Source organism: Pseudovibrio exalbescens DSM 16456 (assembly GCF_000422785.1).
Classification (GTDB): Bacteria; Pseudomonadota; Alphaproteobacteria; order Rhizobiales; family Stappiaceae; genus Pseudovibrio; species Pseudovibrio exalbescens.
In genome coordinates, this window is sequence record NZ_AUGS01000021.1 from 1 (window position 1) to 45,819 (window position 45,819).

The 45,819-nt window shown below is 55.7% G+C and carries 36 protein-coding genes and 1 pseudogene; 25 read left to right on the forward strand and 12 right to left on the reverse strand.

Annotated elements, in window-relative coordinates; all coding sequences use genetic code 11:
- Nucleotides 1-195, reverse strand: a 195-nt coding sequence (locus G512_RS22820) for a hypothetical protein (protein ID WP_036489812.1), incomplete at its 3' end; no start/stop codon positions are given.
- Nucleotides 188-1,171: an aldo/keto reductase gene (locus tag G512_RS0113430; protein ID WP_028482168.1), complete on the reverse strand. Its 984-nt coding sequence runs from the start codon at nt 1,169-1,171 to the stop codon at nt 188-190. The genes G512_RS22820 and G512_RS0113430, both read right to left, overlap by 8 nt.
- Nucleotides 1,172-1,267: 96 nt before the next feature.
- On the opposite strand from G512_RS0113430, the gene G512_RS0113435 reads away from it, so the two are divergent.
- Together G512_RS0113435 and G512_RS22600 are read left to right on the forward strand one after the other, a co-directional pair.
- Nucleotides 1,268-2,188, forward strand: a complete 921-nt coding sequence (locus tag G512_RS0113435) for a LysR family transcriptional regulator (RefSeq protein WP_228130512.1) — start codon at nt 1,268-1,270, stop codon at nt 2,186-2,188.
- Nucleotides 2,189-2,305: 117 nt separating this feature from the next.
- Nucleotides 2,306-2,458 (forward strand): hypothetical protein, encoded by a 153-nt coding sequence (locus G512_RS22600; RefSeq protein ID WP_155943658.1) that lies wholly within the window; start codon nt 2,306-2,308, stop codon nt 2,456-2,458.
- A 36-nt stretch (nt 2,459-2,494) separates the two neighbouring features.
- Here the strand turns inward: G512_RS22600 and G512_RS0113445 are convergent, their stop codons facing one another.
- The 3 genes from G512_RS0113445 to G512_RS0113455 form a co-directional block, all read right to left on the reverse strand.
- The gene (locus tag G512_RS0113445) at nt 2,495-4,525 is read right to left on the reverse strand and encodes a methyl-accepting chemotaxis protein (RefSeq protein ID WP_028482170.1); all 2,031 of its coding nucleotides are present in this window, start codon (nt 4,523-4,525) and stop codon (nt 2,495-2,497) included.
- Nucleotides 4,526-4,952: 427 nt separating this feature from the next.
- On the reverse strand, nt 4,953-6,983 hold the full coding sequence (locus tag G512_RS0113450) for a methyl-accepting chemotaxis protein (protein WP_028482171.1): 2,031 nt from the start codon (nt 6,981-6,983) through the stop codon (nt 4,953-4,955).
- A gap of 323 nt (nt 6,984-7,306) precedes the next feature.
- Nucleotides 7,307-9,529: an esterase-like activity of phytase family protein gene (locus G512_RS0113455; protein ID WP_028482172.1), complete on the reverse strand. Its 2,223-nt coding sequence runs from the start codon at nt 9,527-9,529 to the stop codon at nt 7,307-7,309.
- A gap of 464 nt (nt 9,530-9,993) precedes the next feature.
- Here G512_RS0113455 and G512_RS0113460 point away from each other — a divergent pair, with 464 nt between their 5' ends.
- The 9 genes and pseudogenes from G512_RS0113460 (at nt 9,994) to G512_RS0113500 (ending at nt 21,505) form a co-directional block, all read left to right on the forward strand.
- Complete coding sequence (locus G512_RS0113460; RefSeq protein WP_028482173.1) at nt 9,994-10,947, forward strand: TAXI family TRAP transporter solute-binding subunit; 954 nt, start codon at nt 9,994-9,996, stop codon at nt 10,945-10,947.
- 69 nt (nt 10,948-11,016) lie between these two features.
- Complete coding sequence (locus G512_RS0113465) at nt 11,017-12,774, forward strand: TRAP transporter permease (protein WP_028482174.1); 1,758 nt, start codon at nt 11,017-11,019, stop codon at nt 12,772-12,774.
- 392 nt (nt 12,775-13,166) lie between these two features.
- Nucleotides 13,167-14,249, forward strand: a complete 1,083-nt coding sequence (locus tag G512_RS0113470) for an ABC transporter ATP-binding protein (RefSeq protein ID WP_028482175.1) — start codon at nt 13,167-13,169, stop codon at nt 14,247-14,249.
- Between the two features lie 6 nt (nt 14,250-14,255).
- Nucleotides 14,256-15,332, forward strand: a complete 1,077-nt coding sequence (locus G512_RS0113475; protein WP_028482176.1) for an ABC transporter ATP-binding protein — start codon at nt 14,256-14,258, stop codon at nt 15,330-15,332.
- A 4-nt stretch (nt 15,333-15,336) separates the two neighbouring features.
- Nucleotides 15,337-16,221 carry a carbohydrate ABC transporter permease gene (locus tag G512_RS0113480; RefSeq protein WP_028482177.1) on the forward strand — a complete coding sequence of 295 codons (885 nt, stop codon included), beginning with the start codon at nt 15,337-15,339 and terminating at the stop codon, nt 16,219-16,221.
- Between the two features lie 132 nt (nt 16,222-16,353).
- Nucleotides 16,354-17,139 (forward strand): annotated as a pseudogene (locus tag G512_RS0113485) (carbohydrate ABC transporter permease); the annotation flags it as partial.
- An 18-nt stretch (nt 17,140-17,157) separates the two neighbouring features.
- Nucleotides 17,158-17,439 carry a DUF2160 domain-containing protein gene (locus G512_RS0113490; RefSeq protein WP_028482179.1) on the forward strand — a complete coding sequence of 94 codons (282 nt, stop codon included), beginning with the start codon at nt 17,158-17,160 and terminating at the stop codon, nt 17,437-17,439.
- Nucleotides 17,440-17,505: 66 nt separating this feature from the next.
- Nucleotides 17,506-19,224, forward strand: coding sequence for an ABC transporter substrate-binding protein (locus G512_RS0113495; RefSeq protein ID WP_028482180.1), 1,719 nt, complete (start codon nt 17,506-17,508; stop codon nt 19,222-19,224).
- 211 nt (nt 19,225-19,435) lie between these two features.
- The gene (locus G512_RS0113500) at nt 19,436-21,505 is read left to right on the forward strand and encodes an FAD-dependent oxidoreductase (RefSeq protein ID WP_028482181.1); all 2,070 of its coding nucleotides are present in this window, start codon (nt 19,436-19,438) and stop codon (nt 21,503-21,505) included.
- A gap of 26 nt (nt 21,506-21,531) precedes the next feature.
- Here G512_RS0113500 and G512_RS0113505 read toward each other — a convergent pair whose 3' ends face one another.
- On the reverse strand, nt 21,532-22,581 hold the full coding sequence (locus G512_RS0113505; RefSeq protein ID WP_051269353.1) for a LacI family DNA-binding transcriptional regulator: 1,050 nt from the start codon (nt 22,579-22,581) through the stop codon (nt 21,532-21,534).
- A 58-nt stretch (nt 22,582-22,639) separates the two neighbouring features.
- A complete protein-coding gene (locus G512_RS0113510) occupies nt 22,640-23,581 on the reverse strand; it encodes a 2-hydroxyacid dehydrogenase (RefSeq protein WP_028482183.1) in 942 nt (313 codons plus the stop codon).
- Nucleotides 23,582-24,150: 569 nt separating this feature from the next.
- Between G512_RS0113510 and G512_RS0113515 the strand changes: the two genes are divergently transcribed.
- A complete protein-coding gene (locus tag G512_RS0113515) occupies nt 24,151-24,855 on the forward strand; it encodes a FadR/GntR family transcriptional regulator (protein ID WP_028482184.1) in 705 nt (234 codons plus the stop codon).
- 64 nt (nt 24,856-24,919) lie between these two features.
- Here G512_RS0113515 and G512_RS0113520 read toward each other — a convergent pair whose 3' ends face one another.
- Nucleotides 24,920-25,855, reverse strand: coding sequence for a sugar kinase (locus tag G512_RS0113520; RefSeq protein ID WP_028482185.1), 936 nt, complete (start codon nt 25,853-25,855; stop codon nt 24,920-24,922).
- 252 nt (nt 25,856-26,107) lie between these two features.
- Here G512_RS0113520 and G512_RS21145 point away from each other — a divergent pair, with 252 nt between their 5' ends.
- Nucleotides 26,108-26,929: a GntR family transcriptional regulator gene (locus tag G512_RS21145; RefSeq protein ID WP_228130513.1), complete on the forward strand. Its 822-nt coding sequence runs from the start codon at nt 26,108-26,110 to the stop codon at nt 26,927-26,929.
- Nucleotides 26,930-26,962: 33 nt separating this feature from the next.
- Here G512_RS21145 and G512_RS21150 read toward each other — a convergent pair whose 3' ends face one another.
- Nucleotides 26,963-27,895, reverse strand: coding sequence for a DMT family transporter (locus G512_RS21150; protein WP_051269355.1), 933 nt, complete (start codon nt 27,893-27,895; stop codon nt 26,963-26,965).
- Nucleotides 27,896-28,066: 171 nt separating this feature from the next.
- Between G512_RS21150 and G512_RS0113535 the strand changes: the two genes are divergently transcribed.
- The 4 genes from G512_RS0113535 (at nt 28,067) to G512_RS0113550 (ending at nt 33,358) form a co-directional block, all read left to right on the forward strand.
- Nucleotides 28,067-29,119, forward strand: coding sequence for a DmpA family aminopeptidase (locus G512_RS0113535; protein ID WP_028482186.1), 1,053 nt, complete (start codon nt 28,067-28,069; stop codon nt 29,117-29,119).
- Between the two features lie 109 nt (nt 29,120-29,228).
- The gene (locus G512_RS0113540) at nt 29,229-30,338 is read left to right on the forward strand and encodes an ATP-dependent DNA helicase (RefSeq protein WP_028482187.1); all 1,110 of its coding nucleotides are present in this window, start codon (nt 29,229-29,231) and stop codon (nt 30,336-30,338) included.
- A 93-nt stretch (nt 30,339-30,431) separates the two neighbouring features.
- Nucleotides 30,432-32,843 carry a Tex family protein gene (locus G512_RS0113545; protein WP_028482188.1) on the forward strand — a complete coding sequence of 804 codons (2,412 nt, stop codon included), beginning with the start codon at nt 30,432-30,434 and terminating at the stop codon, nt 32,841-32,843.
- Nucleotides 32,844-32,905: 62 nt separating this feature from the next.
- Nucleotides 32,906-33,358, forward strand: coding sequence for a YaiI/YqxD family protein (locus tag G512_RS0113550; RefSeq protein ID WP_028482189.1), 453 nt, complete (start codon nt 32,906-32,908; stop codon nt 33,356-33,358).
- A gap of 38 nt (nt 33,359-33,396) precedes the next feature.
- On the opposite strand, the gene G512_RS21155 is transcribed toward G512_RS0113550, so the two are convergent.
- On the reverse strand, nt 33,397-35,121 hold the full coding sequence (locus tag G512_RS21155; protein ID WP_081657491.1) for a DEAD/DEAH box helicase: 1,725 nt from the start codon (nt 35,119-35,121) through the stop codon (nt 33,397-33,399).
- 258 nt (nt 35,122-35,379) lie between these two features.
- Between G512_RS21155 and G512_RS0113560 the strand changes: the two genes are divergently transcribed.
- Complete coding sequence (locus G512_RS0113560) at nt 35,380-35,802, forward strand: hypothetical protein (RefSeq protein WP_036489813.1); 423 nt, start codon at nt 35,380-35,382, stop codon at nt 35,800-35,802.
- A gap of 87 nt (nt 35,803-35,889) precedes the next feature.
- Nucleotides 35,890-36,096: a hypothetical protein gene (locus tag G512_RS0113565; RefSeq protein ID WP_028482191.1), complete on the forward strand. Its 207-nt coding sequence runs from the start codon at nt 35,890-35,892 to the stop codon at nt 36,094-36,096.
- Nucleotides 36,097-36,169: 73 nt separating this feature from the next.
- On the opposite strand, the gene nqrM is transcribed toward G512_RS0113565, so the two are convergent.
- Both nqrM and G512_RS0113575 read right to left on the reverse strand, forming a co-directional pair.
- Nucleotides 36,170-36,409, reverse strand: coding sequence for a (Na+)-NQR maturation NqrM (gene nqrM / locus G512_RS0113570; protein ID WP_028482192.1), 240 nt, complete (start codon nt 36,407-36,409; stop codon nt 36,170-36,172).
- A gap of 7 nt (nt 36,410-36,416) precedes the next feature.
- Nucleotides 36,417-37,454, reverse strand: a complete 1,038-nt coding sequence (locus G512_RS0113575; protein ID WP_028482193.1) for an FAD:protein FMN transferase — start codon at nt 37,452-37,454, stop codon at nt 36,417-36,419.
- Nucleotides 37,455-37,978: 524 nt separating this feature from the next.
- Between G512_RS0113575 and G512_RS0113580 the strand changes: the two genes are divergently transcribed.
- From G512_RS0113580 to nqrF, 6 genes are read left to right on the forward strand one after another with little or no spacing between them, the layout of a single operon-like run.
- Complete coding sequence (locus tag G512_RS0113580; RefSeq protein WP_028482194.1) at nt 37,979-39,328, forward strand: Na(+)-translocating NADH-quinone reductase subunit A; 1,350 nt, start codon at nt 37,979-37,981, stop codon at nt 39,326-39,328.
- Nucleotides 39,329-39,331: 3 nt separating this feature from the next.
- The gene (locus G512_RS0113585; protein ID WP_028482195.1) at nt 39,332-40,540 is read left to right on the forward strand and encodes an NADH:ubiquinone reductase (Na(+)-transporting) subunit B; all 1,209 of its coding nucleotides are present in this window, start codon (nt 39,332-39,334) and stop codon (nt 40,538-40,540) included.
- The gene (locus G512_RS0113590; RefSeq protein ID WP_228130514.1) at nt 40,533-41,357 is read left to right on the forward strand and encodes a Na(+)-translocating NADH-quinone reductase subunit C; all 825 of its coding nucleotides are present in this window, start codon (nt 40,533-40,535) and stop codon (nt 41,355-41,357) included. The genes G512_RS0113585 and G512_RS0113590 overlap by 8 nt, the downstream gene beginning before the upstream one ends.
- Nucleotides 41,357-42,013 (forward strand): NADH:ubiquinone reductase (Na(+)-transporting) subunit D, encoded by a 657-nt coding sequence (locus tag G512_RS0113595; RefSeq protein ID WP_028482197.1) that lies wholly within the window; start codon nt 41,357-41,359, stop codon nt 42,011-42,013. Before G512_RS0113590 ends, G512_RS0113595 begins: the two co-directional genes overlap by 1 nt.
- Before the next feature lie 2 nt (nt 42,014-42,015).
- Nucleotides 42,016-42,624, forward strand: a complete 609-nt coding sequence (nqrE, locus tag G512_RS0113600) for an NADH:ubiquinone reductase (Na(+)-transporting) subunit E (RefSeq protein WP_028482198.1) — start codon at nt 42,016-42,018, stop codon at nt 42,622-42,624.
- Nucleotides 42,625-42,635: 11 nt separating this feature from the next.
- On the forward strand, nt 42,636-43,856 hold the full coding sequence (gene nqrF / locus G512_RS0113605) for an NADH:ubiquinone reductase (Na(+)-transporting) subunit F (RefSeq protein ID WP_028482199.1): 1,221 nt from the start codon (nt 42,636-42,638) through the stop codon (nt 43,854-43,856).
- Nucleotides 43,857-45,819 lie beyond the last annotated feature (1,963 nt).

Below are 45,819 nucleotides of genomic sequence, written 5' to 3' on the forward strand. Positions count from 1 at the left end.
CGCAGATCCGGCATCCAGAGCCACCAAGCCCGGGGAATGTTGCCGCCACCCGACTGGATCCCGCGTCAAGCGCGGGATGACAAATGAGGCAACGAGAGGGGGGTGAGGCAAGAGGCCAAAGCCGCGGCAAGGGCGTTCAATGCGCAGCTCCGGCCATGGGCTGATTGTGGTGGAACGCAACGAACTGTCAGGCATTGAGCCCCTTCATTCCTTCTTGCGTATACCGGTCCCCATAGACGGAGAGTGCGGACAGCTTGTTGTCAAAAGCTAGCAGGGACCTTTGACTCAGCTTGTGGGCAGTTGCTCCTACATTTTCTTCGAGGTATTCAAGACGCTTGGTGCCAGGGATAGGGACGATGTTCTCATCCTTTGACAAAAGCCATGCGAGACAAAATTGAGCTGGAGTACAATTTTGCTCCGCTGCGCTCTGGGTAACGAGCTCGCGGATCCTGCGGTTCTGTTTCAGTCCTTCCTTTGAAAATCTGGGAAGGGCTGCGCGGAAGTCGCCCGGGCCAAACTGATTGCTGTCAGTGATCGCACCTGTTAGGTAGCCTCGCCCCAACGGAGAGTAGGGCACAAAGCCAATGCCAAGCTTCTTGCAGGTTGGGAGAACTTGATCTTCCACTTCGCGGGTCCAAATTGAGTATTCGGTTTGGATTGCGGTGATCGGATGGATAGCATGGGCTTTTCGAATGGTTGTTGCGTTGGCCTCGCACAAGCCAATGTGGCTGATTTTGCCCTCTTCTACCATGCGGGAGAGTTCACCGATGGTATCTTCAATCGGATGAGCCGGATTGAGACGGTGCACATAGTATAAATCGATGTGATCTGTTCCGAGCCTTTTCAAGGACCCTTCCAGACAGGTGCGTGCATAGACTGGCGTGTTGTCGATTGTTCTTGCATACTCCCCCGGTTTTCTCAGGATTCCGAACTTGCTGGCGATCTTTAAGGTACCGGATCCTGTTTTAAGAAACCTGCCCAACAGTTCTTCGTTGTGGTGCGGACCGTACATGTCAGCGGTATCGAAAAAGGTGATGCCAAGTTCTACTGCCCGCGAAAGGACCCGCAATGACTCGTCGTCGTTCCGCGGACCGTAGAACTCGCTCATGCCCATGCAGCCCAATCCGAGAGATGAAACTTCAAATCCATTCGCCAATATACGTTTATTCATGACAGTGCCTCTTCTGTTTGATGGGAAGTTGCCATAAGAACTATTTGGAAAATAGACATTCATATGGAAAGCTATTTTTCATATTCGGAGAATGAGATGCTGATTTGGGATGACGCGAAAGCCTTTCTTGAAGTTGCAAGGCGAGGGCAATTGAGCGCAGCAGCCCATCATATGGGATGTGGCATTGCTACCTTGTCGCGTCGGTTGGATCGCCTTGAGGGCGCTTTGGCGGTGAAGCTGTTTCAGCGGCATCAGACAGGTTATACTTTGACCGCAGACGGTGAGGAGCTGTTTGACAAGGCGGAGGCTATGGAAGCTGCGGCCTTAGCTTTCCAGGAAGGCGCCGAGCAACAAGCGCGTGTGCAGGGGCGCGTTCGCCTTGCCACAGCCGAGAACTTTGCAAGCCATCTCATTCTGCCGCGCCTTGCAGACTTCGCGAGGCGCTACCCTCATGTCACGCTTGATATCGTAACCGACATTCGGACGGCAAATCTACATCGCAGAGACGCAGATCTGGCTCTTCGCATGGTAAAGCCTACTCGTGGCAATGTTATTTTGCGCAGGCTCGGAACCTTGGGATATGGGTTGTATGCTGGTGGCGGCTTGGTCCAGAAGTTGACAGACCCTGATTGTTCGACTTCATGTGCAGAGATGGCCTGGGTTGCATGGGGCGATTCATACTCTGATCTGCCTATGGCGGGCTGGTGCGAGAAATTCTTTTCGCGTGAGCCTGCGCTCATGGCCTCGTCCGTAGCATCTCACATTGCTGCGGCCAAAGCTGGGCTGGGTCTGGCGGTTCTACCGCATTTTTTGGCAAGCGGCGCGGGCCTGCACTGCGTCAATTCCAATATCGAACTGTCACAGCCTATATATCTTGTTCTTCATGCCGATCTTGCGCAGACACCTCGTGTACGGGCCACTGCAGATTTTCTGGCGTTTCTGATTGAAGAACAGCGTGATCGCTTGGCCAAGCCAGCCCCACAAGAGACGATTTGTCCTTCCCAACCTTTTGATTAGAGACTGCCTGATGGGTGTCCGTGTTTGTCCTGATATTAGACGGCGTAGCACGAGCGTAAGCTGAAGATATACCAGCTTTCAAGGCGCTTGGGGCACCTGTTGGATTGGGAGGTGGCTATGCACGGGAACCTATTCATCTGGCTCGCTTTAGCAGTTGGGCTTGCTCTTGTAACCGTTAACCCGTTGGATTTTGGAGCCGTTGGACGTGTCGGCTGCGTATTGTTGCTCGGTCTTTTGGCTATCAAAAACTATGAGGGCAAGTGGGACTGAAACAGGGCGGCGATCAAACGCCGCCCCGGTTTGATGTCAAGCGCTGCGGACTTCGCGCAGGAAGGTCGCAATGTTTGCCTGCAGGCTGTCCGCCTGACTTTTCAGCGTTTCCGAGGCAGACAAGACTTGTGAAGCGGTGGCGCTGGTTTCACTGGCCGAGGCCGTAACACCGGACATGTTTTCCGCCACATTTCGTGTGCCTTGCGCAGCTTGCTGTACGTTATCACTGATCTCGGTGGTGGCAGCACCTTGCTGCTCTACGGCTGCCGCGATGCTTTGGGTAATGTCGTTGACGTCGCCCATTGTCTTGGCGATCTCTCCGATTGCTTCAACTGCTTCCTTGGAAGATCCCTGAATGCCGACGATCTGACTGGAGATTTCTTCCGTTGCCTTGGATGTCTGGTTCGCCAGTTCCTTGACCTCAGCCGCAACCACGGCAAATCCCTTGCCCGCTTCGCCAGCGCGTGCGGCCTCAATGGTGGCATTCAGTGCCAGCAGGTTGGTCTGCTCGGCAATGGCCTGAATAAGGGTTACCACCTCGCCAATGCGCTGAGCGGCCTGATCCAAGCTCGCAACCTTATCATTTGTAACACGTGTTGTTTCGGTTGCGTTACCCACAACGCCTTGGGTGTGACCGACCTGCCGGCTGATTTCATCGATGGATGCAGCCAGTTCCTCTGCCGCTGATGCGACGGTCTGGACATTGGTTGAAGCTTCCTCGGAAGAGGCGGCGGCCGTCGTCGTGCGTTCGCTGGTGCTTTCAGCAATGCCGGTCAGAACCTTGGCGGTTTCTTCCAGCTCAAGAGAGTTCTGCGAGACGGTAGTCAAGCTTTCCTGGATCGAAGCGTCAAAGTCGGCAATCAATTGGTCGATGCGTTTCTCGCGCTCTCGGCGGGCCAATTGGTCTTGTTCGGATTCCCCTTGCAGTCGCTCGCGTTCAACAGCGTTTTCCACGAAGACCTCAAGGGCTTTGGCCATCTGGCCGATTTCATCCTTGCGCTCGCTGTAGTCGACGGGACTGGTTGTGTCGCCCTCGGTCAGCGCGTTCATGCGTTCGGTGGTACGTACGATCGGCTTGGCGATGGACGAGCCCACCAGCCACATGACCACGGTGCCAACGACCAGACACAGCACGGCGGTTAAAATGGCCATGTTGCGGGTGCTGTAAGCTGTTGCGAGCAATTCGGCGTCATCAACGGAAACAACGGCGTGCCAGATCTGATCAGTGCCTGGCAGAGTGAATGGGCTGACCGCGAGACGTTGTTCACCTACCTGGAATGTTTCGGTGCTGGTGCCAACTGCGCTCATCAGGTTTTTCAGTTGTCCTTCGACAGGTGTGCCAATTGTGCTTGGTTCGCTGTTTGCTACCCAGACGCCATTGTCGGCAACCACACCCACATAACCCGTTTCGAACTTGCGCATGGCTGAGATTTCTTCGGAAATCGCCGCGAGGGATACATCGACAATAACAGCGCCGATCACTGTATTGGCGTTTGAGAACATAGGATTGGAGGCAGATACCATCAGGACGGTTTCGCCGCCAATTTCATACTCATATGGCGCGGTGATCACAGTTTTCTTGCTGTTGACGGCCGGATAGTACCAAGTCTCTGGCGAATCCGTCAGCATGCCGACGAGGCTCTGATCAACTGCGCTACCATCTCTGTAGGTGTACGCTTCGAATTGTCCGTTCGCGTTGTTTGTACCTGTGTTGCGGTAATCACTATCTTTGCCGATGACATCAGGTTCGAGAATCGTTGAAAACCCCAGAAGCTGCGGATTGCGCTCGAGGAACTGTGCCGCCATGGTTGCCAGCTCCGAGCGACTAAGGTCGGTGTTCGTGATTGCTCCTTCAAACGCATCAGCCAAGCTGGCTGCGGCATATTGGTTCAAGCCGATTTGCTGTTCGGCGTTGTTTGCCTGAACAATTGCATTCTCGAGCAGCAGTTCCTCGCCCTTTTGCTGAGCCATATTTGACATAAGCACAGTGACAACAGTGATCAACACCACCAAGCCGATGACGAGAATGATGTTTGACGATGAGAAAATTTTAACGCGCAGAGACATAGCCAGTACCAAGTTGTTGTTGCTGGTCGATATCTTAAGCGGTAGGTCACAGGCCTTAATTGAGCCTTAATTGGAAGACCTTGCACCCCGAAACATTAGTCGTATGACGCAATGGGAAGTCAGATTAGCGCGTTTTCGTCATGCCAATATTTACGATCATAGAATTCGCAGAGGTTCACTTGGTGATTTCTACTGGGATGAAAAATGGTTGGAAATTAAGGTCTTACGGGGAAAGACATATAAATTTTGACAGATGCCCAGGGAAGGAGATTTGGTGTCACGTTTAACCTTTGGAGGCCGCGTGGCAAATATGCAAAAATCAGAAATAAATTTTCATTAGTTTTCCCGGGTTGCAATCATTGGCTGCAGTCTGATTTTGAACACCGACCTCAGCGGGTGGGCCGGTGTTCAAATTGAATCGGCCAAGTCACGCGCTGCGGACTTCGCGCAGGAAGGTCGCGATGGTTGCCTGCAGGCTGTCCGCCTGACTTTTCAGCGTTTCCGAGGCAGACAAGACTTGTGAAGCGGTGGCGCTGGTTTCACTGGCCGAGGCCGTGACACCGGACATGTTTTCCGCCACATTTCGTGTGCCTTCAGCAGCTTGCTGGACGTTATCGCTGATCTCGGTGGTGGCAGCACCTTGCTGCTCTACGGCTGCCGCGATGCTTTGGGTAATGTCGTTCACATTGCCCATTGTCTTGGCGATCTCGCCGATTGCTTCAACTGCTTCCTTGGAGGATCCCTGAATGCCGACGATCTGACTGGAGATTTCTTCCGTTGCCTTGGATGTCTGGTTCGCCAGTTCCTTGACCTCAGCCGCAACCACGGCAAATCCCTTGCCCGCTTCGCCAGCGCGTGCGGCCTCAATGGTGGCATTCAGTGCCAGCAGGTTGGTCTGCTCGGCAATGGCTTGAATAAGAGTTACCACCTCGCCAATGCGCTGAGCGGCCTGATCCAGACTTGCAACCTTGTCATTGGTCGTTTGGGTTGTTTCGGTTGCGTTGCCCACAACGCCTTGCGTGTGACCGACTTGCCGGCTGATTTCATCGATGGATGCAGCCAGTTCCTCTGCCGCTGATGCGACGGTCTGGACATTGGTTGAAGCTTCCTCGGAGGAGGCGGCAGCCATTGTTGTGCGTTCACTGGTGCTTTCAGCAATGCCGGTCAGAACCTTGGCGGTTTCTTCCAGTTCAAGAGAGTTCTGCGAGACGGTAGTCAAGCTTTCCTGGATCGAAGCGTCAAACTCGGCAATCAACTGGTCGATGCGTTTTTGACGTTGCAGACGGGCCAGCTGTTCCTGTTCGGATTCCCCTTGCAGTCGCTCGCGCTCAACAGCATTTTCCACGAAGACCTCAAGCGCTTTGGCCATCTGACCGATTTCATCCTTGCGCTCAATGTAGTCGACGGGGGTGGCTGTGTCGCCCTCGGTCAGTGCGTTCATGCGTTCGGTGGTGCGCATGATGGGTTTGGCGATGGACGAGCCCACCAGCCACATGACACCTGTGCCGACGATCAGACACAGCACGGCCGTTAAAATGGCCATGTTGCGGGTGCTGTTGGCTTCCGCAAGAAGTTCAGCTTCGTCGACTGCAATAACGGAATACCACTGCGTCAGTGTACCAGCTACCTTGAACGGCTGGACCGCGATGCGTCGTCCTTCGGTCTTGAAGACTTGAACACCGTTCTGAGCGCGAGAGACAAGCTGTGAGATTTCGCTACGGACCTGTTTCCCCAACAACTCAGGGTCACTGTGTGAAACCCATGTGCCGTTCTGGCTGACAATGCCTACGCCACCAGTTTCAAAACGCCGAGAACCTTCGTAGGTCTTTGCGAGCTCGCCGAGATAAATATCCGTGGCAGCTACACCAATTGGCGATCCATTCTGGGAAAAGATCGGTGTTGATGCTGTTACTGCGCGTGTCGTTTTGCCGTCGGTTTCAAAGCTGTAAGGAGCCGTGATCACCGGCGCTCGCTGCTGCAACGCGGCATCATACCAGCCCTTTGCGCTGGCGTCGGTGGTGGAAACATCACGCCAATCAATACCGCTGGATTTGCGAGTCAGGGCAAGGTTCAATCTGCCGTCGGTTCCGGAATACTTTTCGCCGGCATGGGATGCATCTGTGCCAAGTTGGTCAGGTTGAAGAACCAACAAGAAACCGTTCAGAGTCTTGTGTTGGTCAAAGTAAGCCATGGCCGATTCAACGAGCTGAGCACGTGAGACATTCCCTGACTGGATGAAAGCAGAGGCTGTGTCTGCAAAACTTGCGGCCATCAATTGAGGGGCACGAATGATCTGCTGGGCTTGGTAGGTCTGAGCCGCCGCGTTCTCAAGGATGAGTTCTTCGCCGGCGTGATCGGCATTGCGGGCCATCAGCATGGTAATCACAGTGATGAGTGCAACAAATCCGACTATGAAGACGGCACTTGCTGATGCGAATAGTCTTAGACGCAGTGACATTTTATTCCCCGAATGTGCAGAGAGGGCTTTTATGAGGTTGGATGTTTGTAGAGCGGTTAAGATTAATCCTCTCTTAAGAAAGAGGTTCTGATTGCAGTAAAATGAAAGCAAATACCCGAGGTTACTTTAAGGTCAGCTTTCTCTGGAAAGGTATTTTTACACTCATAGATTGCCCCAAGCTTATCCGAGCTTACCCTTTGCAAGTGCTGGGTGGGTTTGACTGACATATATCATGCTGCGGCCGATTGGTTTGCTGTTGCGTTCACCAAAAAGCCCGACCACTTTTCAGTGGCCGGGCTTTTCATGGCAGTATTGGGTGACGATCAGTTCAGAATGGACACATTACCCATATCGAAGAACAAGCTTTCACCTGTTGCATCATCGACACCATCATTGTCGGTGGAGATGAGGACGCGGCCATCCGCGGTGATCGCCAGACCTTCGACCTTGTCTGGGGTCCAGCCGTTGGTGGCTGACATCTGTGGCAGGAGGTCCAGAACGACCTTCTTTTCCAGAACCGGAAGCTCTTCGCCGTGGGCCGCAGGGGTCACGCCATCCAGAGACACAACGGTTACCTGCTTGATCGCAGCGTCTGTGCCGCCCTTGTTGTCGCGCTCTACAACAGCCAGCTTGTTGTCGCCGAGGTAGGTGACTTCAGAAAGGCCAACCCAGCCGCCAGCAGGGCTCTTTGGTGCGTCCAGCGGGTAGTGAACGAAACCCCAGCTCTTGTCGGCAGGATTGTAGATGCCGAGCTTGGTCATGCCCTTCGGGTCGTCGTTCCACTCACGCTGAACAGCAACGACAACAACTGGCGTGCCGTTGATTTCAGCTTCAGTCACGCCTTCGAGGGAGAAGCGCTTTGCCTGCTCGATGAGCGTTTCTGGCAGAGTGATTTCTTGCTCGATTGTGCCGTCAGAAGACACCTGAAGCAGGTAGTGCTGCAGTTCTTTCTTCGGGTGACCTTCAGAAGCAAGCCAGAAGCCGCCATCCTTGCGGATTGCGATGCCTTCCAGGTCGTACTTGTCAGCGGAGCCGCCGGCCAGGTCGACGTAAGAAACGATCTTTGCAGGCATTTCGGAAACGTCGAGGGTGAAGATGCGTGCTGCGTCGTAGAAGCTGTCGCTTACGGCGTAGATCTTGGAGGCGTCAGTTGGGTCGCCAGCCATCCCGGAGATGGCACCCCAGCCGATTGGTGCGCCGGTCTTTGGATCGGCTTCGGAGATCAGCTGCGGGTACTCAGCAGCGTCTGCGCCGAACTTGTAGATGCCAACGTGAGCGCGAACGCCTTCCTCAGCTTCGTCCTTTTCGTTTGCAACAACGAAAAGACCGTTTTTTGCAAGAGCCAGCAGGCCTTCCGGCGCGATGTGTGTCGGCAGGAACTGAACGAACTCAGGCTCGCCGCCTGTGTCCTTGTAGACAGCCACGAAGTTGCCGCGCTCTGAATTTACAAAAATGAGGGTGTCGTCACCGAACGTGCCAACTGCAACACCTTCAGGCTCGGTGCCCTTCTTGTGGGCGCGCTTGGCCGGGTAGTGGCCGTGGGACATGCCCAGGTGTTCCATCTGCGCGTCGCTGTCGAACAAGACTTCGCCGTCCTTGTTCCAGATTGTGAAGCCGCGAGAGCCGCCTTCGTAGTCACCTTCGTTTGCGGTTACGAAACGGTCGGCATCGATCCATGCAACAGCGTCTGGCTCGCGCGGTACATCGGTGATGGAGCCTGTCCCATCGACCAATCTTGCCTTTTGGGTCGGGATAGCATCAGCAGAAGAGGTGCCTGCAGAGAAGTGTGTGACGATTTCACCGGATGCCAGATCAACGATAGCAAGGTGGTTGTTTTCCTGCAGCGTGACAACAGCGAGATTGTCATTGTTGATGGAAACGAACTCAGGCTCTGGATCGGTTGGGGCAACGTCGGCGAGGCCGGTCATTTCAACAGTGCGAGCTGCCTCACAGTTGGTTGGCATGCCGTCGGCGTCCAGATCGAAGATGGTGAGGTGGCCAGCTGGAAGCTGTGGGATCACACCGTCGTTCAGGTCTTCGTCACGCTCGTTCTCAATGGCGATGGCAACGAACTTGCCGTCCTGGGACAGAGCGATGGAGTCGGGTTGCCCGCTGGCGTCACACTGGGCGACGATTTCCTTGGTGTTCAGGTCGACGAAAGCAAGGTGGCCTGACGGTTGGGTGAAGCTTTCCGAGGTGTTCACACCGGCGAAAGCATAGTTGGCGCCAACGGTCACAGAGGTCGGCTCGCCACCCAACTCTGTACGACCTGCCGGCGCGGGATTGGATGGGTCTTCAATGTTCAGGAACACAAGCGCTTCAGCCGGACTGTCGGTGAAAACCAGAGTCTTGCCGTCTTTGGTCGCGCTGATGATTTCGGCGACGGTTTCCGTGGCTGGATCAGCACCATCTGGCAGTGTCTTGAAAACTGGATAGGTGGAAATTCGTTCGAAGAATTTTCCGTCAGCTGCATTGGCGCCGGTGGCTGTACCGGCAAGAATTGCCAGACTGATGCCGCCGATCAAACGGCGCTTGAAATCACGCATGGTTGCTCCCTTTAAGTCAACAGAAGTTATTCCGTGGATTACCGCAACCTATGCGGGATAGTTGGAGGCTGGGTGACGTTTAGTTGAACTTTTCATGACGTGGTTATGTCTTGATACTTATGGGAAATTCGCGCTTCACCGTAATATTCTCAACGCATGTGTTAGTGATTAACGGCTTTTTTCCGCTTTATGTCGCATGGGCATTTAGAGTGACTTTGATGTGCCGAGCAATGAAAATACTGATGCGATAATCTCTGTAAAAGAATAATGAGATAATACGCTGTAAGATTGATATTTTATGCCAATATTTATCATTATTCGGAATCAGACCGTGAATTATTGCTGAGAAATTCTCCATTCTTGCAAAGGAGTGCTCAGTGTCATCTGACGGAGAATGTGTATAGTGAGCCGTGTGCATCGCTAGAGCGGTGCGGGAGGAAACTGACAGTGCCCGAGGGGATAGGATGAAATTGTTCAAGGGATTAGCGCTGGGAGCAGCCGTGCTGGCTCTAACGGCAACGGCGCAGGCGCAAACACGCGTGACATACAAGTCCGCAAAGACCGGCACCTCATATTATCAGATGGCGGTGCAGGCGGCCGAAGCCATCAAGGCGGCGTCCAATGGTGAAATCATCGTGACCGTCGAAGAGAGTCAGGGATCTGTCCAGAATGTGATGGAAGCCTCGGTGCGCCCGGGCAACTACATGTTCACCACCCCGCCGGCGCTGGTGCCACTCGCGCAAGAAGGCAAGGCCATGTTCGAGGGGCGAGCCAATCCGCGCTTTGATGAAATTCGTGCACTTTTCCCGATACCGTCTTTGACAATGCACTTCGTCACACGGGTAGACGCCAATGTCGCGGGCTTTGAAGACCTGAAGGGCAAGAAGATTTTGATCGGAAAAGGGTCTTTTGGTGCTCGGGAAGGGGCCAAGTATCTTGATCTGTTCGGCGTGAAGGACGACGTTGAGCTTGCGAATGTGGAACTGTCCAACGCGGTTTCTGCGCTCAAGAACGGCCAGATCGATGGTTTTGTCACGTCAGGCTCCTATCCGGCACCAAACGTGATCGAAGCCGCCGCAAGCGTGGATGTTGATATCATGAGCCTGAGCGATGATGAAATCGCCCAGACAAAGCGCACCCGCATTGTCATTCCGGCGGGCACTTATACGGGGCAGGACGCAGACGTTGCAACCACGTCACTGCCTGTTGTGGCCTACACCACCACACAAATGGATGACGATACGGCGTATGCGGTGACCAAGTCATTCTGGGAAGAAAAGGCCAAGCTGGCCAAGGAAGCGCCTTGGTGGGCCGCTGTAGATCCGGCCATGCTGGAACTCAACACCACCAAGCTGCATCCGGGAGCATTGCGCTATTACGATGAGGCCGGTGTTGCCGTGCCGGACAGCCTGCGCTAACTCACGGAACGTTTGAGACACGCAAGGCCCGGACGTTTGGTTCGGGCCTTCAGTTTTTAGGGGCAACAGGTGACAGGACTTTCCCGTGCACTTTGGGTGACGCTGGGCGGCGCAACCATCGTTTTTCATCTTGGACTGATCTTTTACGGGCTGGTACCGAATCTGGTGAGCCGCCCGCTCCATATGGCACTGGCCTTGCCATGGGTGCTGATTTTTGTTGCCCGAAACAGGTTCGAAAAAGCATCGGGCTGGGTTTTGTGTGTGGTGGGATTGGCCGCCACGTTCTGGATTGCGTGGAACCATCAGATGCTTGGCGACCAGTACGGCTATCTGATGGGCAACTTTCAGGTAGCGATTGCCATCGCCTTGTTGGTTGTGGTGCTGGAAATGGCGCGCCGGTCCATTGGCTGGCCGCTGCCGCTGGTAGCGCTGCTCTCGATTCTTTATGGGGTGTTTGGAGAACACATTCCCGGCGAGTTTGGTTATGCGGGCATTCCGCTTCAAAGTTATCTGGGCACGCTGACAATTGCAGAAGGGGGGCTGTGGGGCAGCCTGACAGGCATTTCCGTCAGCGTGGTGGCCATTTTCGTGATCTTCGGCGCTGTGCTTAATGCTGGGGAGGCCGGACAGGGGTTCATGAATGTGGCCGCGGCCGCTGCTGGCCGTTTGCGTGGTGGTGCCGCCAAGGTTTCCGTTGTGTCGTCTGCGCTGTTTGGGTCCGTTTCAGGATCTGCGTCAGCCAATGTGGCGTCGACAGGGGCAATTACCCTGCCTGCGATGCGGCGGCTTGGTTATCCGCGAGCGCTTGCCGGAGCTGTCGAGGCCGTTGCCTCGTCTGGCGGGCAGATTACACCACCCTTGATGGGCGCCGGAGCCTTTGTAATGGTCGAACTGACCGGGGTTCCTTATACGGGTATCATGGCTGCGGCGATCTTGCCCGCTTTTCTGTATTTTCTTGCAGTATGGGTGGGTATAAACGCCTTTTCCCGCCGGTATGAGTTGAAAGGCCTGAGCCCGGAGGAGCGTCCCGACATGTCGACGGTTCTGATTACCTCTGGCTTCTTTCTGGTCCCTTTTACCGTTCTGCTGTTCGCGATGTTCGCCTTGGACTTCACGCCTCAGTATGCGGCCTGTATTTCCATTCTGGTTGGATTTGCGCTGTTGTTTATTGACAAGGCGCTCAGTTTTGACCGCGCACGCACCTTTGAGCGCCTGGAACAAGCGTTGGTGAACGCGGGCCAGCAGGTGTCAACGATCGCAGCGATTATTATCTGCGCATCCATCATCATAGGCACGCTGGGCATTACGGGCCTCGGCGTCAAGATCACGTCACTGATCCTGTCCGGATCCGGTGGCATGTTGTGGCCGGCCTTGCTGCTGACAGCCTTGGCCTGCCTGGTGCTTGGCATGGAGGTGCCGACAACAGCGGCCTACGTGATCTGTATTTCCGTGGCCGGGCCTGCGCTTACCGAGATTGGGTTGGAGCCGCTGCAGGCTCATATGTTCGTATTCTGGTTCGCCCTGCTTTCCACGATCACGCCGCCGGTTTGCGGCGCGGTCTTCATTTCTGCCGGCATGGTTGGAGAGAACTGGTTGAAAGTTGCCGTGTTCTCCATGGCGCTCGGCATTGGGCTTTATCTGGTGCCGTTGGGAATGGTCGCCAATCCCGCCTTGATTGAGCTTTCCAGTGCGCCGGTAGCTGCCCTGTTTGCCATGGTCAAGATCGGGCTGGGGCTCTCTCTAATCTCTTATGGTCTCATTTCCCCCTCGCGCTCCTATTTGCGCCTCCTTTACGGCATTGGTGGAGGCATTCTCATATTTATTTAAGACGAAAGTCTGGTTTCGCGTTGAGTAAGCGGGCGGGTCTGAAAGGATTCGCCCGTTTTTTGTGTATATCAGGGAGTTTGTTGGGTTTTTCACAGCCGGTGGTCCTTGTGAAAATGCCCGGAGCACCTGCGGAAACTTTCGTTTGTATTTCGTAATTACGCGAAATAGGTCCAAATGATGAAAAATGAAAATTGATTATAAGGATGAACCCTTATAAGTTGGTTTACTAATTCGGGGGTGGGAGCTCAAACCCCGTTACGACATCCTTTGATCACTGCCGAGTTCTGGACAGGCTGCTTGGCGGAGTCTGGTCGGGCTGTCGAATTTCGCAAGAAGAACGCCACAACGGCAGAGCCAGATGGCGACGGATTGGCGGCCTTGGGAGGGCCAACATGCTGCAATTGAAAGGCGTCGGCAAAGTTGTCGGCGGGGTGGACCATATCATGGATGTATCAATGACCCTCGAGGCGGGGTCATTGAACGTACTTCTTGGGCCCACGCTCTCAGGTAAAACGACCTTGATGCGATTGATGGCTGGGCTGGACAAGCCCACTTCGGGACGCATTTTGGCAAATGGCAAGGACGTGACCGGGCATTCCGTGCGCAAGCGCGACGTGGCCATGGTCTATCAGCAATTCATAAATTATCCCGCGCTTACCGTTTACGAGAATATTGCATCGCCGCTGCGCATAGCTCGTCTGGGGCAGGACGAGATTGATCGCAAGGTGAAAAAGGCGGCTGACCTGTTGAAGCTGTCACCGTATCTGGACCGAACCCCGCTCAATTTGTCCGGCGGTCAACAGCAGCGCACAGCCTTGGCACGAGCGCTGGTCAAGGGCGCGCATCTGGTGTTGATGGATGAGCCCTTGGCGAATCTGGATTACAAGCTGCGCGAAGAGTTGCGTGCGGAACTGCCGAAGATCTTCGCGGAGAGCGGCGCGGTATTTGTTTATGCAACCACCGAGCCGTCCGAGGCTTTGTTGCTTGGAGGCAAAACGGCCACTCTTCATGAAGGCCGGGTCAGCCAGTTCGGGCCAACACTGGATGTGTACAAGCGTCCCAACACATTGATTACAGCACAGACCTTTTCCGATCCCCCGATGAATACGCTCAGCATCGTCAAGAAGGGCGATGTACTGGAGCTGCCCAACGGCACTCAGATTCCGGTCGCGGACAACGAGAAACGCTTGGTGGATGGCCCGTATATCGCGGGTTTCCGGCCGCATCATCTGCATCTTTCCAAACGCACGGATCATCACTTTGGTTTGAAAGGGATGGTTCAGGTCTCTGAGATCACCGGTTCGGAGAGCTTCATTCACGTGGATTGTGTAGGGGAAACCTGGGTGGCTCTGGCTCATGGCATCCGCAACATCGAAGTGGACGACGAAATCGAGGTGTTCCTCGATCCGCGCAACTTCCTTGTTTTCGAAACCAATGGCCGTCTTGCGACGCTCGACATGCCGGTGGAGGCGTAAGGACCCATGGCAAACATTGAACTCAATCATATTCGCCACTCTTATTTGCCGAATCCGCAGTCCAAGACGGATTATGCGCTGAAGGAGGTGCATCACACCTTTGAAGACGGTGGCGCTTATGCGCTGTTGGGGCCATCTGGCTGTGGCAAGACCACTTTGCTCAACATTATCTCAGGCCTGCTGCGTCCTTCCGAAGGGGATCTTCTGTTTGATGGTGTTTCGGTTCGTGACCTGCCAACCGAGGCCCGGAATATCGCACAGGTGTTCCAGTTTCCGGTCGTTTACGACACCATGAGCGTTTACGACAATCTGGCGTTCCCACTGCGTAATCGCGGTGTCGAGGAGTCCGTTGTGGATGAAACGGTACGACACATCCTCGGCATCATTGACCTTGAGAGCAAGGCGCATCGCAAGGCGCAAGGACTGACCGCCGATGAGAAACAGAAGATCTCGTTGGGCCGGGGATTGGTGCGGGCGGATGTGAACGCAATCCTGTTTGATGAACCTCTGACGGTGATTGACCCGCACATGAAGTGGGTTTTGCGCTCGCAGCTGAAACACCTGCACAAGCAGTTTGGCTACACGATGGTCTACGTGACCCATGACCAGACCGAAGCTCTGACGTTCGCTGACAAGGTGGTGGTCATGTACGAGGGCGAGGTCGTTCAGATCGGAACACCTGACGAACTGTTTCAGCGCCCACAACACACATTCGTTGGTTATTTCATCGGATCACCGGGGATGAATGTTGTGCCGTGCACGTTGGAAGGCGAAGGCGCGCGCATCGGTTCGAACGTTGTGCCGTTGAATGGCGTGAATGGTGTGGGCACGGGACAGTCGCTCGAACTCGGGGTCCGGCCGGAGTTTGTGACCTTGAAACCTGCAGGGGAAGGGATGCCGATCCAGGTTCAGGCGGTTGAGGACGTTGGGCGCTATCGCATCGTACGCGCCAAGTTGGAGGATTACGACTTCAACGCCATTGTCATGGAAGGCCAAGAGATCCCGGAAAACCCCAGTGCCGTGATCAGCGCTGAAAACATCAATCTTTATGCCGATAGCTGGCTTGTTGGACGGGAGGGCTGATCTGATGGAAAAGACGATCAACAACAAAGCCTGGTTCATGGTTCTGCCGGTTCTTGCTCTGGTGGCGTTCTCGGCTGTTATCCCTTTGATGACGGTTGTGAACTACTCGGTGCAAGATACCTTTGGAAACAACCAGTTCTTCTGGGCAGGTACGGAATGGTTTGAGGAGTTGCTTGCTTCGGAACGGTTCCGCGATGCCTTGGTCCGAAATCTCATTTTTTCCTTCTCAATCCTTGCCATTGAAATTCCCCTCGGGATTTTTATTGCGCTGTGTATGCCGCGCAAAGGCTGGGGAGTGCCTGTTTGTCTTGTCCTGATGGCCCTGCCGCTTTTGGTGCCGTGGAATGTGGTGGGCACCATCTGGCAGGTCTTTGGCCGTGCGGATATCGGCTTGCTCGGTTACACACTCAATAACCTTGGCATCAACTACAACTACACGCAGGATCCTGTTGCCGCCTGGATAACCGTCATCGTGATGGACGTATGGCACTGGACCAGTCTTGTGGTGTTGTTGTGCTATGCAGGGCTGGTATCGATCCCGGAAGCCTACTATCAGGCCGCCCGTATCGATGGGGCGTCCAAGTGGGCGGTGTTTCGCTACATTCAACTGCCGAAAATGCAGCGGGTTTTGTTGATCGCCGTCCTGCTTCGCTTCATGGACAGCTTCATGATTTACACCGAGCCTTTTGTGGTTACTGGTGGTGGGCCCGGCAATTCAACCACGTTCCTCTCGATTGATCTGGTGAAGATGGCTCTGGGGCAGTTTGACCTTGGTCCGGCTGCTGCGATGTCGCTGGTCTATTTCCTGATCATTCTTGTGTTCTCCTATGTGTTCTACACCGTCATGACCAACGTGGGCGCCGACAAACCACAGGCAAAAGGGGAGTAAGCGCAGATGTCTGTCGTAACTGAGCCACAACAATCCGCTCGCTCAACTGGTGCCTTGCCGCAAGGTCGCGTCACGGGGCAAAGCAGGCTGCATCTGGAAAAGGCCAAACGGCCAATCTCGGAGCGGTTCACCTTTTTGGTGCCAACGCTGTACATCATTTTTCTGATGCTGCCGATCTACTGGCTCTTCAACATGAGCTTGAAGACCAATCAGGAGATCCTGTCGGGCTTCTCTCTCTGGCCGACGAACCCGACCCTTGCCAACTACATGGTGATTTTTACCGATCCCAGTTGGTATTCCGGCTACATCAACTCCATCACCTACGTGGTGTTGAACACGGTAATCTCCGTTGCTGTGGCGCTGCCCGCTGCCTATGCGTTCTCGCGCTATCGGTTTTTGGGGGACAAGCATCTGTTCTTCTGGCTGTTGACCAATCGCATGGCCCCGCCAGCGGTGTTCGCGCTGCCGTTCTTCCAGCTGTATTCTTCGTTTGGTCTCATCGATACTCACATTGCTGTCGCACTGGCGCATTGTCTGTTCAACGTGCCGTTGGCCGTCTGGATTTTGGAAGGCTTCATGTCGGGCGTGCCGAAAGAGATTGACGAGACCGCGTATATTGACGGCTACTCATTCCCGAAGTTCTTCGTGAAAATTTTCATGCCGCTGATTGCTAGCGGTATCGGGGTCGCGGCGTTTTTCTGCTTCATGTTCTCATGGGTGGAGCTGCTGATTGCCCGAACCCTCACCACCACCGACGCCAAGCCCATTGCCGCCACCATGACACGTACGGTTTCAGCCTCGGGGCTCGATTGGGGTGTGCTGGCGGCGGCCGGGGTGCTGACCATCATTCCGGGTGCGTTGGTCATCTGGTTTGTTCGAAATTACATCGCCAAGGGCTTTGCCCTGGGTCGTGTGTAAGCGGAAGGAGGACGACCCATGGATCTTTCGTGGATGGCGTGGACGGCGCCTACGGCAACCTTCTTCATCGTGATCGCCCTGCTCATCTTGAGCATGGGGATCTGGGAATACTTCGTGCCGGGAGGATCGCCCCGTATGGGCATCCTGCGGTTCGAAACCACCCGGGGTGACCGGCTTTTCATTTCCCTGCTGGGCAGCGCGTTCATCTGCCTGTTCTGGCTGGGAATTGTGGGTCTGAGCCTGTGGTGGGCGCTGGCTGTATGCGTAGCCTATGCGCTCTGCGTATTTCGCTGGGTGTAGAGCCACATGTCGGCGGCTCCGGGAGAGAGGCGCCGGCAGACTTTTAGTGTTAACGGGAGGATTAATATGCGACGTCACTTGATGGCCACGGCGGCCTTCAGCGTGCTGCTGGCAACGTCCGGCAATGCACTGGCCGACATGGAAGCAGCAAAACGTTGGATCGAAAGCGAGTTCCAGCCATCCACGCTCTCCAAGGAAGAGCAGATGGAAGAAATGGAATGGTTCATTGAAGCCGCTGAACCGTTCAAGGGCATGGAGATCAAGGTGGTTTCCGAGACCATCACGACCCATGAGTACGAGGCCAAGACTCTCGCCAAGGCCTTCTCCGAGATCACCGGCATCAAGGTTACTCATGACCTGATTGGTGAAGGAGACGTGGTTGAGAAGCTCCAGACTCAAATGCAGTCGGGTGAAAACATCTACGACGCCTATATCAACGATTCTGATCTGATCGGCACCCATGCGCGTTACCAGCAGGTTCGCAACTTGACCGACTGGATGGCAAACGAGGGGGCGGACGTAACCCTGCCGACTCTCGACATTGACGATTTTATCGGTCGGTCGTTCACTACTGGGCCGGATGGAAAACTCTATCAGCTTCCTGTGCAGCAGTTCGCGAACCTTTACTGGTTCCGCTACGACTGGTTCACGGATCCGGACATCAAGGCGCAGTTCAAGGAAAAGTACGGCTATGAGCTCGGCGTTCCGGTCAACTGGTCTGCTTATGAAGATATCGCTGAGTTCTTCACCAATGACATTGGCGAGATTGATGGCGAAAAAATCTATGGCCACATGGACTACGGCAAGAAGGACCCGTCGCTGGGATGGCGCTTCACCGACGCATGGCTCTCCATGGCCGGTGCTGGCGACAAGGGCATTCCCAACGGCCTGCCGGTTGATGAATGGGGTATCCGCGTGGACGGGTGCGTGCCAGTTGGGTCTACCGTCGAACGTGGCGGGGCAACCGACAGTCCTGCAGCCGTCTACTCCATCACCAAATACATTGACTGGCTGAAGCAGTATGCTCCGCCAGAAGCAGCAGGCATGGTTTTCTCCGAAGCTGGCCCGGTTCCGGCGCAGGGTAACGTTGCGCAGCAGATCTTCTGGTACACGGCCTTTACCGCCGACATGGTGAAGGAAGGTCTGCCGGTGGTGAACGAAGACGGTACGCCGAAGTGGCGTATGGCTCCGTCGCCAAAGGGCGCCTACTGGGAAGAAGGCATGAAGCTTGGGTATCAAGATGCCGGTGCCTGGACGCTGATGAAGTCTACACCGGAAGATCGAGCCAAGGCAGCGTGGCTTTATGCCCAGTTCACAGTTGCCAAGACGACCTCTTTGAAGAAGTCGCACGTGGGTCTTACGTTCATTCGTGACAGCGATGTGCGCCATGAATCCTTCACTGAGCGAGCACCTGAGCTGGGTGGTCTGGTGGAGTTCTATCGGTCCCCGGCACGTGTTCAGTGGACACCGACCGGAACCAATGTTCCAGACTATCCAAAGCTGGCGCAGCTGTGGTGGCAGAACATCGGTGATGCGTCCTCTGGCGCGAAGACCCCTCAAGAAGCCATGACCGCTCTGGCCGAAGCTCAGGAGAAGGTAATGGCTCGTCTTGAGCGCGCTGGCATTCAGGGCGAATGTGGTCCCAAGCTGGCTGAACCTCAATCTCGTGAGTACTGGCTGTCTCAGCCGGGTGCACCGAAGGCCAAGCTGGACAACGAAAAGCCAGAGCCGGTCACCGTCGACTATGATGAGTTGATCAAGAGCTGGGCCGACGCCAACAAGTAAGCGCGGCGCTTTGAAGCAAACAAAAAAGGGTCGGCCTGAAAGGGCCGACCCTTTATCGTGTTCCAAAACAGCCTGCCCATTTCTCGGTATCGGTGCTTTTTCGCATTGATGATTAAACGATTAATCAGTAGGTTTTGGGCTGAGACATCACAGAGCAGGCGCCGACAGCGCCTGGCGCATTGTGCGTATCCCGCTCAAGAGGAAAGAAAGCATGACCCCGCCTAGATTGACCCCGGAAATCCTCAGCGCGTTGACGCGGATCCCCATGCCGCGCGGGTTTGAAGAGGCACGACTTTCCCAAACTCTGCAGGTGGATGGACTGGAGTTGCCCGTTTATGCCTGCCAAACCCTGGTCATTGGATCGGGTGCAGCGGGACTGCGGGCCGCCTGTGAGGCCAAACGGCGCGGGCGTGACGTTCTCGTTGCGACGGGGGGCATGTACATGGGCACGTCGGCTTGTTCCGGGTCAGATAAACAGACGTTGCATACGGCTTCAACAAGTCGCAATGGCGACAATTTCGAAATATTGGCAACGGATCTGGCAGCCGGCGGCTGCATGGATGAAGACGTAGCTTATGTGGAGGCGGTTGGATCCATCGGGGCCATGGCCGGCCTGCAATACATCGGTCTGGAGTTGCCGGAAGACAAGCTTGGTGCGGTCTTGCGCTATCAGACCGACCATGACGAATATGGCCGGGCTACGAGCTGCGGTCCCCGCACCTCGCGCCTGATGGTGAAAGTGTTGCTGGAAGAAGCGCAGCGGCTTGCCATCCCGTTCATGACAAACGCAGCGGCGGTGAAGATCCTGACAAGTGGGGTCGGCGAGGCACGGCGCGTGTCTGGTCTCGTAGTTGCTACCAAGACCACCACGCACAATCCTTTCGGTCTTGCGGTAATCTCCTGTGAGGACCTTGTCATCGCCACTGGCGGGCCGGGCGAAATGTATCGCGATAGCGTGTATCCCAAAAAGTGCTTCGGCGCGCTGGGCCTGGCGCTTGATGCTGGCCTTGAACTGAGCAACCTGACAGAGAGCCAATTCGGTATCGGCACACCGCGGGAGACATTTCCCTGGAATCTGTCGGGCACCTACGTGCAAGTCATGCCCTATGTTTTCTCCCGGGATGCAGATGGCAATGAGTACAATTTCCTGGCTGATTACTATCGTACAACCCGGGAGCTGGTCTCAAACGTGTTCCGAAAGGGCTATCAGTGGCCGTTTCATGCAACCCGCATGTTGGAATTCGGCTCCAGCCTCGTCGACATCGCGGTTCATATCGAAATAACCAAAGGCCGGGAGGTGTTCCTTGACTTCCTCCGCAATCCAAAGCCTGCAAAGGATGGCAAAGCCTTCAGTCTGGATGATCTGGATGCTGATGTGCGGGCCTATCTTGCAAACAACGAGGCACTGGACGCGTTGCCGATTGAGCGACTGGTGCGCATGAACCCGCTGTCCATTGAACTTTACCGCATGAACGGAATTGATATCACCAAAGAGCCGCTGAAAATGGCGGTGAACAACCAGCATATGAATGGCGGGATCGATATTGATTTATGGGGGCGCACCAATCTCCATGGGTGCTATGCGGTTGGGGAGGCGGCCAGTACTCATGGTGTAACGCGTCCCGGTGGCTCTGCGCTCATTTCCGGGCAGGTGTTCGGCACAAGGGCAGCCAAGCATATTGCCTATGCGAACCGCGCTGCACCCAGTGGTGCGCAGGAGGCGTGGGGGCCGGTCCTGCAAGAAATGATTAGCGAACTCAAGGCGGTCACGGAAAATCCGTGCGCGGTTGATCTTCGCGAGGTGCGCAGCAGCATTCAAGCGCGGATGTCCGAAGCTGCAGGCTTTGTGTGTTCGGGCAATGCGGTCGCCGCAGCGTTGAACGAGGCTGAGGCGTTGGTTCAGCAGTTTGCGTCAAGGTCTGTCGGTTTGCTGGAACCGCACCGGGCCAATGATTACTTCATGTGGAAGCAGATGGCACTGTCTTCTGCTGCGGTTCTTGCCGCGTTGAACCATTATATCGCGGGCGGTGGGGGCAGCCGCGGCGCGCGCGTTATTCTGGATGAGTCTGCCACTGGCCTGCCGGAAACGGTCGACGGCCGGCTGGAAGCGTTCCGGTTCCGTCCTGAACAAGAGCACGACAAGGCCTGCAAGATCATGGTGTCTTTGGTGGGCAGTGCGCTGACCTGTACCGAAAGACAGATCAAAAAACGCGACCGCGCGCCGGTGTTCTTCGAAAAAGGGTGGGGTGAGTTCCTCAGCCAGCAGATTTACACGGACTGACCCTTGAGGGCGTCTGTCTTACCCGTTCAGGAGACAGACGCCTTTTGCGGCTCAAGCTGAAAGCGGCTGGAATCGCGCTCAATCAGCACCGGTGGGCGGCGATTGACGAGCGGGCCGACATGTCGACCGTCCAGTTGCGCCAACAGCGCCCGTGCAACTTCCGTTCCAATGCTTTTGGGAAACATCTCGATGGTCGTCAGCGGCGGGTTCCAGACCTCTGCTTCTGGCAGATTATCAAAGCCCACCAACGCGATGTCCTTTCCAACTTCTCGGCCCTGGCTCTTGAGACCTGCTGTGGCGCCCATGGCGATAATGTCATTATGGCAGAAGATGGCCGTGATTTCCGGGTGTTCCGTAATCAGTTCTATAGCTGCATTTCGGCCATTGTCGCGCGAGGGTGTGCACCGACGGGTAAAGAGTTCGATCGCACTATCATGGTTGTGATTTACTGTTTCCATGAATGCTGACAGGCGGTGTTCGCCCGTGGAAGTTGAGGCCAAACCACCAATGACACCCAGCTTGCGATGGCCTTTTGCCAGCAAGTGTTGGGCTGCCAGATGGGCGCCGTGATGGTCGTCAGCGCCGAAGAAGTCACAGTGCATGCCGTTCACTTCGCGCACAAATGTCACGAACGGCAAGCCGCGTGAGACGATGTTCTCCAGTGCCGCCGGGGTGGTGCCCGCTACCGGGCTGATGGCAATGCCGGCTACACCATGGGCGATGACTTCATCGATCATGGCTGCCTGCCGATCAAGGCTTTCACCAATATTGGCCATGATGGGCAGATAACCATGCTTGGACAGTTCTGCTTCGAAAGTCGCAGAGAACTCACCGTAGAACGGGTTGGCGATATTCTGAATCAATACGCCGATCAGCTTTGAGCGGCCTGTGCGCAAACGGGCAGCTGTGTAATCCTTCACAAAGCCCAGCTCGTTCATGGCAGCGCGGACCTTGTTGCGGGTCTCTTCCGTCATGCGACCGGTATCGTTGATCACATTTGACACTGTGGCTGATGAAACATCCGCCTTTTTTGCAATGTCGGCAATAGTGATCCGGGAAGCTCTTGTTGGTTTCATTGTAGTATCCCTTCTAGCGCTACGTTGATTATTGATAGAATATTTCACGCAGTGCGCGCTATAGGTGCAATGGTGTTAATAGGGGCTCTCCCGACAAAAAGGCGTTGATATTGTCCGTTAGGACACGTCCCATATTCAGCCGCGTTTCATGGGTGGCGCTGGAAATGTGGGGCGTTAGAATCACATTTTTGGCTTTGCACAAGGCACTGGGAACGTTCGGTTCATCTTCGAAAACATCCAGACAGGCGCCCCCGATGGTTCCGTTCTCAAGCGCTTCAATCAGGTCAGATTGATTGACGATCGAGCCCCTTGCAACATTCACGAGCAAACCGTCTGGACCGAGAGCTTCAAGGATCTTCTGGTTGACTGCATTGCGCGTTTGCGGCCCGCCACTGGCGGACACAATGAAAACGCGGCTTTGTTCAGCCAGTTCTTGCAGTGATCCGACGGACTGAGAGGTGCTGTCAGAATGTTGATTGATATCGTAGTACAAAGTCGTGCAATCAAAAGCTTGCAGAATCTGGGCTATTTTTCGGCCGATACGCCCGTAACCAAAAATGCCAACGCGTTTGCCGCGAATATCGAAGCCTGTCCCCAGTTTCCGGTCCAGCCAATGACCAGCTCGTACAAAATGATCCCCTTCGACCAATCGACGGCTGCCGGCCAGAGCGAGCGCAACCGCCATGTCGGCCACGGCATTGGTAAGGCTCTCCGGGGTTGTTGTAATCCGGATGCCGCGTGTTTTGGCCTCACTCAGGTCTATGCCGTCATATCCGACGCCGTAGACCGAAATGAGTTGCAGGTTGGGGAGTTGATTCATGAGGGCCCGAGGTAAACCGAGGTCGCCCTTGGTGGCAACAATTGTGACGTTTTGTGCAATTTGGGCGGGCAGGGTTTCCGAATCTTTCAGCTTCCAGAGGTGGTGGGTGGGGGCAAGATGTGCCAGATCAGAATTGATGCTGTCGGGGGTGTAGGGGCTGAGTTGGAGGATTGCGCTCATGCCGTCTCCGATTGGTTCCGCGTTAAGGCGTTGTTTTCACGCAAACATCCGCGCGTCCATGAAACCCAAAGGCTTCCCCCATTTCATGGAATGCATGCGGTGTCTCGCGCTGTTGCCAGCGCGAGGGCTATTATGCGCCTGCCTCTATCGTCGGTTCAAGCGGTGAAACGACCTCGTGATGCCAGAGCGTGGCTACAAGTAGGTGAACATGGCACCGACAACGCCGGCCATGCACACACCTATGATTGTTGCGCGCAGAACAATTGCACAGCAGTTAAGAGCTGTATGTACAGTATGAGTAAGCATCGAAACCTCCCCTAAGGTAAGACGCCTAAGAATTCACCCGATATGGCTATTGTGAGATATCTGTTTTACAGCCGCTAGTAGTAAACCTACTTAGCTAATACTAAGGGTTAGGCAGCTTTCGCTGAGTTACCAGTTGAAAGCGCGAATTTCCGTCGCACCCATGGCATTTGTCAAAGACGTTCCTGTCATCTGCGGTAAAAGGGTGCCAAGGTTGTTATAAAATCGCCGTTTCATAACAGGCGCGCTTCAACAAGGAGGCGGATGTGGGACGTCCCGCAAGCTTAAGTAATACCGTGTATGCCGGCATCAAGCATTCCATTGATACCGGGGAGTTTCCCGAGGGTTTGAAACTGCCTACGGAACATGCCTTGTGCGATCGATTTGGGGTGTCACGGCCTGTCATCCGGTCTGTGATGGATCGTTTGCGGCAGGAAGGTGTCATTGAAACAATTCGTGGATCTGGCAGCTTTGTCATAAAAGGCGGGGAAACGTCAGCAGCGCCCGAACCGCCGGTCACTCGATACCAGGTGGCTGATATCAGCGATATCATGGAATGTCAGGAAACCCGCCAGATATTCGAGTCGGAAATGGCTGCGCTGGCTGCTGAACGCTGGAATGAGCAGGATATGGCAGAGCTGGAAACAGCGCTGAACCAGATCCTGAAAGAGCACAGACGGTCGGGTGATATCGTTGAGGCCGACTACCAGTTCCATCGGGCGATCATAAAGGCTGCAAAAAACGCCTATGCGTTGGTCGTATTCGAGACAATGCGGGAACAGGTTCTCCTCGGCATGAGCATGAGCCGTGGGATCTACAATGTGCTGCCTGAATATGCCACTCGCCATGGGCTTCAAGAGCACGTTGATATGCTTGATGCCATTCGCGACCGGGATCCTGAGAGTGCTCGGGCCATCATGCGTCGGCACATTGCTTTTTTTGGCGAAAAAGTGCAGCAGGCGCGGGTTTGAATTGAGCAAAAAGAAAGCCCCGCTGGAGGTGCGGGGCTTTCGGGCTTGGGAGGAGGAGTTGTTTTTAGAGCACTCCACGCTCTTTCATAAAGGCCTCAACATCGGCCTTATAGGGGATCGGGGCGACGGCGCCGAAACCTTGAGTCGTCAAAGCTGCCGCTGCGTTTGCATATTTGAGTGAGTCTTCCAAAGACTTGCCAGCAACAATCTGACTGAAGAAGGCCCCGGAGAAACAGTCTCCTGCGCCCGTTGCATCCTTGGCTTCCACCGGGTTTCCTGCAACGCGTTTGCGCTCTTGCGCTGTAGCGTACATGGCGCCCTGCTTGCCGAGCTTCAAAATGACGTTTTGTGCGCCCAGCTTGAGATAGAAATCACAGATCTGATCTGGATCGTTCAAACCGGTCAGCAATTCGGCTTCGTCAACACTGGGCATAATGAAGTCTACATGGCGAGCGACCTCGTGAATCACGCCACGAGCTCTGTCCAGCCCCCACAATTTGAGACGCAGATTGGTGTCAAAAGACGTCAAGGTGTTGTTGGCCTTGGCGATTTCGATTGCCTTGAACACCGAGTCGCACGAGGTCACGCTGATGGCACAAGTGATCGCGGAGGTGTGCAGAAGCTTGGCGTTCTTGATCGCATCTTCCGGCAATTGATCTGGAGTGATGAGAGAGGCTGCCGATCCTTTGCGTGCAAACGTGAAGTGGTGACCCCGTTCGTCGTAGGAGATAAAGTAAATTCCGGTCGGTGCCTGCGGATTGCGGACAACCAGATCGGTCTTGACGCCTTCCTTCTCCCACAGGTCGACAAATTTGTCGCCAAACACATCTGCCCCCAAATGGGCAAGGACCGCGACCGAAGCCCCTTGGCGGGAGGCGCTGCAGGCGAAGTTGGATGTGTCGCCGCCAAAGCCGCTGAGATAATCAGGGCCGTCGCCGCTTTCCTTGACCTGGCTGAACTCGAACAGCGGTTCGCCAAAGCTGATGATATCTGCGGTCATTTGGGTCCTCTTGGTGTTCCCGTATCGTCACGCCGACAAAACCAGTAGCCGGGTGACGTGAATAGGTTTATATCGCCGATCGGTTGCCGCCGTTGGGCGGTTGCAGGAAATGCCGGTCCGTTCAGGGCGCGCTGGGCGCTTCATTGCCCAATTCGCGCGGCCACTCGCCGGCACCGGTATTTACTTGCTCATCAATCTATATAACTTGTATATAAGATAAACAAGAAATTATTGATAGCCGGAGCAATCCGTATGGAAACCTCGCGTTCAAGCCGGGCACCTCGTAAGCCCCGGGCCCACAATACACCGCCAACCGGTCCCGGAATGTACGCCGGTCGTACGGGTACATCGAGCGCGGATGTCATTCTGCGTGGTTTGCGGGCGCGAATCATTTCAACGGAGCTGGTGCCGGGAATACCCATTAGTGAACATGATCTGGCGCAGGCATATGGTGTCAGCCGAACGCCGGTACGGGAGGCCATCCTGCGCCTTTCCGATGAGCGGCTGGTGGAGGTCGCGCCCAAATCTGGCACTTTTGTCGGCCGCATCCCGTTGTCTGCCTTGCCTGAAGCACTCGTTGTGCGCCAGGCCCTTGAGGAAACCACCGTGCGGGCCGCCGTCCGGTTTGCGCAGGAAGATGATTTCGTCAAGCTTGAAAACCTGATTGAGACGCAACAACAGGCCGTTGGCAACGCGGACCGTCAGGCCCTGCATGATGCGGATGACGCCTTTCACGAACAGATAGCGCAAGCGGGGGGTTACCCCGGTATCTGGGAGCTGATTACCCAGGTCAAAGTGCACATTGACCGTTATCGCCGTTTGGCCCAGCTGGATATGGATCGCTTGGGCACTGTCATTGAGGAGCATCGCTTGCTGCTTCGCCATATGCGCGCACGGGATGCGGAGGGGGCGGTGCAGGCCATGGCCATCCATTTACACAAGTTGCGCAAAGACATGAGCCATCTGAAAAGCATCAAGCCAGAGTACTTCATTCATGATGCGGATTTGGCAGTCGAATTCACCAAGGCCCAAAGTGCTGTCAAGTCGGAGTTGCTGGCGGACGACCCGACCTGACAGCTTTGAAAATTAAGGGGCGCGCCCGGAAACTCACATTTCGGGGGGGCGTGGATCAGACACTGCGGTGCGTGAGCGTTGGGTGATTTGCTCTCGGTACAAGATGTAGAGACCGGAGGCAGCGATGATCAATGACCCGCCGATTGTGTAGTAGGACGGCACATCGCCGAAGATGGCGAAGCCCAGCAAGCCCATCCATATCATCTGCGTATACATGAACGGGGCCAAAATTGGTGCTGGCGCCAGACGGTAGGCCTGCTGCAAAATCCAGTGGCCGCCCATTGCGCCCACGCAAAGAAACCCGATCAGGCCGATCTCAATAGGTGCTGTCACTGGTATCCAGACGGTGTAGCTCAAGGGCGCCATGGCCACGGAGCCTGCAATGGCGGCATAAAACAACATGCTCTGGTTGTTGTCGGTTTGCGAAAGGATGCGGGTTTGCAACGTGTAAATGGAATAGCAGATTGCAGCACCAACGGAATACAGTGACGCCCAATGCATGCCTTCGGAGCCGGGACGGATCACCACAAGCACACCGATGAAACCGACCACGATTGCGGCCCATCTGCGCGGGCCCGCCCATTCGTTCAAAATGGGACCGGACAGGGCGGTGACCAACAACGGCATGGAAAACATGATCGTGATCGCCTGAGAAAGCGTCAGGTGTTGCATGGCCATGAAATGCAGATTGGTTACCGTGGCCAGCATGAGACCGCGGAACAGTTGAAGCAAAGGGCGTTTTGTCGTCAGGCATTGCGGATTGCTCCAGACGCGAAACAGCAGAATCACGGCCACAAACTGCACGACAAACCGAATAAAGGACAATTGAAACGGGTGAATGCCGCTGCTGAGAAACTTGGCGACGGCATCACTCGCTGAGAAGGCGAAAAAGGCGATACAAATCAAGCCGATGCCTTTGATGGGGTTCGACGTGTTTTCCATTTCAGGATCTTTGATGTAAGGCATGAACCACAGCCCGTCATTCGGGCTTTGTTGCTTTGCGTCGGCTCTGCCGGGGTGGACTTATGGGGCTTAAAAGAGTGGTTTGCTTTTTAGCATGGAGTGCGCTAGCACTGCGAGCTTAATGACTGGACTTCAGTTATATAACTTAGTTTCTCTCAACATAGTAGCCCGTTTATGTTCAGCCCCTTACTCGCTCATCTGGATTCATCCCTTGGAAATCTGCCTCAAGGTCCGCGCAATACTATAGCTGACGTGCCGGGGGTGCAGGTTGGTCATGTGACCTTGGCCGAAGGGGCGGTGCAAACCGGTGTCACGGCTGTGACAATTGGTGAAGAAAACCCGTTTCATGAGCGGATACGGGCGGCAGCGCATGTGTTGAATGGCTTTGGCAAGAGCACCGGGTTGGTTCAGGTCGAAGAATTGGGCCAATTGGAAACCCCTTTGGTGCTGACAAACACCTTGTCGGTTGGTGCCGCTCATGAAGGTGTGGTGCGATACATGATCGAGCGCACACCAGAGATCGGCCGCGAAGCGGGAACGGTCAATCCGGTTGTTTTTGAATGCAACGATGGCTATCTCAATGACATTCGGTCACTTTCCATAAAGCCCCACCACGTTGCGGAAGCTATTGAAGCGGCTTCTTCGGAGTTTGATCAAGGCGCGGTAGGCGCCGGGCGCGGCATGTCCGCTTTCGGATTGAAGGGCGGCATTGGCAGTGCGTCCCGACAGATCACCGTTGGCGGCAAGCTCTTTTATGTTGGGGCACTTGTTTTGACCAATATGGGACGCATGCCGGACTTCATCATGAACGGGCTGGATCTGGGGCCGCAACTCGAGCATGCGCTGGAGGATGAAACGGCGGGTCCGGAAAAAGGCTCGATCATCATGATCGTGGGAACGAACCTGCCGCTGTCGGATCGACAACTGAAGCGCGTTGCCAAGCGCACGGGCGTGGCTTTGGCGCGCACGGGATCTTATTTCGGGAATGGCAGTGGCGACATCGCGCTGGCTTTTACTACAGCTGATCCAATTCTGCTCAACTCACGAAAGCGCTTTCAAACAATACAGCAGCTGGATGAAGCGCGGATCGACCGTGTGTTCCGCGCAACAGTTGATGCGACCGAGGCGGCCATCCTCAACTCCATGCTTGCCGCAGAAACTGTCGTCGGGCGCACCAATCATGTGCGCCGGGGCTTGCGCAATGTTCTGGAGGATTTGAGCATCTGAGTGTCTGCCCTGCGGACTGGGTTGTGAACCGTACGATAAAAGAGGCGACTTTCAGGGCGCCAATCGTTTATTACCGGTGCTCATAGGCACGAAACGCAAGGGTAGAATAATGGAGTGGTCACCACAGCAGGATCAGGCATTAACCGAAGCCGCCAACTGGTTGCGCCGTGGGCAGCAGCAGGTGTTTCGGCTGTTCGGATTTGCGGGAACCGGCAAGACCACTCTGGCGCGGCATCTTGCTGAAGGGATTGATGGCGATGTGGCGTTCGGAGCCTTTACCGGCAAAGCTGCCCATGTATTGCGCCAGAAGGGTTGTGGGGACGCGTCCACCATCCATTCGCTGATCTATCGACCTCGTGCGGCCAAAACCGATGAAGAAGAGGAAGAGGAAGGCCCGCAGTTCCGCCTCAACCGCGACAGCGCGGCGGCCAAGTGTGATCTTATCATCATTGATGAATGCTCCATGGTGGATGAAGATCTGGGGCGTGACTTGTTGTCTTTTGGCAAGAAAGTATTGGTTCTGGGCGATCCGGCACAGCTGCCGCCCGTCAAAGGCGGCGGGTTCTTCACCGAGGCTGAGCCGGACTTCATGTTGACCGAGGTGCATCGTCAGGCCAAGGACAATCCGATCGTGCGCATGTCCATGACAATTCGGGATGGCGGCGAGCTGGAGTACGGACAGTTTGGCGAAAGCGCCATCATCTCCCGGCGCGACATCGACCGAGAGCAGATTTTGGCGGCAGATCAGGTGCTTGTTGGAACCAACAAGACCCGTCGCTCCTACAATAACCGTATTCGCGATTTGAAAGGCTTCACCACTCAGATGCCGGCGGTAGGCGACAAGCTTGTCTGCTTGCGCAACGACAAGCAAAAAGGGCTGCTCAACGGCGGCTTGTGGGCCGTAAAGCGCCTCCGTCCGCCGCGGGGCAATAACATCCGTTTTGATGTGGTGTCGGAAGACGATCTTTCCAAAACGGCGGTACAGGTCAAGGTTTTGCCTGCCATGTTCGAAGAGGGGGGCGAACAGTTGCCCTATTCAATCCGCCGCCGGGCGGATGAGTTCGACTATGGCTATGCCTTGACCGTGCACAAGTCGCAAGGTTCGCAATGGGATAATGTGGTGCTGTTTGATGAAAGCTGGGCGTTCCGTGAACACCAGCAGCGCTGGCTCTACACCGCGGTGACCCGTGCGGCGCAGCGCATCACGGTTGTACGCTGAGGGCGCGAGTCCCACCGCCCGAAATTGGGCTTTTTCTTCAGGTTTATTTTGCGTTGGCGCGATGGGCGTGCCGACAGCTTCAATGGGTAAACAATGTCCGATACGACTGCTTCTGTTTCTTCCACTCCATCCAAGGCCAGTGCGCTTCCTCCTGAAATCGCGCTGCGCATAGCGCGCCGGATTTCTGAGGAGATCGGCTGTGCGGCCGGGCAGGTTAGTGCCGCTGTTCAGCTTCTGGATGAAGGCGCCACCGTGCCGTTTGTGGCGCGCTATCGTAAGGAAGCGACGGGCGGGTTGGATGATACGCAGTTGCGTACGCTGGAAGAGCGCTTGATCTACATGCGGGAGATGGAGGATCGCCGCAAGGCTATCGTCAAATCCATCGAGGAGCAGGGCAAGCTCACCGATGACCTTGCCAAACAGATTGCAGCAGCGGACAGCAAGGCGGCTCTGGAAGACCTGTACCTGCCTTACAAGAAGAAGCGCCGCACAAAGGCGCAGATTGCGCGTGAAGCAGGGCTTGAGCCGCTTGCAGATTTGCTCTTGTCGGACCCCACTCGCCAGCCGGAAACGGAAGCGGCGACCTTCGTTGATGCCGACAAGGGGTTTGCCGATGCCAAAGCGGTGCTGGATGGGGCGCGGCAAATACTCATGGAACGGTTTTCGGAAAACGCGCAGCTTGTGGGCCGCCTGCGTACCTATGTTGCGAAAAATGGCGTCGTCCAAGCCAAGGTTGTCGAGGGCAAAGAACAGGAGGGCGCCAAGTTTGCTGATTATTTCGATTATGCCGAAAGCTGGTCGAAGATCCCGAGTCACCGGGCTTTGGCTCTGTTTCGTGGGCGCAATGAAGGGGTTCTCTCCGTCGACCTGACGGTGGATGCAGACGATGTTTCCAAGGTCAAGCCAGTGGAGCAGATGATTGCCGATGCCGCCGGCATCGAAGACCGTGGTCGCCCCGCCGACAAGTGGCTGTCCGACGTGGTGCGCTGGACCTGGAAGGTGAAGGTCGGGTTGCATGTTGAGCTGGATCTCATGAGTGATTTGAAGGATCGAGCCGAAGAAGAAGCCATCAATGTTTTCGCCCGTAACCTCAAGGACCTGTTGCTTGCCGCGCCAGCAGGCGCGCGGGCGACGTTGGGCCTTGATCCAGGCATCAGAACCGGCGTCAAGGTCGCAGTTGTCGATGCAACCGGCAAGTTGGTGGATACGGCGACGATTTATCCGTTCCAGCCACGCAATGACGTTGTGGGCTCCATTGCTGTTCTCAAGGCGCTGATTGCAAAACATCATGTTGGCTTGATTGCCATTGGCAACGGCACAGCAAGCCGCGAAACAGATCGTTTGGCCGCAGATCTCCTGAAGGAAATCCCAGCGGATGCCCGCCCGATCAAGGTCATGGTCAATGAGGCCGGCGCATCGGTGTATTCGGCCTCGGCGCTTGCGGCCAAGGAAATGCCAGATATCGATGTGTCCTTGCGCGGCGCGGCATCCATTGCGCGCCGCTTGCAGGATCCGCTGGCCGAGCTTGTGAAGATCGAGCCCAAGTCGATTGGGGTGGGGCAGTATCAGCACGACGTGAACCAGACAAAACTGGCGCGTGCTCTTGATGCTGTTGTTGAAGATGCCGTGAACGCGGTTGGAGTGGATCTGAATACGGCCTCTGCCTCTCTGCTGGCGCGGATTTCCGGGTTGAGTGACAGTCTGGCCAAGGCCGTTGTGGAGCACCGCAACAGTATCGGTCGCTTCAAAAACCGAAAGGAACTGTTGAAGGTGTCCCGTCTGGGCCCGAAAGCGTTTGAGCAGTGTGCGGGGTTCCTGCGCATATCTGATGGTGACAATCCGCTGGATGCCTCATCCGTTCACCCGGAAGCCTACCCGGTGGCGCAGAAGATCGTGAAGGCCTGCGGGCGTGATCTACGCGACATCATGGGCTCCAAGGTGCTGGCCAATCTGGATCCCAAGGAGTTCATTGACGATACTTTCGGCCTGCCAACCGTGAAGGATATCTTTGCGGAACTGGAAAAACCGGGTCGCGATCCTCGTCCCGAGTTCAAGACCGCAACCTTTCAGGATGGTGTTGAAACCATTTCCGACTTGCGTTCGGGCATGATGCTGGAAGGGACGGTCACCAATGTGACGAACTTCGGAGCCTTCGTGGATATTGGCGTCCATCAGGATGGTCTGGTCCACGTTTCGCAACTGGCTGATCGGTTCGTGGATGACCCGCACAAGGTTGTCAAGGCGGGCGACATCGTGAAGGTGCGGGTTGTCGAAGTGGATGTCCAGCGCAAGCGTATCGGGCTGACAATGAAGAAAGACAGTGGTGAGGCGCGTGAACAGGTGCGCGAACGCCAGTCCCGCGATGCCGGCCCGCGCGGTGGCGGACGTGGCTCGGCGCCGCGTGGCGGGCAGAACCGTGGTGGAAAATCCAGTCAGGCGGACGCCGGAGGCAACAACGCAATGGCAGCTGCATTGGCCGCTGCCTTCAACAAAGGCAAGAAATAGCCTAGAACATTTCCGAAAGGCGCTTGCGAGCGCCTTTCTCGTTTCTGCAGCAGGGGCCTGTCATGACCACCCAGATTTACGTTGATGCAGATTCCTGTCCCGTCAAGGCGGAGGTGTACCGGGTCGCGGAACGCTTTGGGCTGTTCGTTTTCGTGGTTGCCAACGCTTTCATGAATGTGCCGCGAGACCCGGACATTCGCCTCGTTGTCGTCAGCGAAGGACCGGATGAAGCGGACAACTGGATTGCCGAACGGGCAGGGCCGGGGGATTTGGTGATCACCCAAGACATTCCGCTGGCGTCGCGCTGCTTGAACGCAGGTGCGGCGGTGCTGTCGCCCAAGGGCAAGGAGTTTGATGCCAATTCCATCGGCATGGCTCTGGCTACGCGAAACCTGAAGGAAGATTTGCGTTCCTTCGGTGAGATGACCGGTGGGCCGCCGCCCTTTTCCCAAAGAGACCGATCTCATTTTCTGCAAGCCATGGACCGGGTGCTTGTTCGGTTGAAGAGAGCGTAAGAGACAAAAAAGGCGGGAAATCCCGCCTTTTTTGATGATCAATCCGAGGTGTTATGCCTTGGCGGGCGCGAGTCCCGACGTTCGCGATTGCTGCGGCGCGGGCCGCCTCCATCGCGCCGATCGCCGTGTCTCGGGCGCTTGTTGGGTGGGCGACGGTTACCCCGTTCCGGGTTGCCTTCGATCCGCGTAATCGTGATTGACTGCTCGCCTGTACCGTTCACCTTGATGGTTTCCATGAACTTGTCGGCCAGATGAGGGGCAAGTTCAAAACGGCTGTCGGCATCGAAAATGCGAATGGAACCGATATCGCGCTTGGTGATGTGACCTGCGCGACAAATCATCGGCAGCAACCAGCGCGGTTCGGCATTGTGCTTGCGCCCAACATTCAGGCGGAACCATACGCCGTTTTCGATGTTGCTGCGCGGACGGCGTTCGCGTTCCATGTCAGGTGTCGACTGAAGCAGCTCTTCCGGTGCCGGCAGTTTGCTTTTGACAGAGCGCACAAACGCTGCCGCAATCACATCGGCGGAGTACTTTTCCAACAACGCAGTTGCCAAAGCCTGATCATCCTCGGCGATTTCCTCAGCGAGTTCGGCACTGTTGAGAATCCGTTCGCGGTCTTTCTCGATGATTTCAGAGGCTGCAGGCGCAGCCCCCCACTCTGCCTTGACCTTGGCGCCGCTGAGCAGGCGCATAGCAGCACGGCGTCGGGTGTGTGGTACGATCAGCGTACACACGCCCTTGCGTCCTGCGCGGCCTGTTCGGCCGGATCGGTGTAGCAACGTTTCTGAGTTGTTGGGCAGATCAGCGTGGATCACCAGATCCAGATTCGGTAGGTCGATACCGCGCGCGGCCACGTCCGTTGCGACACAAACACGAGCACGCCCATTTCGCATGGACTGAAGCGCCTGATTACGCTCGTTCTGCGTCAATTCACCAGACAGCGCTACCACGGCAAAGCCACGGTTACCCAGACGGGCGGACAGATGCTTCACCATTTCGCGCGTGGCGCAGAAGATGATGGCGTTCTGGGCTTCGTAGAAGCGCAGAGCGTTGATGATCGCATTATCACGGTCGTTCGGCGCAACCTGCAGCGCGCGGTATTCGATATCCGTGTGCTGTTGGCGCTCCGTGACTGTCGAGATGCGCACAGCATCCTTTTGGTACGTTTTTGCGAGTGCCGCGATCTGTTTTGGTACCGTGGCCGAGAACATCAGTGTGCGACGTTCCACGGGTGCAGCACCGAGGATGAACTCCAGGTCTTCACGAAAGCCCAGGTCCAGCATTTCATCGGCTTCATCCATCACGACGGTACGTAGTGCCGACATGTCCAGATAGCCGCGTTCGATATGGTCTCGTAGGCGCCCCGGCGTTCCAACCACAATGTGCGCGCCAGCCGTCAGGGCTCGGCGCTCCTTGCGCATGTCCATACCGCCGACACAGGTCGCAAACTTTGCACCTGCTTCGCCATAGAGCCACTGCAGCTCGTTGTTGACCTGTAGCGCCAGTTCGCGCGTAGGGGCAACGACAAGCGCAATCGGCTCACCGGCGTGCGGCAGTGTTCCTGTGTCACCAAGGACTTCGGGCGCAATGGCAAGACCGAATGCAACGGTTTTGCCTGAGCCGGTCTGGGCCGAAACCAGAAGGTCGGCGCCATTGGCGTCAGCTTCAAGGACAGCGGATTGGACGGGCGTTAGTGTGGTGTAGCCGCGCTTTTCCAGTGCGGTGGAAAGCGTTGGGGCAACCCCTTCAAAATTCGTCATTTAAAGTTCTTTCAAGGAAAGAGTGCAACCCGCCTCGCCAGACGAGTATCTTATGGAGCGCATGGGTCCACATCCCGGAGGGTCTTTTACTCAAATAAAACGGCGAGGTCAACGTAAGCACCCTGAAGTATTACAGGGATGTCGTGTTATTGCGCGCCAAGCAGAACATCCATGTCATAGGGCTGTTGCGTATATCTGGCGGTTTTCGCATGCTCCCATGAAGTCACGGGGCTACACATACAAGACGGGAGAAGACTGATGAAAGCGCCATCTCTTAACAGGCGGCTTGCAGCCGCAAAAGCAGTCGGGCTCGTGGTGGGACTTGTCATTTTTTTTATTACACCTTTGGTGTGGCCCGATGCTGACATGATGTTGCGGATCGGGATGCTGCTCTGGTACGTGACGCTTGGTGGCATTATTGGGCTTGCCGGTGTTTTGGACCGGCACCCGGCGCTGGGCATCGCCTTGCCTTGGTGGCTGTTGGCCCCGCTGCTGGGTGGGTGGATGAATTTGGTGATCGTGCTGTTTACCTATGACCGTTTTAAGGCGCTAACCCTCTCAAATTTCGGGGATGTTGGCATTTATGCCTCGCCATTCTGGTTTGTGCCCGAAGGTGTCTTGTTCGGGCTGGTTGCGGGTGGGGTGGCCCATCTGGCAGGGGGCTCGGGCCGCAAACCGTGATATCGGTTTGCCGGGCGGCCTGTTGCATCCGGGGCTCTGCTCCACTAAGTCGGGATCCATAGCAGGTATTTTTGTGAAAGTATTCCTATGGACGAGCTCTTGGGCCTATTTACCAACATGTCCCGTTGGTGGGGGGTGGTGTTTCTGGTGGTGTTTATGGTGTCGGGACGCATGTTCCGGGATACATGGCGCGCCCAGAAACAAGGTTGGCAAGCCAAGTGCAGCGTCTATGGCGTGATCGCTGCACTCATGTTTGGATTGATGGTGTTCGGCAGCTTCGACTTTTCCAGCTAGCACATGCCCTGCGCTGAAACGCCGCGGCTTTGCGCAGGGGTGTCGTGCCTTCTTGCCGAACACAATTACGGAATCAGGCAGCGCTACTGTTGGCGGCCTTGTTCTTGCAAGGGTGCAACTTGTCACGCAACGGGCTGTTGGGATCAACTTCGCGGTTGCAGATGACGCAATGGTCGCTGCCCTCGATGGCGTTCAAACCGCCGCAGCTGCCTTGAATGGGTTTGTTGCGGAACACCGCTCCAATGGCCATGCCGGCCATGACAATCATAAGCGCAGCAAAAACAACACCGAATACAGCAAAAAAGGTTGTCATAGGTCAGTTACCCCTGAGGTTGGTTCGGGCGAGCCTCGAGTTTGGAAAAGGCCGAAGACGCCTGTTCGGAAAACCCGCCTTGCGCGCGGATGATCATGAATACCGGCAGGTTTTCCCGCTCCGCCAGTTCCATGCCCTTGTCCGGGCCCATGGCGTAGATGGCTGTCGCCCATCCATCCGCCAAAGCCGCTGTGTCTGCCAGCACAGTCACAGAGGCGAGCTTGTGACTGATAGGCCGTCCCGTGACCGGATCAATGATGTGAGACAGGCGTTTGCCGTCGACTTCCTTGTAGTTGCGGTAGTCGCCGGAGGTTGCCATGCCCATGTCCTCAACCTCGATCACGTGTTGCAAGACACGTTGAGACGGATCCGGCTTTTCTATGCCCACCACCCAAGGTGTCCCTTTTGAATTCAGACCTTTGGCATAAAGGTCTCCGCCGATCTCCACGAGGTATTCGCTAAAACCGTTGTCTTCCAGTGTCGCGGCGATCTTGTCGACGCCAAACCCCTTTGCAATCGCAGAGAGGTTGACCGTGGTTTGCGGATTGACCTTGCGCAGCGCAGGCGGATCGGTCTCGAACTCCAACATGGTTGCCATGCCGACAGCGTTCAAGGCAGCATGGATTTCTTCTGCACTGGGTTCTGGCGGCAGATCTTCACTGGGGCCGAACCCCCACAAGTCGATCAGCGGCGCCAGCGTGACGTCAAATCGTCCGCCGCTCAGCTCATGCAGTTTCAACGAGGATTGCATGATATCGCTGAAGTCCTTGGAGACCGGCAGCCATTCCGTGCTGCGGGAGGCATTGAACCTTTCCACTTCGGAGGACGGAATCCAGTTGGATAGGCTGTTGTTGACCTCCTTGAGGCTGGCGTCAATGGCTTGCTGAAGTTTGGTGCCGCTGAGTGGATTGTCGCCCTTGATCACGCGCACGTGGTAGGTCGTGCCCATGGTGGAGCCGGAGAACTTGATTTCCTGCCGCGTGGCCTCTTCCGGGCTACAGGCCGCCAGAAGGAGCGCAAACAGGGCAAGAGCGAAACGATGCATGGAGGCCTCGGTCGTGACAGTGTTTTGCCGCGTAATCCGCTTTATTGCGTATGCTGTCAAGTGAAATGATGTTTGAACGATGGCTATGTCGATGCATTCAACCTTTGGTGGAGTTTTGGGCTAGCCACGTGGAGTCTTTATGCATCACTCATCCACTGCCCTGCGTGGTTTTCCGGAAAAAGCGACTTTAACGTGACGGCAGACGTTAGAATTACTCTTGAAATATCAGGGGTCGCCGGATACCTAGTCATGGAATCCACGTAAGTCTAATTGCCGTAATGTGGGATTGTGATGCGCGGCAAACCAGACCCGTGGTGGGGGTGTGTGGTGAAGGTTGCGCAGTGCAGGGGGGTACCTGCTACTGTGCGTTGCACCACCGGGCCGGGCGCATCGATCCCAAGACGATGCATGGATTTCAGGTATCAGCCAGCTGGTGCAATCGCGCCGGTGCCAACCCTGAAACTCTCTTGCCAGTGCTTTCCCCTTCCAGAAAACGTCCTATTGGAGCCTAGCAAGGGTAAGGGATGAAGATAACAAAAGGATTGGACCTGCCAATAACCGGCGCTCCGCGACAGGAAATCCACGACGGCAAACCTGTCTGGCGCGTTGCTGTACATGGCGGCGACTATAATGGGCTCAAGCCCCGAATGCTGGTCGCAGAAGGCGACCACGTCAAGAAGGGCCAGCCTCTGTTCATCGACAAGCAGTCACCGGAAATCAACTACGTTGCGCCAGGTGCCGGAACGGTTGAGGCCATCAATCGAGGTGAGCGCCGCGTCTTGCAAACAGTCGTCATTCGTCTGGATGCAGAAGAGCAGGCCGTGGAGTATCCGGCACGGGATGCGGCTCAGCTGGATGCCCTTTCGACGGAAGAAGCGCGGGAGCAATTGGCAAAGTCCGGTTTGTGGACCTCGTTCCGCACCCGCCCGTACTCCAAGACGCCGAGCTTCGACAGCGTACCGCGTTCCATTTTTGTGACTGCCATGGATTCCAATCCGCTGGCCGCTGATGCGGGGCTGGTCATCAAGCGTCGCGCGGAAGACTTTGAAGCGGGGCTGCGGGTGCTTGGCAAGCTCACTGATGGACCGGTCTTTGTTTGCCACTATCCAAAGGACGAGGTGCCGGGCAAGGGGCTGCCGCAAGTGCGTCATGAAACCTTTGAAGGTGTCCATCCGGCAGGCAATGCAGGCACGCACATTCACTTCCTTGATCCGGTCAACGAGGAAAAGACGGTCTGGACCATCGGTTATCAGGATGTCATTGCCATTGGCGCCCTGTTCGTAACCGGCCAGCTGGACATGGAGCGGGTCATCTCCGTTGCGGGTCCGCAGGCGACGGATCCGCGTCTTGTCACCACACGCGTGGGCGCGGACCTGAAGACCTTGCTGGAGGGTGAAATCAATGACGACGTGCCGGTGCGTGTTGTCTCCGGCTCCATTCTCAGTGGACGTGCAGCGCATGATCAGTTTGCTTTCCTTGGGCGTTACCACACGCAGGTGACCTTGATGGAAGAGGACACCAAGCAGGATGTGCTTGGCTGGGTGCGCCCGTTCATGTCCAAGTTCTCCAATCAGAACGTTCATCCGTCCAGTTTGTTCCGTAAATCGTTGCGGTTCCCGTTCGGGACAAATCGCAACGGGTCTGTTCGCGCCATTGTGCCTATCGGGTCTTATGAACGCGTCATGCCGCTGGACATTCTGCCTACGCAGTTGATGCGAGCTTTGGTCACTTTGGATACGGACCTCTCGCAGAAGCTGGGGGCACTTGAACTGGACGAGGAAGATCTCGCCCTGATCACGTTCGTTTGTCATTCCAAGAACGAATACGGGGCGGCGCTTCGCGCGAACCTGGAAAAAATCGAGAAAGAGGGCTGACCCGTGGGCTTGCGCAGTGGATTAGATAAACTGGCGCCGCACTTCGAAAAGGGCGGCAAGTACGAAAAGTTCTACGCCATCTACGAGATGGTGGACACGTTCCTCTACACGCCGAAGACCGTCACAAAGGCAGCTCCGCATGCCCGTGACCACATGGATCTCAAGCGCGTGATGACCTATGTGGTGCTGGCTACCGTGCCTTGTATCCTCATGGGAATGTACAACACCGGCTATCAGGCCAACTCCGCAATTGCTGCAATGGGCATGAGTGAGGTGCCGGGCTGGCGCGCGGCGATCCTGTCCGGACTGGGAATTGGCTTCAACGCCGAGAGCATCTTTGCCAACATGGTGCACGGGGCTCTTTACTTCTTCCCGATCTATATCGTGACCTTGGCTGTCGGCGGCTTTTTCGAAGTTCTGTTCGCAACCATCCGTGGTCATGAAGTGAACGAGGGCTTCCTTGTTTCCTCCATGCTCTATTCGCTCATCCTGCCCGCTTCCACGCCCTTGTGGCAGGTGGGACTTGGCATCGCCTTTGGCGTTGTTCTGGGCAAGGAAGTGTTCGGAGGAACGGGGAAAAACTTCCTGAACCCGGCCCTTACCGGGCGCGCGTTCTTGTATTTTGCCTATCCGGCTTCCATGTCCGGCGATTCCGTATGGACGCCGGTGGATGGCTTTTCAGGCGCAACCGCGTTGGGCGTAACCGCGGCAGAAGGGGTGGCAGGTCTTGCCGATCACGGCATTACCTGGACCAGTTCCTTCCTTGGCACTATTCAGGGTTCCTTCGGTGAAACCTCTGTTCTGGCTGCTGCCATCGGCATGGTGTTCCTTGTTTATACGGGCATTGCCAACTATCGCCTGATTGTTGGCTGTCTGGCCGGCATGATCGGTTTTACCCTGCTGCTCAACACCGTCGGGTCCGATACCAATCCGATGTTCGCCATGCCGTGGTATTGGCATCTGGTTACAGGTGGTTTCATGTTTGGTCTGGTCTTCATGGTGACTGAACCGGTGACCGCCGCCATGACCAATCCGGGGCGCTACATCTACGGGGCGCTGATCGGAGCCATGTGCATTCTCATTCGCGTCATCAACCCGGCGTTTCCGGAGGGCATGATGCTCGCGATCCTGTTCGCCAACATCTTCGCACCGTTGATCGACTACTACGTGGTGAAGGCCAACATCACGCGGAGGGTGAAACGCCATGCTTAAATCCAATATGGAACCTGCGCAGAACATGGGGCTGTGGGCGCGCTTCAAGGCGTTGCCTCTGGATTCCGCCCCGCGCACCATCACCGTTGCCGTCGTGTTGTGCCTGTTCTGCTCCATGATTGTTTCCGGCGCGGCTGTGATGTTGCGTCCGCAGCAGGAGCTGAACAAGGCGCTGGACAAGAAGGTCAACATTCTCAAGGTCGCCGGGCTTTATGAGCCGGGTGTTGATGTGGTCGAGGCCTACGAACGGGTCGAGCCGCGTCTTGTTGATCTTGAGACCGGCACGTTTACGGATATTGCCGATCCCAATACCTATGACCAGCGAGCCGCAGCCAACGATCCGACCATGAGTGTGGCTCTGGACGACGACCCGGCCTCCATCAAGCGGCAAGCAAAGGTTGCTTCGGTCTATCTCATTCGGAATGAGGCCGGCGCAATCGAGCGGATCATCCTGCCGGTTCATGGCTATGGATTGTGGTCCACGCTTTACGGGTTCGTAGCCCTGGAAGCGGACGGGAACGAGGTCTACGGCCTTCGGTTCTATGACCATGCAGAAACGCCGGGCCTCGGTGCCGAGGTGGACAATCCGCGGTGGCAGGCCCAGTGGCCGGGCAAGAAGATCTACGGCGAGGACGGGGATGTTCGCATCAGCGTGGCCAAGTCCGCCGGTTCTGGCCCGAACGCGCAGGACTACCACATCGATTCCCTGTCCGGGGCCACGTTGACCTCGCGCGGTGTCGATAACCTCATCCAGTTCTGGATGGGCGAGCGCGGCTTCAAGCCTTTCCTTGAAAACCTGAAGAACGGAGATGCCTAATGGCTGAGAGCAGAAAAAAGATGTTGCTCGACCCGCTCGTCGACAACAACCCGATCACCCTTCAGGTTTTGGGTATTTGTTCCGCGTTGGCGGTGACCTCCTCCCTGCAGGTGGCACTTGTCATGTCTCTTGCGGTGACTTCGGTCGTGGCCTTGTCGAACTTCTCGATCTCGCTGATCCGGAATCAGATTCCCTCTTCCATCCGCATTATCGTGCAGATGGTGATTATTGCCTCGCTGGTGATCCTGGTGGACCAGATCCTCAAGGCTTACCTCTATGAAATCTCAAAGACCCTCTCTGTCTTTGTGGGCCTCATCATCACCAACTGTATCGTAATGGGCCGTGCGGAAGCGTTTGCCATGAAAAACCCGCCGATCCCGTCCCTGATTGATGGGCTTGGCAATGGTTTGGGCTACTCGCTGATCCTCATGCTCGTAGGGTTTGTGCGCGAGTTGTTTGGTTCGGGGTCGCTGTTTGGAGTGCAAATTCTGCAAACGGTGAACAATGGCGGTTGGTACGTTCCCAACGGCATGTTGCTGTTGCCGCCCTCTGCGTTCTTCATCATCGGTTTGATCATCTGGGCCTTCCGCACATGGAAGCCGGCTCAGGTTGAAAAGCGTGAATACAAGATCATGGAAACGGAAGGGGCACACTGATCATGGAAGGTCTCGTTTCTCTTGCCGTCAAGGCGATCTTTGTCGAGAACCTCGCGCTCGCCTTCTTCCTTGGCATGTGTACGTTCCTCGCGGTTTCCAAAAAGGTGGATACCGCCATGGGGCTCGGCATTTCAGTCGTGATCGTTCAGGGCATCACCGTTCCGGTCAACAATTTGCTGTACCACTATCTGCTCAATGAAGGAGCGCTTTCCTGGGCGGGTCTGCAAAATGTGGATCTGCGTTTCCTCGGTCTCATTTGTTACATCGGTGTGATTGCGGCGATGGTGCAGATTCTGGAAATGGTTTTGGATCGCTTTTTTCCGGCCCTTTACAACGCGCTGGGCATCTTCTTGCCCCTGATTACCGTGAACTGCGCCATTCTGGGTGGGTCGCTGTTCATGGTGGAGCGTGACTACAGCTTCCCGGAGGCCAGTGTTTACGGGGTATCCTCTGGAATCGGCTGGGCGCTGGCCATCACGGCGATGGCAGGTGTGCGTGAGAAGCTCAAGTACTCCGATGTTCCCGACGGACTTCAGGGGTTGGGCATTACATTTATCACCGCAGGTTTGATGGCCATGGGTTTCATGGCGTTCTCCGGCGTTAAACTTTAAGGGGGCGGATCATGGAAGATTTTGCAGCAGGGATCAGCCTGTTTACCCTCATCGTTCTCGCCCTTGTGACCATTATTCTGGTGGCGCGCTCCAAGCTGGTGGCGTCGGGCAATGTCAATATCGAGATCAACGGTGAGAAAACCGTCTCCGTTCCCGCAGGTGGCAAGTTGTTGTCTGTGCTGGCGGATGAGAAGATCTTTGTGCCTTCAGCGTGTGGTGGTGGCGGTACGTGCGCCCAGTGCCGTGTGCGCATTCATGAAGGTGGTGGCTCGATTCTGGCGACGGAAGAAAGCCATATCACCAAGCGCGAAGCACGGTGTGGTGATCGTCTGTCCTGTCAGGTAGCAGTCAAGCAGGACATGAAAATCGAAGTACCGGAAGAGGTGTTTGGCGTCAAAAAGTGGGAGTGCACGGTTCGCTCCAACGATAACGTGGCGACCTTCATCAAGGAGCTGGTACTGGAACTGCCCGAAGGCGAAAACGTGAACTTCCGTGCAGGCGGGTACATTCAGATCGAGTGCCCTCCCTACAAGCATTCGTTCTCTGAGTTCGATGTGGCGGAGGAATATCGGGAGGACTGGGACAAGTTCAAGCTGTGGGATATTGAAGCGCGCAGCGATGTTCCGGTGATGCGGGCTTACTCCATGGCCAACTATCCCGAGGAGAAGGGCATCATCATGCTCAACGTGCGTATTGCAACGCCGCCTCCCGGATCAACCGGTATCCTTCCGGGTGCCATGTCCTCCTACATCTTCAACCTGAAGCCCGGGGACAAGGTCACGATTTCCGGTCCGTTTGGTGAGTTCTTTGCGCGCGATACGGACAAGGAGATGATTTTTGTCGGGGGCGGTGCGGGTATGGCGCCCATGCGTTCCCACATTTTTGATCAGTTCGGCCGCATCAAGACAAACCGTAAGGTGTCGTTCTGGTACGGTGCGCGTTCGAAGCGTGAAATGTTCTATGTGGAAGATTTCGACAAGCTGCAGGCGGAAAACCCGAACTTTGAATGGAACGTTGCCCTTTCCGACCCTTTGCCGGACGACGATTGGGATGGTTACACCGGGTTCATCCACAATGTCCTGTTCGAGCAATATCTGAAAAACCATCCGGCTCCAGAGGATTGCGAATACTACCTTTGCGGTCCCCCGATCATGAACACCTCGGTGATCAACATGCTGCTTGATCTCGGGGTGGAGCGGGAAGACATCATGCTGGATGACTTCGGCGGGTAAGCTGGGCATCTCATGGACAAGATCAGGCCGGCACCAAATGGGGTGCCGGCTTTTTCATGCGGTGCTTCGAGTTTCTCTCGGTCTCTTTCTCCCCCTCGGCTGTCATGTTGGACTTGCTCCGGCCTCCAGATTCACGGGGCCTCGCGGGTGCGCGTAGTTGCTGGTCTGGATCCCGCGTCAAGCGCGGGATGACCTGCGTGGGGTAGGGGCGAGGTTGGATCTTGGTCTTGTTGTTTTGCGTGAGCATGAGGTCGGTAGGGTTTCGGTCGGACAATTTGCAGAGAGTTCATTGTAGGGCTCTGGCCCTTTTATCTTTGCGCCGCGTTGCTGCTGGACCTGATCCTGTTTGCTTTTCGCGGTTCACTTTTGCCCTGTCCTGCCTCGTTGCCCCCGAACCTTCCATCGCCTTCCCCTCGGCTGTCATGTTGGACTTGCTCCGGCATCCAGATTAGCGGGCCTTCGCGGGTGCGCGAAACTGCCGTTCTGGATCCCGGCTCGGGGGCCGGGATGACCTGTGTGGGGTGAGCCCGTTGGCGTTCCGGATTTTGTGTCTGGCGCTTCTAGTTTCTCTCGGTCTCTTCCTTTCCTCAGCTGTCATGCCGGACAAGCGCAGCGCTGATCCGGCATCCATTTGGGCGGTTCGATGGGGCGGGCGTTGTGGCTCGTGGTGATGCGGTGCGCACGCACAATCTGCGTGTTTTGTTCAAACGAACGCATTTTGCGTGCAAGAGTTATCCTCCTTGAGGTGGGGCTGCGTTGGCGAGGGACTGCTGGCTCTTGCTCTGCCTTGGGTTGGGGGATAAGGGCGAGAATGGGTCAGCGTGACGGCTTGACGCCTTTTTTTGAGGGCGCTGTTCGTGTCGACGAATCGCGCAGGGGGATAACGTTGTGCCGTTTCGCTCGGCGCATCCGGTGGTGAGGATCCGGTTCTGGGGAGGATAAGTCGAGACCGGATTGCTGGCGCTGGTTATTCCTTGAGGCTTCAAGTGGCGGCGCTCTGCTTCTGGCTTTGTTTATTGGGTGTTCGCGACGTGGATGCGCCTCACTCGATGTGAGGTCCCACGCTTGGCCTTACCGTTTTGTGTCGTGGCTCGATCTGCGGGGTGCTCGTCCTTCCCTCGTTTGTCATGCCGGACTTGCTCCGGCATCCAGATTCACGGGGCCTCGCGGGTGCGCGTAATTGCTGGTCTGGATCCCGGCTCGGAGGCCGGGATGACCTGTGTGGGGTAGGGCGGTGTTTGTTCTTCTTCCCCTCAGCCGTCATGCCGGACAAGCGCAGCGCCGATCCGGCATCCATATGGGGGTGCGGTGTGTTTGAGCACCGCTCGTGTCGTCTCGCGTTTGTTAGTGCAGGATGTGGAGTTGTGTCTGCTTTTGCACCTTAGGTTTTTAACGGCCTGCACAAAGGGTGGGTTGTGAGGTTTTTTGTGTTTTCCCATGCGCTGTTGAAATTATGGATTTGTTAAGAGGGCTTGCCGGGCCTTGGTTTTCTGCGATGTTTTGGGTGTGTGGGGGTGGATTGGGTTGCATGGCTCTGGGGGGATTGGGAGTGGTGTTTGAGGTTTTTTCCTTGAATGGGTGATTTTTTTCAAAAGGACAGTTGACGGGGCGGGCGTGTCTGCCTATAACCCGCTCCACGCCGCCGGGACGGGGTGCTTGAGCGCTTCTGGTTGGTGGCAAAAAGATAAGGGTTTTCAAGGCATTTGCTTTGATCTTGTCTAAAGAGGCTTTTTGCTTCGGTTCATTGACAATTTTATATTGAGAAGGAAGAGAAACGCAGACGGCGGTTTTTGTTTTGATGCGCGTTGTGCATTGCACGACGGTAAAGACGAAAGCTTAGCCAGACAGGCGTTTTTCTTGAAAGTTACACCTTTAGGATGCTTTTGGCATCTTTAAGTTTGTGTTTCTCGTCGGCAGGCGCTCTTTATGGGTGTTTGTTTGATTTGAGATTTTTAAGATTGCG

Coding starts and splice junctions, on each gene's coding strand:
- G512_RS0113430 (WP_028482168.1), bottom strand. CDS start 1,171: ATGAATAAACGTATATTGGCGAATGGATTTGAAGTTTCATCTCTCGGA.
- G512_RS0113435 (WP_228130512.1), top strand. CDS start 1,268: ATGCTGATTTGGGATGACGCGAAAGCCTTTCTTGAAGTTGCAAGGCGA.
- G512_RS22600 (WP_155943658.1), top strand. CDS start 2,306: ATGCACGGGAACCTATTCATCTGGCTCGCTTTAGCAGTTGGGCTTGCT.
- G512_RS0113445 (WP_028482170.1), bottom strand. CDS start 4,525: ATGTCTCTGCGCGTTAAAATTTTCTCATCGTCAAACATCATTCTCGTC.
- G512_RS0113450 (WP_028482171.1), bottom strand. CDS start 6,983: ATGTCACTGCGTCTAAGACTATTCGCATCAGCAAGTGCCGTCTTCATA.
- G512_RS0113455 (WP_028482172.1), bottom strand. CDS start 9,529: ATGCGTGATTTCAAGCGCCGTTTGATCGGCGGCATCAGTCTGGCAATT.
- G512_RS0113460 (WP_028482173.1), top strand. CDS start 9,994: ATGAAATTGTTCAAGGGATTAGCGCTGGGAGCAGCCGTGCTGGCTCTA.
- G512_RS0113470 (WP_028482175.1), top strand. CDS start 13,167: ATGCTGCAATTGAAAGGCGTCGGCAAAGTTGTCGGCGGGGTGGACCAT.
- G512_RS0113475 (WP_028482176.1), top strand. CDS start 14,256: ATGGCAAACATTGAACTCAATCATATTCGCCACTCTTATTTGCCGAAT.
- G512_RS0113480 (WP_028482177.1), top strand. CDS start 15,337: ATGGAAAAGACGATCAACAACAAAGCCTGGTTCATGGTTCTGCCGGTT.
- G512_RS0113490 (WP_028482179.1), top strand. CDS start 17,158: ATGGATCTTTCGTGGATGGCGTGGACGGCGCCTACGGCAACCTTCTTC.
- G512_RS0113495 (WP_028482180.1), top strand. CDS start 17,506: ATGCGACGTCACTTGATGGCCACGGCGGCCTTCAGCGTGCTGCTGGCA.
- G512_RS0113500 (WP_028482181.1), top strand. CDS start 19,436: ATGACCCCGCCTAGATTGACCCCGGAAATCCTCAGCGCGTTGACGCGG.
- G512_RS0113505 (WP_051269353.1), bottom strand. CDS start 22,581: ATGAAACCAACAAGAGCTTCCCGGATCACTATTGCCGACATTGCAAAA.
- G512_RS0113510 (WP_028482183.1), bottom strand. CDS start 23,581: ATGAGCGCAATCCTCCAACTCAGCCCCTACACCCCCGACAGCATCAAT.
- G512_RS0113520 (WP_028482185.1), bottom strand. CDS start 25,855: ATGACCGCAGATATCATCAGCTTTGGCGAACCGCTGTTCGAGTTCAGC.
- G512_RS21145 (WP_228130513.1), top strand. CDS start 26,108: ATGGAAACCTCGCGTTCAAGCCGGGCACCTCGTAAGCCCCGGGCCCAC.
- G512_RS21150 (WP_051269355.1), bottom strand. CDS start 27,895: ATGCCTTACATCAAAGATCCTGAAATGGAAAACACGTCGAACCCCATC.
- G512_RS0113535 (WP_028482186.1), top strand. CDS start 28,067: ATGTTCAGCCCCTTACTCGCTCATCTGGATTCATCCCTTGGAAATCTG.
- G512_RS0113540 (WP_028482187.1), top strand. CDS start 29,229: ATGGAGTGGTCACCACAGCAGGATCAGGCATTAACCGAAGCCGCCAAC.
- G512_RS0113545 (WP_028482188.1), top strand. CDS start 30,432: ATGTCCGATACGACTGCTTCTGTTTCTTCCACTCCATCCAAGGCCAGT.
- G512_RS0113550 (WP_028482189.1), top strand. CDS start 32,906: ATGACCACCCAGATTTACGTTGATGCAGATTCCTGTCCCGTCAAGGCG.
- G512_RS21155 (WP_081657491.1), bottom strand. CDS start 35,121: ATGACGAATTTTGAAGGGGTTGCCCCAACGCTTTCCACCGCACTGGAA.
- G512_RS0113560 (WP_036489813.1), top strand. CDS start 35,380: ATGAAAGCGCCATCTCTTAACAGGCGGCTTGCAGCCGCAAAAGCAGTC.
- G512_RS0113565 (WP_028482191.1), top strand. CDS start 35,890: ATGGACGAGCTCTTGGGCCTATTTACCAACATGTCCCGTTGGTGGGGG.
- nqrM (WP_028482192.1), bottom strand. CDS start 36,409: ATGACAACCTTTTTTGCTGTATTCGGTGTTGTTTTTGCTGCGCTTATG.
- G512_RS0113575 (WP_028482193.1), bottom strand. CDS start 37,454: ATGCATCGTTTCGCTCTTGCCCTGTTTGCGCTCCTTCTGGCGGCCTGT.
- G512_RS0113580 (WP_028482194.1), top strand. CDS start 37,979: ATGAAGATAACAAAAGGATTGGACCTGCCAATAACCGGCGCTCCGCGA.
- G512_RS0113590 (WP_228130514.1), top strand. CDS start 40,533: ATGCTTAAATCCAATATGGAACCTGCGCAGAACATGGGGCTGTGGGCG.
- G512_RS0113595 (WP_028482197.1), top strand. CDS start 41,357: ATGGCTGAGAGCAGAAAAAAGATGTTGCTCGACCCGCTCGTCGACAAC.
- nqrE (WP_028482198.1), top strand. CDS start 42,016: ATGGAAGGTCTCGTTTCTCTTGCCGTCAAGGCGATCTTTGTCGAGAAC.
- nqrF (WP_028482199.1), top strand. CDS start 42,636: ATGGAAGATTTTGCAGCAGGGATCAGCCTGTTTACCCTCATCGTTCTC.